The sequence below is a fragment of the Ruegeria sp. K3 genome (assembly GCF_056531845.1).
Map to the genome: position 1 here is coordinate 53,895 of NZ_JBQFMM010000005.1, position 56,885 is coordinate 110,779.

The following is a 56,885-nucleotide window of genomic DNA, read 5'->3' on the forward strand; positions in this document are numbered from 1 at the left end:
GAGGCACTTGGTATTTCAGGCAATGGCTTCTCGGTGCCATTACGCCTTGCAAACACTTCGGTGTAGAGCTTCTTGAATGTTTCTGAGTCTTTCGTGCTGGTTCCACTAGAGATGAGAACGCCCGCCTCTCTCAGTTCTTCCCTTAGTATGGGGTCAATTCGAGAACCGATCCAACGGTTCCATTCAGTTGAATTTCTTCGGTGCAGATCCCAGTCAATCTGGTCACCAAGTTGCTCCCCATGGAGTGTCATAAGAATATACCAGGGGTTCTGGTTTGCGGGCATAAGATGGGTTTTCGTCATTATAATCTGTGAAGCAATTTCTATGTGTTGCGCGGCCGGGAATGCCGCATCTAGGTGCGGATTGGCCGTCGCATATAGAATTGATCTGACGGTCGAGGCAAGGCTTGGAAACCAGCCTTTTTCGTCAAGCAGCATAAGGCAGTGCGCTTGCTGGCTGATGCTATGCCACCTTTGAAAAATTTAAATGGCAGTCGCGTCCACTCATCTTGCTATTTGGCGTTTGGTTCTGAATGTCCGGAAGGCGCGGTTCAGAACCTTCTGCACGAGCAAAAACTCGATGTACGGTGATAGTCTGGTAAGGGGCTCTTACCGCGCGGTCAACCGCCTGCGCGCCACCTCCTATGCCCCAATAAACGAGAAAGTCTCTTCACGCTTCGCCTGAAAGCTCCAGGGCTTCAATCGCGTAGTCGAGCGCATCAACAGTGGTTGAAGTGATGAAGCGAAAATTGTCCATCGCGGAAGCGGGAACAAGATACCGTTTTTCCGTTTGCCCAGTCGAAATATGCCCCAAAAACTGGTCCATACCTTCCAGACTAATCAAGGCATTTACGACGACATCGACCTCATCTGGGTCTAGCAGGCCGAGGTCGGCCGCTAGGTCTTCTGAAAACAGCCTATGGATCCTGCCAACTGAGAGATATTCATCTTCTGGATCGTCCGCTTGGAGATTAGCCTTGAGTGCACGGTTGTAGCTGCGAAACTCAGCCGCCAAAATACGCCGCAGTGTCATTCGCCGAGTATTAGTTTGCCTTTGATGCTCTTCTTTTGCATGTCTGGCATTGGCTCTTAGCGTCCAAATTACACCTATGAAACCAAACAAACCAACAAGTAGGGTCTGAAAGCGTTCTATGAAGTCGAGTATTTCGGGATCAATCAATGGTTTGCTCTTTCTTAGAATGCAAATTGGAAGATGCTATGAGGCCATAGTCGAGGCAAGGATTTAACCAACAATATTCTGAGACCTTGTGTGTCGAAGAACTGCACTACGGAAGGCAGCCATTGAACGGCCGTACACCCCTGTTGCTTGTACTAAGCAAAACTAGGCTGGCATTCCGGTGACTAAGTGCTCAGATCAATCTGCAATGTAGACAACGCCTAAACCAGTAAGTAACCCGGAATCGCGTTGTATGTTGGGGATTCTGTGAACAGACTTCGGCATAAGAGTGGAGTTACCCGCTCGCGAGAGACCCATTTATCATAGGCGGTGGCGGAACTAACGTGTCAGCCAATCGCATCTGAGACAAAAAATTCACCCCTCATTTTCCAGCGCTGTTTGCCAGGCTAGGGGCTCTGTCTGGAGTAATTGAACCGGGCAACCACCATGCATTCCCCGTATTCGCAGCCCGAGCCGCGCGCTTCTTCATTCTCGCTGCGCTCTCTGGGTCAAGAAGTGTCTGGAGATGGTCCCAGAACAGCCTGTCCATTGCCAAACCAATAACCGGGAGATCACGGCCGGGTGTGTATCTGTCTAATGTCCTACTGATCTCACGGCCTACATTGCTGTCTTTACCCGTGGCCAATTCGGCAGCATTGCCAAAGATCAGCCTGAAGGTGTCCTGACCAACCTGCGGAATGGGTCCGGCTACAAAGGATGGAATACCGCCGTAGCGGCCTGATCCGGATGCCGCGATGTCCCCCATGATGCCGAAGGCTCCGCCCTTTAGAGCGGCCCGAGTCCAAAAGTCTGGCTGATCCATTTGGAGCGGATCTTTTCCATCTAACAGCTGCGTAATTTGCAGGGATATCGCTCCCATCACGGTAGCACCGGCCGCAAGATTGAGACTGTATCCGATCTTTCCGTCAAGCGTCGGCATAGCAGCGATGCGTCGGATCTGGTTAACCGTGAAGGTCAAGGCAAACGACTTGAACATCAGGCCTGACTTCGCGACTTCGTAGCCGATTGTACCGGGTGGTTGAGTCCCCTCCACAAAGGCGCGAGCCCAAATGCTCTGTGTTGGTACCGCGAATTCCGTTTGCTCCTCAAAAATGGCCTGCAGCTTGTCGAACACATTGTCAGCCTTTGACGCCTCAAGATCCGTGGATTGTCTCCAATAGATAGGGCTTGCGAAGGTCGCCCCGTTCCCGGCCTTGAATAGATGCTCTGAGCGCGTGAACGCGCGCCATTCTTGTTCGGTAATTGATTTGGCGGAGAGCAGGGTGCGAAGCGGTTCATCCACTTCATTCAGGGCGCGCCCAGCCTGCGACGCGATATAGCCTGAGAGCTCCATCTGAAAAGCAATGCGGCCGTAGTCGGTCCATCCCGATAGCCCCTGCACGCGGAGTATTCCACTGCTCAACCGTTCTGCCAGGTCTGCGGGTGGCATTTCGGACTGGAAGCGTTCTAGCGCTGATCCCGGGTTGACCAGAGTATCTGCGATCCAACCGGCCCGCAGTGCTTCCTCTCTGGTCATACGATTAGCCATGAGATCCGTATGACGCTTGAAAACACTGGTGGGACTCATGCCAACAGTTTGTGCTGCCAATCGCATTGAATTCAGATCCGAGATACTTGCAACGATCGCCCGATCGAGAAACGCTGCGGTAAGCACATGCCTGGTGGTGGAGAAGAAACGCGCAACAGCTTCACCCGCTGGTCCCTTTGGAACAAGCGATCCGCTCAATATCGCCATCATGCGTCGACCGTGTTCGGCGTTACCTTCGATCCTATGGGCAACATCGGCCTGACCCAATTCGCGGGCACGTGCCGTCGCTAGATCAGTCCTGTAATCGAACCCAAGCTTAGGGTTTGGGCCGAACTCGCGCATTAAAGCGATATCTCGGGCCATCTTGTGTGCGTGAGACACAATCGCCGAATAAGGTGTGCCTGATCCATAGACACGGTTGTACTCGATCCAGTCGTCTGCGGTGCGAAAGTGCAAAACCCGACGATGGGAGTTGCGCGAAACCAGCGACTCTCCCTGCAGCGCCCCATATTTGGGATTGAGGCTTTCGCGCCCAAAGACGATGTTGTCCCAGACCTCACGCAGCACGCGATCCTGAACATCCAATGCTGGCGCCCGACCAGCATCCGCCAACGGTTTTCCTTTGACGAGATCCGGAATCCTCTCCCAGGCCAGTCGATCCCGAATGGCGTTCGCCCATTGATCGAAACCTGCCTTTCGTAGGGCCGTACGGTTGTGGTCGTGGGGTAGCCCCCAATTCTCCAGCTTTGAGATCAAGCCACCTGCTTCATTGAATGCAAGTCGCATTTCGTCCAGGGCGTCGTGAACGCTTCTTGCGATCGCCAATGCAGCGTTGTCACCGGAACTTTCGCCGTGAAGTTCCCGAACGATGTTCTTAATCCCTGCCTGGTCTTTTCCTCGCCCCAACAGATCTCGGCCGTGTTTCTTCACCAGATCACTGAGAGAGGCATTAAAACGGCGTGTCAGCGCATTTTTGACAGCCACTACAGAAGCCGATTGGTTTGGGCTATCAGTCGCGTGCTCCAACGTGTCTGTCATCAGTGTATCAAGCTTCTGGGACTGGGAAACGATCCCTTGTGAGCGGCGCATGAGGGCCGGGCCACCATGCTGCGTTTGCAATCACATGAGTCTGGGAAACGGCAGCTTAGGGGCTCATAGATACGCTAAGAATCTGGAACCCCTCCGCTTTAGGCTGCAACGGTTGGATCCTCTAGCGGCACCACGTCGAGGACGTTTCGGACAGGGATATCCCGCGTAATCATGATGTCCCACCCATAGTCAGCACCTTCCCAGTTGCCTTGTTTGAGCAAGTGCAGTTCGATCATTGACCGCGGCAGCCTATTGTTGGTGAATTCGCACCAGCCGAACACCGGGTAACGTATGATCACCACCGCAGGCTTCCCAAGGTATTTGAGCCGCTGTTCCAGCTTTCCACCGGCGTATGTTGCAATTCGCTCGAGAGCCTCGCCGCCACAAGATTCGTAGAAGACCTCGCATCCGCCATCGTGAAGAAACTCACGGTTTGGCGTCGCCCAAACGGCACCCTCGCGTTTGATGAAGAAACTGTCTGCTTCGAGCATCTTTGCAACGGCAAAATCGACTTCTGCCAGTTCGTCGCCTGCACCTACGGATTGAAGATGCCTTTTGAGACGGGCAATATGCTGCACGAGGTTCAGTTTCAGAAGGCCCTCCCGCCTGACTTCTTCGAAATCAAACAACCTTGTTGCGTGGAAGGCCATCACCTCGCGACCAGACATTGCAGTTTTTATCAAGGCATTTGCTTCACCCCAACGCGGCATAGCTGGAGATCTGGTCATGATCCGGGTTTCGCTCGAGGATAGATCATACTGGCGTTCGGCTTCTCGCTCGACAAGCAGTTCTTTTGAATGTGTAGTCAGGAATTCGATCACCTCACTTGGCCAAGTCTCGATTTTATCCATGTCGACTGGGCGCATGTGCAGTCTCCTAAGTTTACGCAGATAGGTTTCGACCCCTTATGATGGGGTACAAGGCAAGCAAAAAATGAAAGTCTGCCTCCGACTTATTGCGGTTCATTTAAACCGACAAGGGTGAGCTAACGGATTGCAGGGATCAAACTGCAGCCGACCCTGGATGTCAGCTTTTGATCGTAGCTGCATAATGCCCTGGCGGCATTCTAGTTCGACAGCAACGGCGGCCATGGGCTCTCATCGCAGGTCCGCAATCGTTCTGTGAGCGTAGAGATCTAGCGATAAGTCTTGTCGTACATCGTAAATCTCGCGAAACAGGCATCAAATGGGTGCCTATCCTTCAAAAGATTTCCACTGCTTTTTCGCTTTGTCCCAAGAAGACCCTAACCTTCTGCTCAGTTCTTTGACTGAAGGGCAGTCTTGAAGCGCTTTTTGAACTTCGGTGCTATCGAATTGAATAGGAGGCCTTCCTGAGCGAATTGGAACTTCGCGATGCTTCAGGCCGTCTGAAAGTGTGGTTTGCTTCAAACCATGGCGCTTTGCTACCTGCGCCAAGGACATGCGCGATTTATAATCTTTGATGGCACGTTCCCATGGATCCAAACCCAGCTGATCCAGTAGCCTCCAAAGAGACTTGCGAGAACAGTAGTACCGTGCACGTAAATCTTTGAGCATTTCTATGGCATGAAAGTCTGCAACGAGATGCTTCGACGAGAATTGAAAACGCAGCCCTGGTTTGGCTTTTAACCAGACCGTCGCGCAGAGATCACCATTTTTTTGCAAACGAATATGACAGCGTGTAACTGCCGCCGGGTCTATCTTTCGGAAAGTATCGTAGTCGTTCTTAACCATCCACACATCGCGGGCAAACTACATACGGCTTTGTCTTCAATTCGCCATTTCTATGCTTTTGCTTTCAAGAAGGTGCTTTTGCAATTTAGGGCATCGTTTAAAAGATTTGACTGCCGTGCGCACGATCAAATCTATTTGGGATAGTTGAAAAATCGACTCCATTCGCGAGGTCAAGTCATGAGACACAACGATAAAGTCGCTGATCCGGCAGAATGTTCTGGAAGCCCATCGTTTTGGAACGTCTCTGCGCTATGTGACATCCTCCTCTGTGCAGACCTTGCTAACTAGGCTTGAAGGCCTGCGCGTCGCATCACCGGCGCGTCATAGGCTGCCCCTCGCAGAATACTGCCAACAGAGCTGGTTGCCCCTGGCTCGCGTTGTTTCTGATTGGGCAGCAGGCCGACTGACCGGCGTTTGGAGAGACCCGGACGTTGATGGATTGGCAGGAATTCTGATCGACTACACAGAGACCTTGGAAAAATCGGAGCGTGTGTTTTCCGGCGATCTGTCGCTTAAGGATGCGGCGGCGCGTCTGAGAATTAGCGTCGGTTCTATCCGACGGTTAAGGGATGGTGGATATTTGAAGCAGATAAAAGCGCGAAACCCGGACACGCAGCACTACCGGTGTTACATCACTGAAGAGAGCATTCAGGCGTTTGCAGAGGTGTATGTGACGCTTGGCCAAATGGCAGAGCACATTGAGCCCGCAGCGATCCATTTGGCTCGGGCGTTGGACCGAAGAGAAATCGAGACGATCCCCTGTGACGCCGGGTTTGTTCGCGCTTATCCGAAAGAGATACAGGGAATAGTTCGTGAACTGGCGAACAGAGTAACGAGTTAATCTGATCCGACGGTTTCAGTAGCCACAGCGCCGCGGTTGCTCCCCCAGGTCTTGTTAATAAAACCATGATGTACCTTTCCGGATGGCCGTCTTGATACTGCGAGAAACCCAATGAACCGTCTAACCTTCGCGTCCAGCGTTTCACCTGAGATCGAGCAGGCCATCCAATCTAAGCTTACCGCTATAGAAGCGGATCATGATGTCCGAGTGCTGTTCGCCATTGAAAGCGGTAGCCGTGCGTGGGGTTTCCCGTCTCCAGACAGTGATTATGATGTACGCTTCATCTACGTACATCGGCCAGACTGGTATCTGAGCATTGAGCCCGGTCGTGATGTTATCGAACTGCCGATCGAGGGCGATTGGGACATTAACGGGTGGGATATTCGTAAAGCACTTGGTTTGTTGATCAAACCAAACCCTGTGATGTTGGAATGGTTATCCAGTCCTATCAGGTACAGGTGGAATGATGTGATATGTGAACGGCTGATTGCCTTCGCATCCAAGACGACCTTCGGCGAATCCTGTCTGCACCACTATCGCAACCTGGCAAAGAAACAGTGGGACAAGCATGTTGGTGAGAGCCAGGAGGTGAGTTTCAAGGCGTATTTCTACATACTGCGACCCGCCTTGGCGATCTCCTGGATCAGGCAGATACCCGATACGCCACCGCCGATGAACCTGCATGATCTCATGAAAGATCAGGACCTGTCTCCCAACCTACTCGGGCATATTGACAGGCTTTTGGTGTCAAAAAGCAAAACCAAGGAAATGGGCCGTGGGCAGCGCATAGCGATCATTGATGATTTCATACACGATCAAATGGCGTGGGCAGCCGTGGTGAAAAAGAACGAAGATCGCCTCGACCTCAGGGCCGAGGCCGATAACTTGCTGCGGCACATCGTAAGAAAAGAAGCGGGACTTGGTTCGTGATCTATCGATGGCCGCAACGGGCCAAACTGCTTCGGTCGTCTCAACAGCCACCTGGGCCAAAGTGCGCGGCGGAGTTATGTAATGCTTCCGCCGCACATTCTCACCAATAGTAGTGGTGGGGTTTGCGCCCATCGGGCCAGACTAGGTCGTCAGGATCAGCGCCTTTCAGGATGCCGAACGCAAGAGCCTTGGATTTGTGTCTCGTCGGACGCGTTTGACAGGTGATGTCGTGAAAGCGTGGCCAATTGCCAAGCCATCGGACATCATCCGGGTCTTTTCCGAGACGATGGCTCAGACCTAGGCGTGAGTCCCCGTTCCCAAGTACGGTACGGGGACGTTTGCGTTTGTAATGGGCCATGTCATTGGCATTTCATGCAGTTTCTGAACTACATGGCACCCTCCATCGGTTGGCTCGTTGGTTTTGGGCTGGGCTCGGATAGACGGCCGAAAACGCAGCCGGTCTGAATATCGGACTGGGCGAACAAGATCAATGGGCGGGAAAAAGCCGCTCAATGTGGTGTTAGGCGATTGGGCCGGTAGGCTGTGGACGGACGGACCACTCAACCAGAGATCGCTTCACATAACACCCGTTCAGCGACGTTTGCGGTTTGTTATCGAAGTATCAAACATCAATGGTTGCCAAATCTGGCGCTCGTTATATTGCCCTCCGTTTACCGCGAAGCTGACAAAGATTACCTTTTCAGCGCTTACTTCGGTGCGAGGTTTCGGAAACTGAATGCGAGACGCAACAATGTCCGGGCCTTATACTCTACCAATCTGGAAAACGTGTCGAGAAATAACTAGGGAGCCGGACTGTAAACAGCCGCTGCAGCATGGATCTCAAGGAAATGCCCAATGTTATTTTCGCGGGGCTTCCATCCTTTGGAGAATAGCCAATCGCTTGTCGTGTTTCGGTGATGTCCCAGCGCATACCTGGGTTATCTGACATTAGGTTCAGGGCTGCGAAGGAAATATCCTTGGCATCTATTGCGGCGCGCATTCCGCCTAGAAAGTCCCGATCACTCAACCACATTTCCTGACCCCACCGGCCCATCGCCATGTGTGTGCCGGGTTGGTTGCCGTGAGTCCATTGCGTCCAGCCGATGCGCAAGCAGATGACCGACAGTCCGTGATGCTCGGCGAAATAGGCCCCTGTCCGTTCACAGAATAGCTTTGACATGCCGTAGGCGTTTACTGGCCCTGGTGGTGTCGCGCTGTTGAGCACCTCATGCGTGAACCTTTTGTCGCCATGGACCCAGTTGGAGCTGGCAAGAACGACGCGGCTGACGCCCATGGCTGCCGCATGGTGATAGAGAGAAAGCGTTGCATCCACATTGTGTTTGATCGCGGAGGCCCAGGTGGCGGAGGGCTCTCGGTCACCAGCAAGATGCACGATAACGTCCACGCCCTTTAGCAAACTGACCCAACTGCTGTCGTCAGACAGGTCTGCGGTGTGAATGTCGGGATGATCAACGGGGCGAATGTCGAGGCCAGAAACGATGTAATTGGAGTCGTTTTCTAGCGCGTCGAAAAGTTTGCGGCCTAGGTGCCCGCCAGCGCCTGTAATCAAGACATGCATGACAGGAACTCCTTGTTGTTTGTGAGTCCCAATGGCATTTGGGTTGCATCTTCATCTGTAAAGACGCGGAACGTCTGCCGAAAACTCAGCGTTTCATTCGGTGCGAGGTTGCGTGCAGGGGAGTGCCACTCCGCTTCGCAATAGGCGTAATCGGCTGAATTAAAGACCTCAAACGGATAGTCGTGTGCAAATTGATCGCCCTTTTGAGGTTCTGGTACCGAGCACATTAGCAACGGGGTATCAGCGCCGCACCGTATCAATGTACGACCGTTGGGGTTCGGTAGCCCGACCTTGAATTCCTGCTGTCTGTTGCAATCCACGACAATGCCGTTGCCGTGCGTAGCTATCATCCCTTCGGCAGAGCCAAAAACAGGATAAAATGCAGGGTCTTCCAATTCGACACCGACCTTGGTGGGGGTGTTAAGCATCATGACTGACCAAATGCCGGTCAGGCGCGAGGAGGTCCCATGGTTAACCACGATGTGTTCAATTTCCCAGCTTTCCGCCGAGGTCAGCGTGATGCGGCGCGACACTGACAAGTGCGAGGTCGGGCATAATGCGCTGGTCATGTCGATACGAGTGCTGCTTCTTGAAGTGATCTGGTAAGAGCCGCTGTCCAACACGGGAAACGGAGCGCCGTTTACCCAGGATGCATCTGGGGCGATCCACGTCTTCTCTCCGCCCCAGAGCGGAAAACCAAATTGTGGAGAGCGTGTGGGCAGATCAGTGAGCCGTGTGTCATCGACATCCAAACCGTCGAGATCTGCGTTCTGAAATAGGAGGGAGCGACCTTGGAAGACTATATCCCATAGGCGGCCCCCGATGCCGGGCAGGAGTGTCAGCTGCAGATCGTTTTGCTGCAGGTGAAGAACGCTCCATCTGTCCGACATGTACCCCCTCCTATCGGTTTCCCGGCGCGATCGAATGCGCCGGGACAATCCCTTAGGTGTGCTTGAACTGGACGACGTTCTCGGCAGTAATCGGCATAACCCCGGTCTCAACGCGCTCCGGCAACGGGTTGATGCCAGCCGCCTTCCAATCGGGCAAGACCTTCAGCGCGTCTGTGTTCTGCCAATGCATCATGTGGAAGGCTAGAAAGATCTCAAGATAAGATTTCTGAGCCACAGCGCCGTGAATTGTGCCGTCTTCGATATAGGGAAGCATATCATCATTTCGGTCCATCGCGACGATCTTGATGTCCTTGCGTCCTGCCTCATTGACGGCAATTGCCGCGCCTTTGCCGCTGTCGCCGTCCGTGCCGCCAATGCCAACAATATCCGGGTTCGCCTGAATTGCCTGAAGGTAGGCTGTCGGCGCATAGGACGGGTCGGCCTTATCGTTGACGACGTCGACGACCTCGATATCTGGGTATTTCTCAGCAAAGATTTGTTTGTACCCCTCGACCCGCTCCAATGTGGAGGGGGCAGGGAAAGTGCCGAGGATAACCTTGCCTTTCCCGCCAATCGCTTGCGCGAGCATTTCACCGCCGACACGTCCTGCCTGAACGCCGTTGATACCAAGGAATGTGGACCGGGGACTGTCGGGAATATCGCCAATACAACATGTGACCGGAATGCCCGCCTCGACCGCACGTTCGACGCCGGGAGCCAGAGTGGCCGGATCACCGGGGAAGATAAGGATGCCTGCGGGACGTCTTGCGATCAGTTCATCCAATTGGCGTGCTTGTGCGGCCGTGTCGAAATCCAACGGGCCGGTGAATGTGGCCTTGATGCCCATTAACTCTTCAAGGTCTTCCATCGCATTGCGATAGTCCACCCAGAACGGCACCTGCGTGACGATGGACAGGAACACATACTCCTTGCCGGCCGATTGTGCCATGGCTTCTTTGGACAGCATGGGCAGTCCGAACGCTGCGGCCAATCCAGCGGTGGTACCCGCTGTCAGCAGCCTGCGCCGATTCACATTCAATTCAGTCATCGTAGTCTCCCTGTTTTGGATCTTTGGTTGTTGTTGGGTTTTGGAAAGCTTATGGATTAGCCCCGTTTGCTTCGGATCAGCATGTCCAAGGCCACCGCTGTAACGAGCACACCGCCGATGACGATCATCTGCCAGTAGATCGATACGGCCAGCATCGTCATAGTGTTGTTGATCAACGCGACAAAAACGACGCCGAGGAAAGCACCGAGAATAGTACCTTCGCCGCCGCGTAGGGATGCGCCACCGATGACCGCAGCCGCCAGAACCTGAAGTTCGATACCGTTGCCTGCCGTGGGCGTACCGCTCATCAGGCGGGAGGCCAACAATACACCCGCCAAGGCAGCCAGAATTCCGGTCAGTGCGTACAGAACGATACGCACGCGTGTGACATGGATGCCTGACAACATCGCGGCCTTTTCATTGGCGCCGATGAAATAGACCTGACGGAAAAAGCGTGTATGGCGGACGGCCAGGTCAAACAGGACGACGAGCAGAATGGTGAACAAGACGATTACCGGAAAGCCGCCTATGTCAGCTTTACCGATCCAGGCAAATGATGCCGGCAGGCTTGAGACAGAGAAACCTTCCGTCAGGACAAGAGCGATGCCTCGCGCAATCGACATCGTGCCGAGGGTTGCGATAAGCGGATTGATCCCGAGGCCGGTCACCAGCAAACCGTTCACTACGCCGACAATTCCACCCAGCACCAATCCGCATACAACAGCGAGCGGAATTGGCATGCCGGTCAAAAGCAGCATGGCTACGACGGTAGAAGACAAGGCCATTACCGACCCGACGGAAAGATCGAACCCGCCAGAGGCAAGCAAGATCGCCATACCGATCACGATGATCGCGGTCGGGGCCATGCCCACGGCCACGGCTCGAAAGTTCGAGAAGCTGAGGAAATAGGGATTAACGTTGGACATCACGATGATGATGGCGGCGATCAGAACGATCAGCGTCAGTTCACGAATATCGACAAAAGCTTGTAGAACACGGCGCAGCAGCGGACGCTTCATGGGCAAGTTGGCTTGAGCGGTCATGGTCACGTCGCGACTCCTGATTGATTGGTTTGGGGTGCGTCCACAATTGGAACGGAATTTCCAGCGGCCATTTGAAGAAGCGTGGTTTCGGTTGCCTCGGCGGCTGCGATGTCTCCCATGAGGCGACCGTCGTGGACGACAAGGATGCGGGTCGAGAGAGAGACCAGTTCGGGAAAATCGGATGACACGACGAGGATGGCCATTCCCTCGGCTGCTCGACGCAAAAGTTCCGTGTGGATTTGGAATTTGGCTCCGACATCGACCCCTTTTGTGGGCTCCTCAATGATCAGAAGAGCTGGCGCGCGTTTGAGCCACTTGGCCAACATAATCTTTTGCTGATTGCCCCCTGAGAGATCACCAACAAGTTCGTTAATCCCACTGGTTTTGACACTGAATGCGTCAATGGCTGTTTGGCTGGCTGCTTTGATCGAGCCCGAACGCATGAACCCAGCAGACGCATGATCGGGAAGACTGGCCGCGATCAGGTTGTCGCTGAGTGATTGTTCCAGAAAGAGGCCTTCAGTCTTGCGTTCCTCGGGAACAAACCCGACCCCAGCACGCATCGCCTGCCGCAAGGACGCAAAGTTAACAGGCTTGCCGTGCAGTCTGATCTCCCCGGTCGCGCCATGCATCAACCCGACAATCGATCGAACAATCTCGCTGCGGCGAGCGCCCATCAACCCTGCCATCCCTACAATCTCTCCGGCTTTAATGGAGAAAGAAATGTCTTCGAATTCATCTGGATGGGTTAATTCTTGGACATGCAAAACCTCTTCGCCGTTAACCTTACCTGACCGCGTGACATCACCGGGGTGAGCGCCGCCGATCATCTCGGCGACGACTTGTTCCTGAGAAGTTTCCGAAACCGGTAAAGTGCTGATGTGGCGCCCATCTCGCAAAACGGTAATGCGATCCGAGATCTGGAAAATCTCGGCCATATGGTGGCTGACATAGACGATGCCAATCCCTTTCTTTGTCAGGGACTTTAGGACTTCGAATAGTGCGTCTACTTCGTCGGGTGCCAATGCTGATGTCGGTTCATCCAGCAAAAGGACGCGGGAATTCAACGACAGCGCCTTCGCGATTTCAACAATCTGGCGGGAGCTTATTGGCAAGTTTTCCACGGGTGTTGAGACGTCGATATCCAGACCGAATTCCGTCAGTAACGCCTCCGCACGGCGGCGCAGTTCAGGCCAGTCAACTACGCCAAACCGGGTGGGTACGCGCCCCGCGTAGATGTTTTCCGCAACAGAGAGCGCGCCAGCGAGGCTGAGTTCTTGAAAAACACAGCCGATGCCCAGGGATTGCGCGTGCGATGGGCTTTCGACTCGCTGTTCCTTGCCGTCGCAGAGGATACGCCCAGCAGAAGGTTGGTGAAGTCCATAAAACAGGCCGAGACAAGTGGATTTTCCGGCGCCGTTTTCCCCGCATAGCGCGTGAACTTCGCCGGGTCTCAATTCAAAGTCGACGCTATCCAAAACAATGTTCGTGCCGAAGCTTTTGCCAACCCGATCCAGCTGGATCAGTGGCTGTAGCCCCGATGAGTCAGGTTTCACTGCTGGCGTCATACAAGCTTCCTCCCGCCTTTTGATTGGCATCTGATATCTCAGATGTCAACTGAAAAAGAAAAGACCGTGAGGTGCCCAAAAGAAAGAGGCGGCGCCGTTCTGGCCCGCCCCTGTCACAACGAAGCTACGTTTTTGCTAGGATGCGGTCGCTCCTTCGAGGACGATGGCGGCGCTTTTGTAGGCTTGTCTGGTGCGGTCAATATGCGCTGTGAGAAGAGATTTGATTTTGGCCATGTCACCTTCGCGAACGGCAATAGCGATTTTCGAATGCTCGTCGAAGGAGAGCTCAGTATGCTGTGGCAGCTTCGCCAAATGGGTTCGCAATGCGGCAATCTTACCGATGTAGCGTGTATAGCTGGCCGTCAGATAATCGTTACCGGCATGTTCAAAAATTAACTGATGAAATGTGGTATCCAGTGAAAGGTAGCCCTTTTCATTACCTCGCCTGCGTTCCTTCTCCATGTCCTTCACGACACGCTGCATGTCGCTGGCAAGACCTTCCGGGTTCCGCAACAACGCAAGTTCAAAGGCGGCAGTTTCGATAGCCTGTCTGAAATCGCAGATCTGAGTCACTTCCGGCTCAGACAGCGAAAAAACGCGTGCGCCTTTTTGAGGCTCGATACTGACCAACCCTTCGTCACGTAATTGAGCGAGTGCTTCGCGGACTGGCGATTTCGATACGCCCAGCTCTTCGGAGATTTTCCGCTCCGACAAAACCTGACCCATTTTCAGGGAGCCATCGATAATACTATTCCGCAAATGTTCCAGTGCGAGTTCACGCAAAGACTTGGGTCTCTCAAGCGCCATCTGAGGATATCTCCAAAAAAAGGTGTTGCCAGATGCAAGATATCTGATACACCAGATTAGGCAAGCTGGTATATCAGATATCAGAATGTACTTAGGAGATCAAAAAGTGCGCGCAGAGTTGGTCGTCGATTGTAAGAACCAGCACGGGGAAGGGATTTTCTGGAATCCCGCCGATGGTCTTGTCTGGTGGACCGACATTGAAGGCTGTGCGCTTTGGTCATTTGATCCTGCGACGTCAGAAACCGCATCTCATGAGATGTCGGAGCGCGTGTGTTGCTTTGCGCCGCGCGCGTCTGGCGGGCTGATCGTTGCTTATGCGGATCGAGTTGTCTTGTTCGATTCGCCCGAGAGCGAGGAAACCCTTGTGACACGATTCGAGCCGAACAACCCGGAGACACGGCTGAACGACGGGCGAACCGATCGCCAGGGGCGATTGATTGTTGGAGGCATGAACGAAGTTACTGGTAAGGCCGATTCGTCAGTCATCTGCGTCGATAAAGACTTGAGTGTGCGGACGATTATCGAAGGAGTGTCTTGCGCCAATTCGACTTGCTTTACATCCGACGGTGAGACGATGTTCTTCGCGGATACTCCGGATCGGGAAATCGTCGCATTTGATTACGACACCCGCAGTGGAACCGTTTCGAACCGTCGGCGGCACGCTTCTTTCAATGATGAGCCCGGCTTGCCTGATGGGTCCTGTGTCGATGCCGAAGGGGGCGTCTGGAACGCCGAATGGGAAGGCCATCGCGTTGTTCGCGTCGCACCTGATGGCACGATAGATCGCGTGATCGAGGTGCCGGTCTGGAAGCCCACCTGTTGCGCTTTCGGTGGCCCTGATCTCGACACGCTGTTCATCACGACCTCAAGGCTGATGAGTGACGAAGCAGCTTTAACAAAAGAACCGGAATCCGGCGGCCTCTTTGCTGTGAAACCCGGCGTTCGTGGCGTGATCGACGCGCCATTCAAAGGATAACCAACGAAATTCTGGAGGAGAAAACTATGTTGAAAATGCTTATGACCACTACGCTTGCCGCGGGGTTCGCCACGCTGGCAACGGTCGCTCTGGCGGAAAATTATCCAGCGCCGGTTCCACTTGAGGACGGGGCCCAAGCGCCAATCGATGCAATAGAACCCAAGAACGATACGTTCCGGATCGCGTATATGCCGCCGGCGACCGAGTTCAACTACTACATCGCCATCGGTGAAGGCATCAAAGCGGTTGCTGCTGAGGCCGGGGTCGAAGTCTTCATGCTTGCGCCCCAGTCCGGTGCGGACATCAACGGCCAGATGGGTATGATCCAGGATGTGCTGACGCAGGATGTGGATGCGATCATCTTTGGTACACACGATGAATTTGCTGCCGCACCACTGCTTAAGCAGGCCGTCGACAAGGGCATGGCAGTTTTGATGATCAACTCGGACATCCCGAACTTCCCGACACCCATTCATGGCGTTGTCGGGTACTCTCAGCGGAACGGTACGCATGCTATCGCTGATTGGGCCATTGAGACTTATGGTGATCAACCGTTGAAAGTAGGCATCATCGAAGGGCAGCCTGGCTATCACTCGACCGAGCGGGTGGGCGGCTTCCTCGACGGTATCGAGGGCAACGAAAACTTCGACGTTGTGGTGTCTATTGACGGTAAATGGAACGTTGAAGGCGGCAACACAGCTGGCATGGATATCCTGCAGTCGAACCCCGATCTCGACATGATCTTTGCGGCGAACGACTACATGATCATCGGGGCATCTTTTGCGGCGAAAGCGCTTGGCCGCAGTGACATCGTCCTTTTGGGCAATGATGGCGACACGTCCGGCCTTGAAGAAATTGCGGCTGGCAACATCACGGCAACCGTCAACACCTCACCATTCCTGATGGGTAAGGCGGCTATGCACGCAACCATTGATGCGCTCAACGGGTCCTATCCTGGCGGCTGGATCGAAACGCCCACATCAATTGAAGACAAAGATGGTGCGATCAGCGTGCTGCAAGAGCCAGAAAAGCTCTTCCCGCAGCCGTCCAAAGAGTACTGAGTTTTCTCCCCGCTTCCCGGTGGCGCGTGCGCGTGCTGCCGGGTCGCAAACCAACCGAGTTTCACTTTTGTCGAGGCAATCGCGATGACACACGCAACGCCCCTTTGGGAGTTTGTCGATATTACCAAGGCCTATCCTGGGGTTTTGGCGAATGACAAGGTCTGCATCCGGCTTATGCCCGGTTCCATTCATGGGCTGCTGGGTGAAAACGGCTGTGGCAAGTCGACTATGATCAAGACACTGTCCGGCGTGCAGCAACCCGATAGCGGTCAAATCCTGCACAATGGCAAGCCGGTCACGATCAGCGACCCGCAGGTGGCACGTGAACTGGGCGTCGCAACAGTTTTTCAGGAATTCTCTATCGTGCCCACCTTGTCGGTTGGCGAAAACATCTTCCTTGGCAATATGCCTCGGTCCCGCTTTGGCGTGATCGACTGGGCCAAGGTCCACAACGAAGCCGCGCGCGTTTTGGCGGAAATGGATGTCGATGTTTCTCCCGAAACAATCACCGGCTCGCTATCGGTAGGCGAGCAACAACTGGTCGAGATCGCGAAAGCCGTCGCGATGGACGCTCGCATGATCATCCTGGATGAGCCGACGGCGGCATTGGGTGAAGATGAAATTGAACGCCTGCACCAGTTACTGCGCAATATGCGTGAACGCGGAACCGCTATTCTCTATGTGTCGCACAGGCTGGATGAGGTTGAACGGATCGTTGATGAAGTGACGATCTTGCGCAACGGCTGTGTTGTGCGAGCGAGTGGCGAGACCAAGATCAACGTCTCTGAGATTGTCAGCGCAATGGTCGGTGAGGACATTGGTGAGCACTATCCCAAGGAGCAGAACGCGACCAAGGATGTTGTGCTGGAAGCGGCAGGACTGAGCACCAATTCGGGCGTGAAAGATGTATCGTTTTCGTTGCACCAGGGTGAAGTTCTGGGCTTGGGTGGCGTATTGGGCAGTGGCCGCACAGAGATTGCCCGCGCCCTGTTCGGAACAGACGAGCTAACAGGCGGACAGATAAGACTAAATGGCAAACCGGTTCGCTTTCGTCGGGAAATTGATGCGATCCGTGCGGGCTTGGCTCTTGTCCCAGAGAATCGAAAGTTTGACGGGTTGTTCTTCAATTTCCGCGCAAGCGGGAACGTCACCGCAGCGTCCCTTGGCGGGCTAAGCCGGTTCGGCGTGTTGAATCTTAAGGCGGAAGAGCAAGCTACCCATGACCTGATCCGCGATCTGGAAATCTCAACCCAGGCTGAGGAAAAGACGGTCAACTTTTTGTCTGGTGGCAATCAGCAGAAGATTGTTATTGCGCGTTGGCTGTTTTCAGCCTCGGACATTCTGATCCTTGATGAGCCGACGCAGGGGATCGATATCGGCGCGAAAATCGCTGTTTACAAGCTGATTAACAGGCTCACGCGGGCGGGAAAATCGATCATTCTGATCAGTTCAGACCATGATGAGTTGCTTGCGATGAGCGATCGGATTGCCGTCGTGCAGCACGGAACGATAGTGCGCACAGTCGATGCATCCGACCTTACTCATGACGACCTTGTGCGCGCGTCCGCCGACACCCCCCAATCCAAGCCTAAGGAGGCTTTCGCATGAAGCGGATCTTTGACACCCAGTTGATCGGGCCATTCGCAGCAATGGTGATCGTCGCACTGATCGTGGCACTTACGACGGAACGCTTCCTGAACCCGGGTAACCTTTCAAACCTGTCCCTACAGGTAAGCATCGTGGCCTTGATCGCAATCGGGTCTACTATCGTGATCTTCGCTGCGGGCATCGATCTGAGTTCCGGGTCTATGGTGGCTTTGCTGACCATGATCCTTGCGCAGATGTTGAAATTTGTTGGCATTCCACTGGTACTGGCATTGCCACTCATTCTTCTCATGGGCGGATTGCTTGGTCTGTTCATTGGGCTGATAACAGCCTACGGGCGTATCCCGTCTTTCATCACAACATTGGCAGCGTTGATTGCCTTCAGGGGCCTTGCCCTAACCTTCAACAATGGATCGCCGATCTTTTCGCTGGATCCGGCGCTGGAGCCAATATTTTACGGCAAGCTGTTCGGCGTTCCGATGCCTTTCTTCTACCTCGTGTTCTTCTACGTCCTTGCCGCGTTCACTATGAACTTCACGAAACTCGGCCGTGAGATCTATGCCGTGGGTGGCAACCCAGCCGCTGCCGTTCTGACGGGTATCAACGTACGTAAAGTTCAGACGACGACATTTGTCATCGCAGGTTTCATGACGGCTGTTGGTGCGATCCTGATGTCAGCGCGCCTCAACTCTGGTTCGCCCAACTATGGCCAGACGCTGGAACTGCAGGCCATTGCCGCTGCTGTTGTCGGCGGAGCCAGCCTTGCAGGCGGTCGTGGCAACATCCTCGCCACGCTGATGGGGGCGATGACAATCGTTATCGTCCAGAATGGTTTGAACCTGAACGCTGCGCCATCTTCGGTTCAGAACATCGTGTTGGGCCTGATCATTCTGTTGGCCGTCGGCATAGACATGTGGCGTGCAGAGATTTCGGGCTTGATGGGTCGAATGTTCGGCCGCACTTCATCGCAGCAGTCGTCTAACGTAAAGAAGGAGGCCTGAGATGGATCTGGGGCTTAAGGATAAGCTGGTCCTGGTGACTGGTTCAGGTTCCGGCATCGGCAAAGCCACTGCCCGGGTCTATCTTGAAGAAGGCGCTCGGGTCATCGTGCATGGCCTGACCCAGACGGAAGTGTCCGACTGCGTCGACGACCTGTCATCTCTGGGCAAGGTCGAAGGCATTGCGGCCGACCTGACCAAGACCTCAGATGCAGAAACACTGGCGGATTTTGCCCGCGCGCGCGGGGCGGTGGATGTTCTTGTGAATAATGTCGGCATCTTCTCGGTCAAACCGTTCGAGGATCTCACGGATGACGACTGGATGCACTACTTCAACATCAATGTCCTGTCCGCCGTTCGGATGAGCCGAATTTTCCTGCCTGACATGCTTGGCCGGGATAAGGGATCTATCATCAACATGGCTAGCGAAGCGGCAGTGAAACCGCTCCCTCAGATGGTGCATTATTCTGTCACTAAAACTGCCATGTTAGGTCTGACACGCGGCATGGCAGAACTGACAAAGGGCACGAAAGTCCGGGTTAACTCGATCCTGCCTGGTCCGACCTGGACCGAAGGTGTCGAAGCCTATTTTGACGGTCTCGCGGATCAAAAGAGTGAGCCGCTCGATACGATCGTCGACAATTACTTCAAATCAGATGAGCCCACATCGCTCATACAACGCTTTGTCCAACCAGACGAAGTCGCCCGCATGATCGTCACGATCTCAGCAAGCACGGCCTCCAATGGTTCTGCGCACCGGATCGAAGGCGGCATCGTTCGCAACATTCTTTAACTTCTAACTGGAGGAGCCCTACATGGCCGCTCTCACTTTCTCTCACATCGGCATCACAGTTCCCGACCTGGAAAAAGCCGTGGAGTTTTATTCCAAGGCATTCGGCCTCTACGTGCTGATGGAACCAACTGAAATCCTGCATGACGAAAGCGCCATCGGTCAGATGTGCGACGATGTATTTGGGGAAGGTTGGGGAAGCTTCCGCATCGCGCATTTGTCGATGGGCGACGGTGTTGGCATCGAATTGTTTGAGTTCCCGAAGACCGTCGAAGAAGAACGCCCGTTTGAATATTGGCGGCGTGGCTTGTTTCATTTCTGCGTACAGGACGAGGATCTGGAAGGCCGCGTCAAGGTTATCGAAGACCTGGGCGGGCGCCAGCGCATGAGCCAAGTGCGCAAGTATTACCCAGGTGAAAAGCCCTATCGCATGGTCTATATGGAAGACCCTTTTGGCAACATTTTCGAGCTCTACAGCCACTCGTACGAATTGACCTATTCGGCGGGTGCTTATGACTGATCGCGCCGCCTTTCCCCCCAGAACGGACAAACCCAAGGTCGTGATCACCGATTACGACTTTGGTGATGTTGCCGTTGAGACGGAAATCCTGGAAGCCGCAGGAGCCGAGGTGATTGCGCTTCAGGCCAAGCGTCAGGAAGACCTGTTCGATGTCGCGCCGCATTGCGCAGCGATGATGAACCAATATGCCCGGATCGGGAAAGAAACGATAACGCGGATGCGAAACTGCGAGGTCATCGCGCGCTATGGCGTAGGCGTGGATATCGTGGATGTCGGCACGGCGACGGAAAAAGGTATCCTCGTCACCAATGTGCAAAACTATTGCACCGAGGAGGTCGCCGATCATGCGATTGCCCTTTGGCTGACCCTGGCGCGCAAGTTGCCTGACTATGATCGGGCCACTCATGCAGGGATCTGGAAATGGCAAAGCGGGCAGCCGGTCTACCGTTTGCGCGGGCGGACGATGGGTGTCGTCTCGCTGGGTAAAATCGGGCAAGCCATCGTGGCGCGGGCGCAATCTTTCGGGGTTACGGTCATCGCCTACGACCCGTATTTGCCAAGAGAAGTCGCGGCAAAGATTGGGGTCGAGCTGGTGAGCAAGCCCGAATTGCTGGCAAGGTCCGACTATATCCTGATGCAAGCACCGATGACGCCGAACACGCATCACTTTTTGTCGGATGCCGAATTCTCGGTCATGAAACCCGGTGCGATACTCGTGAACACCGGACGCGGACCAACGGTCGACAACAAAGCCCTATTCCGGGCGCTGACCGAAGGCCATCTGGCCGCTGCAGGGCTCGACGACCCCGAAGAAGAGCCGGCCAAGCGCGCCAACTGGACGCCTGATGACAACCCGTTGTTCACACTGCCCAACGTCCTCGTAACGCCACATGCGGCCTACTATTCCGAGGAATCCATACACGCAGCGCGGGTCACCGCGGCCACTCAGGTGGCCAAGGTCCTGACAGGGCAAAACCCCGACTATACCGTCAATGCCGACGCATTGGCCGTATCTACCGCATAACAGGAGACAAGAATGCCAGACGTCAGCACGGACCTCAGGGTTTTCAATGATTTTGAAAGAAACCCGGAACTTCTCAAAAAATTCGACAAGGTGTTGGAGGCGTACTCTGCTGCTGCCATTTTTGCGGATGTGCAGTACCGAACAGGCGTGATGGACAGCGCCATCAAGCCCGCTTTCCGTGCCAAGGTGACAGGCCAGGCCGTGACGGTTCAGCTTTCAAAAGGTGATCTGGTCGATCCTTTGAGAGCGCTTGAAATGGGACAACCCGGGGACGTGATCGTCGTGGACGCGGGTGGTGATCGTCAAACGTCAGTCTGCGGCGGTTTAATGGGCGGTCTGGCCAAGAACCGTGGCATTCGCGGTATGATCGTTGATGGCACCGGGCGCGACACAGATGAGCTGGAAGACATCAATTGGCCAATTTGGACGCGCGCGATCACGCCGCGCGGAACGCACACGATGTTCTCGGAACGTAAAGAAGAACTTTCGATCAATGTGCCAATCGCCTGTGGGGGCGTCGTGGTAAACCCCGGCGATTTCATTGTAGCTGATCTAATGGGCGTCGTTGTGGTTCCACAGGATATTGCCGAAGAAACCGTGCGCCTTGCTCAAGAGCAAGCTGACCGTGAGGAGGAAACCCGTAAATGGGTGGCCCAAGGCAAAACCGTTGAGGATCTGCTGAATGAATTCGGTCGCATCTGAGCCAGCGCTGATCGGCGTAGATTGGGGCACTTCATCGTTCCGTGCATTTCTCATTGGTGCGGAGGGCGACGTGATCGATGGGGTCTCGTCGCCTGAAGGTATCATGCAGGTTGCGGGACAAACCTTTGACGCGGTCCTTGATCGTCTCATCGGCCCTTGGGTCTCCAACACTAACCTGCCGATCCTGGCATCTGGCATGATCACCAGCCGCAATGGCTGGGTAGAAACGCAATATGCTGAGATGCCGCTGGGTGCTGGCGGTCTGGCGCGAGCGTTGGTCCCCCACCAAGCGGCCAACGGAGCGCGTATTCATTTTGTGACAGGTGCTTCGACAGAACATGCCGGAGGACCCGACGTAATGCGCGGCGAGGAGACCCAGATCATCGGGGCATCTTCGCTAGGCTTGAGCGAAGGTATGTTCGTGATGCCGGGAACGCACAGCAAATGGGTTCAGGTTGCGGACGGGAAGATCGTGGATTTCTCGACTTACATGACGGGTGAGATCTTTTCGGCGCTGAAAGAACACACAATCCTTGGCACCTTGATGAAGGAGGACGCTTTCAGCGAAGACGCATTCGAGATGGGCGTCAAGGCAGGCCTCAGTGGTGAGTCGAACCTGCTGCACAGCCTGTTTCATGTCCGGACGCTTCCTCTTATGGGCAAAATACCAAAGGTTGCTACGGCCGACTACTTGTCGGGCTTGTTGATCGGGACCGAGGTTGCCGCCGCGACCGGCGAAGTAAAAGACTTCGGCACGATCACTGTTGTTGGACGAAGTGATTTGTCTGGCCGATACGAAATAGCGCTTCGAACTGCTGGTTTCGACAGCCGTCGCGCGCCTGACGATATCGTTGCGAAAGGGCATTTTCTGATTGCTCGCGCTGCGGGGTTGGTTGGATGATTGACCTCACCGCAGCTCTTGCCGAGAACCCGCTAATTGCGATTTTGCGGGGGCTGGCACCAGAAAATGCGCGCCCGGTGTCTGATGTACTCTTCGATGCCGGGTTTCGGATAATCGAAGTGCCGCTCAACTCACCAGACCCGCTGGAATCGATTACGCAGATCGTTGCGAAACATGGTGCTCAAGCCATCGTCGGCGCTGGCACTGTGTTGACTACGGATCAGGTCGCGGCGGTTGCAGATGCAGGAGGGCGGATCATCGTGTCGCCCAATATGAACCCGGATGTCGGGCGCGCGGCTGTCGCCCGTGATCTGTATTGGTGTCCGGGTGTCATGACCCCCTCCGAGGCCTTTACGGCATTGGATATCGGGGCATCGGTCCTTAAATTCTTTCCAGCGGAAATGGTGCCACCAGCTGCTATTGCGGCCATGCGCGCCGTATTGCCTGCAGACGCAATCATCGCTGCGGTAGGGGGCATAACGCCGGACACGGTGGCGTCGTATCATGCCGCAGGTGCGGATGGATATGGGTTGGGCTCCGCGCTGTTCAAACCGAGCTATACATTGGATGATATCCGCAGGCGCGCGCGCGCCTTCACCAGTGTATTGGAGGAACTTGGATGAAACAGGCCCTTGTAACGGGCGGTACGCGAGGGATCGGTGCGGGTGTTGCGCGGTCGTTGGCAGACGCAGGTTGGTCCGTCATTGCCGCATCCGCCTCCCAATCCGAAATGGATGCATTCGAGCCTCAGGACGGGATCAACGTGCAGCTCTTGGATGTCACCGACCAGGCGTCAATTAGTGATGTGTTCAGTGGACTCACGGGTCTGAATGCCTTGGTGAACTGCGCAGGTATTCTTCGGCGTGGCGAAGAATACGACATCGACGTCTTCGCCAAGGTGCTCGATGTGAATCTGACAGGCACCATGCGCTGCTGTCTTGCCGCGCATCCATTGTTGGCTGAAGCGAGTGGGGCCATCGTCAACACCGCCTCTATGCTCAGTACCTTTGGTGGGCCTTTGGTTCCGGCGTATTCCGCTTCTAAGGGCGGCGTGGCACAGTTGACCAAGGCGCTCGCAGGTCGCTGGGCCGAAGACGGTATCCGGGTCAATGCCATCGCGCCGGGTTGGATTGAGACAGAGATGACCCAGGGCCTTCGGGAAGACCCTGAAAGAACAGCGGGGATCATGGCGCGTACGCCTATGAAACGCTGGGGGAAACCCGAAGAAGTCGGTGCGCTTGTGCAATGGCTTTTGAGTGAAAACGCCAGCTTTGTGACCGGATCAATCTATCCGGTCGATGGCGGCTATCTCGCTATGTGAGGAAAATCAATGAATGACGATGACACCGCCCGAATGCCATATCAGTTGCCGTTTCCCAAGGATGCGCAAGACGAGATCGTGATCCCGAATGCCATGAACGAAGACGACAGGCTATGGGTTCCGCAGGCAGAGAACGTCTGGTTCCGACCGCTCTGCTTGAACCGCTCGCAAGGTTATTGGATGAACCTTCTCAAAGTGCGCAAAGCTGGTGTTCTTTCGCGGCACCGCCATCCACAGCCAGTCCACGGTTTTGTCCTGAAAGGGCGCTGGCATTATCTGGAACATGATTGGGTTGCGGAAGAGGGGGGATATGTCTTTGAGCCGCCGGGTGAGACTCATACTTTGGTCGTTCCCGACGATGTTGAAGAGATGGTCACCTATTTCCAGGTCAATGGCGTGATGTGCTATGTTGATCCGTGGGGCAAGGTCACTGGCTACGAAGATGTCTTTACCAAGATTGATCTGTGCCGAAAACATTTCGGGGAAGTCGGTCTTGGAGAAGATTACGTTGAACAATTCATCCGGTGATGCGCCGCGTTTCGCGCTTGTAGCGCATGATGCGCGAAAGGACGAAATCGTTGAATGGGTGGGTCTGCAATTGGCCCGCCTGGCCAGAGTACAAATCTTTTCGACTGGGACTACCGGTAGTCGCATTAAGCAAGCCTATCCAGAACTGGATGTGACCTGCCTGAAAAGTGGACCACTCGGAGGCGACCAACAGATCGGCGCTATGATCTGTGAAGAGAAACTGGATGCACTGATTTTCTTCGTCGACCCTCTGTCGCCCATGCCACACGACGTCGACGTTAAGGCTCTGACCCGTCTCGCGACGGTATATGATCTGCCAATGGCATGTTCGCGCTCAACCGCGGATCTGATCGTCAAGGGGCTGATTGACGAGGATGACAACGCGCCTGTCTGATACGCCACGCGCCGCAAGCGCCGATCAGCTGGTTTTCAAAAGGTGCTCTGCCAGACTGCCGAGGTTTTCGCTGCCGAGCTGGCTCATGTTGGCCTCAATGTCAGCCTTCAGGATGTGAACGAGATGGTCGACCCCTCGTGCTCCGAACGCTGCAACAGCATATTGAAAGGCGCGTCCGACCATGACGAAATCTGCACCTTTCGCCAGTGCGCGCATGATGTCCAATCCCCAGGCAACGCCAGAGTCGTAGATCAGTGGCACATTTGTTCCGACTGCCTTGCGGATGTTCGGGAGTTGGTCAATCACAGCGGGTCCGGCTTCGAATTGACGCCCGGAGTGGTTTGAGACCCAGATGCAATCCACGCCCTCGGCCACCATTTTTTGCGCGTCCTCCGGCCGCAGAACACCCTTGACGATCAGGTGACCCTCCCATTCCTGCCGTAGTTCGCGCAGGTAGTCCCAATCTGGAATCCCACGGATCAGAGCGCCTGCATGGGTAAAGCTTTCTCGTCCGCGGGTCGGGACGTAATCGTCAAAGAACCGCATACGTGGCATGATGCCCTCGCGCAGATGTGCAAGGCACCAGGCGGGTCGTGACGCCATTTCTGTCAGCGTGCGCAGGTCAGCTTTAGGAGGCACCGTCAGATTGGCGCGGCGTTGTCGTTCGCGCCGACTCTCTTCTGGAACGTCCACCGTGATTATCAGCGTATGAAACCCCGCTGCCTTAATCCTCGGGAGCATCGCGCGGCGCAACTCGCCGGAGTTCACCGGGTAATGCTGAAACCATCCATTTTTGCCAATGTAAGGTGCCACATCTTCCGGTGAAGCAACCGCCACGCTCGACAGCGAAAACGGAATGTTGTGAGCAACCGCTGCCTTTGCAAGCATCCGCTCTGCTCCAGCCCACATTAGGCCGGACATGCCTACCGGTGCTATCCCGAATGGCAGATCGTAAGTTTGACCCATCAATGTAGTTTGCAGGTCGGCCTTTGTTCGGCCGCATAGTACACGCGGCATGAATCCGATGGCATCAAGTGCGTCCCGGTTGACCTTCAACCCCAGCTCCCGGCCGGTCGCGCTGTCGAGGTATTCGAAGGCAAACTTCGGAATGCGCTTTTGTGCGGTTTTCCGAAGGTCTTCTATCGACGGGTGGGAAAGGTCCAGATCCATCCGGGTCCTCTGTTCGTTGTCTAACGTTTGAAGCTCCTCAGCCGGTTACCAAAGGGATGGCAGGGCCAAGGAAATTGCGGGCACATAGGTGATGAACATCAACAAGATCAGCATTCCGACAAAGAATGGCAGGATTGCCCGGCTGAGGCTTTCGATGGAAACCTTCGAAATGCTGCTGGCCACGAACAGGTTCACACCCAATGGCGGTGTGCAGAACCCAATGGCCAGGTTGACCGTCAAGATGACACCAAAAACGATCGGATCGACACCCAGCGCGGTTGCAACCGGCAGCAGGATCGGCGTCATGATGATGATCGACGAAATCGTCTCCATGAACATTCCGATCACCAACAACAGCAGATTGATCAGCAACAGGATGATGATTGGGTTGTCGGACAGGCTGGTGATCGTTGTTGCGAGCTCTGTCGGGATTCTTGCGAGCGTGATCAACCTGCCAAAGGCGGTCGCCATGATCACCAATATCAGAATGGTCCCGCTGGTCTTTGCACTGCCCGCCAAAACCTCTGGCAGGTCCTTGAGGGTGATGTCGCCATAGACGAATATGCCGATGAAAGCGGCATAGACTACGGCCACGGCACCGGCTTCGGTTGGGGTGAAGATACCGCTGTAGATGCCCCCAAGGATAATTACCGGCACCAATAGCGCCCAGATGGAAGACCGGAAGCTCTGCCAGACGCCTGGGCCTGAGAACGTAGTCGTCGATTGCTGAACAACCTCGTCCTTTCGCAGCAGAACACGAGCGACCAACATGAACATGAGAGCAAAAAGGATGCCAGGAACAACGCCTGCAAGAAACAGTTTGCCGATCGAAACCTCGGCAGTAACACCATAGATGATGAAGGGAATACTTGGCGGGATCATTACACCGATCATTCCTGAGGATGCTGTCAATGCGCCGCTGAATTTGCGCGTATAGCCGACCTTTTCCATCTCTGGAATCATGTTCGACCCGATGGCGGCTACGGTCGCAGGAGATGAGCCGGATATGGCGGCAAAAAACACACAGGCGAGCACGTTCACATAAGCCAGCCCACCCCGGATATGACCGATCAGCGCATTGGCAAATCCAACCAGTCGGCGAGACATTCCGCCGTGTTGCATCAGGTCGCCTGCCAATATGAACAGAGGGACGGCAATTAGAGGAAAGGAGTCCGCGCCTGTTACCACCGACCGTGCCAGAAGAACCATGGGTGGTGTGCCATCTACAAAGACCATCACGATCATAGTGGCCAAGCCCAGACAGATGCCAATAGGCACGCTGAAGAGCAACAGGGCAAAGAGCGTCAAGAAAAGCGTTGTTGCAAGCATGCCGGGTTCCTCACGCTTTGGTTCCTGCGATCAGACGCAGGGTTCGGAACAGATGTTGAGTGACGCGGATCGCGGACAGGCCAGCGCCAATCGGAGCCGAAGCATAAAGGATCGGAATCGGTAGCCCCAAAACGACCGAAGTCTGGCTGGCGACAAAAGGCTGTCGGATAAGCTTGATGCATTCAATTGTCAGAACGATCAGAAATCCAAGGACAAGAAGCGCGATCACAAAATCCGCGTAAAGCCTTGCGCGCTCGCTTAGGACATCACGCAGGACCGTGATACGCACATGATCGCCTGTGTGGAACGCATAGCTGACGCCTAGCCAGACAAACCATACAAACAGCCAAAGCGTTAGCTCTTCGCCCCATGAAAGAGAGGCATTCAGAATGTAGCGCATGAACACATTTCCAAAGATCAACAAGACAATCGCGGCCAAAAGTGCACTGGCTAAGACCTTTTCGGCATTCATATCGATCCATTTGATAACCGACACCGTTCACCTCCCCTTGAACGAAAGGGGCACCCGAACTTTCATGGCGCGGGTGCCCGTATTGGCTGAGTAGTCCGAGGGTCAGCTTCCGCTCGCTGCGGAAACCGCTGCTACCCAGTCGTCATAGGCTTCAGCGCCAACCTCGTCGCGATACTGCAGACGGACGCTTTCAGTTTTGTCGGCAAAGGCCTGTCGCTGCTCTGCAGTCAGTTCCAGAACCTCGACACCAGCAGCACGAATCTGTTCCAGTTGTTCCGCATCTTCGCTCGCGACCAGTTCAGCCTGATATTCACGTGCGGCGGCCATCGAGTCCCGGACCAGTTGCTGATGCTCTGCGGACAGCGAGTCAAAGAACGGTTTGGAGATGACGGGCATATAGACCGCAAAGACATGGCCCGTGGTCGAAAGGTATTTCTGAACCTCGTAGAAACGCTGTGAGGTAATGATCGCCAGTGGGTTTTCCTGGCCGTCGATCACGCCTTGCTGGAGAGCAGAATAGACCTCACCAAAGTTCATTGGCGTCGGGTTGGCCCCGAGCGTTTCGAATGTCGCCACATGAGCCGGAACCTTCATGGTACGTAGCTTGACACCCTCGAGATCTGCGGGGGTTGCAACCGGGCGGACATTGTTGGTCACATTGCGTACACCCAATTCAAGCCAGCCAAGACCGACCAATCCCTGGTTTTCGACCCGTGCAAGCATGCCATCACCAGCATCACCATCAAGAACATCAAAGGCGATGTCCTTGGAGGAATACATGTAGGGCAGTTCAATTACTGCAAAAGCCGGATCCCAGCCCGCGAAGAAAGAGGAAGGAGGAATGGCCATTTCCAGAACGCCGGTTTGAACACCTTCGATCATTTCGCGATCAGGGCCCATCTGCGACGAAGGGAATATCTGTACGTCGATCTCACCATTCGAGCCAGCTTCGACCAGTTCTTCAAATTTCAGTAGCGCGCGATGCATATGAAACGCTTCTGCTGCGCCATGCCCAACCTTAATGACTGTTTCAGCGGATGTTGCAAAAGCAAGCCCGGCTGACATGACGACGCCAAGCGCCAATGTTGATTTCTTGAACAAGGTATCCTCCCACGGATTTATTGAATTTTCGATCTATTATCTGAGATATCAGATATAATATAGAAATCAAGCTTACATGTGCTATTGTGTTAAAGAGACGAAATAGGACGAAGTGAAAATGACCGAGATTTTGCAGATTAAGCGCCCGGATTCGTTGAGTAAAACTGCTGAAGAGCACATACGAAAAGGCATTATCAATGGCACGTTTCAATTGGGTGAATCGTTGCCGGAAGTGAAGTTGTCAAATGCCATGGGCATCAGCAAAACTCCGATTCGCGAAGCTCTATCAGCTTTGAATCTTCAGGGCCTCGTTCAGATCTTTCCTCATCGAGGAGCCTTTGTATTCTCTCTTTCTCAAGAGGACGTGGTGCAGCTTTGCCAGTATCGGCTCATCCTAGAATCTGCAGCTTTGGAGCAGGCGCTTGAAAAGAACCCTTCGGTTCTGATCAATGAGCTGTCTACAATTGTTTCGAAGATGTCGGAAGCGCAGGAAACGGATGAATTCGAACAGTACTTGGAACTTGACGCCGAGTTTCACGACGCGTTTTTCAGGTCCTGCGGAAACAGTTACCTGCGGGATGGATATCAAAAAGTCAGTGATATCGTCCAAACTATGCGGACACATCTGTCCAAGCATTCCAATCGAACGAAGAAATCTTACAAGGAACATCAAGCGATCACATCGCTATTGGACGAGGGTAAAGTAAAAGCAGCAACGAACACCCTCAAACGTCAAATCACTCGCGGTGAGCGTTCTTACTCCGATTTGGTTGGTCTAAGGCAAGCATAGGTGCCCACCATTTGGTCACGATGTTCACCAAAAGCGCATCTGGCAGCAAATCTAATGCCGTGTGCGTGGGCAACATAAGTTCAAAGTGGCGGAGTTGGGCTGTTCTTAGACAAGGGCCGTGGCCACGATTAGAGGGCGGTTTTTGTGTTGGGTCAGAAATGCTTGACGATTGGGTCAGAAATGAATGACGTGATTGGCCGATTTATTGAGGTTTTGTCTGTCGATTGAGTCAAATATCAGTGACGTTCCACACTTTGAATTCATTGGAAAAAATGGCGGTTTTTACCATCTACCCGCCATCATACCCGCCAACTGTGCGGATGATGTTTCTATTGATACTTTGGGATGTAAGACGACTTTGATCTTTGCGTCAAAAACTGACTCCACCAGCCCCAGCTGAACTCTACAGTTTCCACCATTGAGCGCCAGATCGTCGTTGACGAAGCCGCATTGCGGTCATTTGAACGATCAAAGTTTAGCGTCTGCACCGCGGACAATGCCGCCGACCGCCACTTTAGCCCGCAGTCCTGCTTCCCGACCCATTGCAGCCACATACAATCAGATCGAAATGCTGCGATGGGGCCGTCACACCGGTCACTCGCGGCAAGTGCGAGAAACAAGACCCGCCAAGCTGCAAAATGTATATTACTCTCTCAATATGTAGAATTGGCTGTCATTCTAGTCCGCTCGCTGGATGTTCGGTAGCACCCAACTGTTGTCATACCAACTTTCCTTAGGACCATAGGAGCGGAACCAGACCATAAATCCTTCATTCGCGTTAGTTTCGATCCAGTTTCGATCTGCTACGCCTTCAGGCTTGTCCTGCGCGAAGTGCAATACCGCGGATCCATCTTCTTCAAACATCAAGTCATCCGCGTAGGAATTGACGCCCCACTGAAAAGACTTGTTTTGCACCATGGATCTATACCGCGCATCGTAGGCCGTGATTGACCAGAAATCCTTCGCCGGTGGATCAGAGGGGATAGTGAGCGTGTAATGATGTGCTCCATCTAGCCACTGACCTGCCTCATCTTTGGTCGCAAAGATATATTGCGATCCGGCACCGGCGGGTGGGCGTGTCATAGCGACAGAATTGAACGTCGCAATAAATGACCAGAGCCGATGCTGTGAGCTGGCATAAGTGCCACTGGTTCGGCCATTGAAATTCTCATCAACAAAGTTGTTCGCCCACTGCCAATTGCTCTGACCGGGCCATTTTTCCGCGTCTTTATCTCGGTTGTTGTATCCCAATGTCCGCATGTTCCGGTCGCCTACGATGGCGGCTTCCGTCAACAGATCCGTATCCACGGTTCCGTCAAAAAACCCAAGATCATACAGATCGCTATGAACCTGCACGTGCATTGGGTTTGCGGACGGTCCGTTCAGCTCAAAGTATTGCCGGATCATCGCGAACACGTCCGTTTCATCGTAAAGCATGTCCATGAAGTGATCTTCGAGCTTTGCCGATGTATTGTAGAACGTCATTTCAGGTGGGTCGTCGACATCTGCGAGTGAATAGGTCCGAATTCTGGCCTGCATATCGCGGACAGTCGCAGCTGTATCGCCATTCTCGACAAACCCGCGCAACAGCCAGAGCATGGTATTCGCGGGAGAGGCGAAATGGAAATAGCCTTCGGGCACATCGCCTTCGAAATCGGGCGCTGTGAACAGGTATTTTCCACCTTCGCCTTTGTCCGGACCGAAGGCTCCAATGTCTGTGATGTTCCACCATCCGGGAGCATTGGCCATCCCAAGCATGCCCTGGGGCACTTCAAGCACAACCGCGCCGCCTAGTTCTTTCAAGTTGACCGGGTGGACCGCATAAATCGTTTCCGAATTTGCTGTCAGAACGCGCTGTCGGCTGTCTACCGAGGTTTCCATGATACCGACATGTGTGGGCGATGATCCTTCTTCCAGATAAGCGTTGTAAACCGACAAAAACCCGACTTCCGGGTGCATATTGCTATACGCGCGAATGAGCGTTTGCAGATCCATTTCTCTGTAGATTTCTGTTGGATCAAGCGGCGGGTAATAATCCGGTTGCGCAAAACCGGCGGACCCAAAAAAAACAAGTGCAGCACAGAAGGCTTTGAGCTTCGGCATGGTCGTGCGTCCCCCTCAATTCTGGCGTGTAAGCTGCAGGTTCAGCAGCTCCACAGGGATCGGCTCTGTGCGGTTGTAGAATCGTGATGTGATCGAAAACCCGTCATCATTTTTGTCCGCTCGGTTTTCATTCGTGCCACACGCTTCTTCTGCTCCAAAGCGCAGGGTGATCGTGCCGTCGTCATTGGGCAACGTGTTTTGATTATTCAAAGTGCTGTTGTTCGATGCGATATACCCATCGAGACCATACACCTGATAGGACCAGAAGCCTGACCTGTCATAGTCAACGGGGGGCTGATTGATTGTCACGACAGCGCAATCGCTCCCAAACTCTGTCATATCCGCTGTTGTGCCATAGGTCGCATAGCGCTCCAGTTGGCCGCCCCAGCCAATGGCTGAATAGAAATTGTGGATGAACGGTTCTGTTTTACCGCGCTCGTTGTAACCCTTCTCTGTCCCTTTTGCGACGATCTCTTCCAGATAGGGTACAAAGGTCGCCTGCATCTCGCGCACAGCATCGATGTCCCAATCCCGCATTTCCCAGGTTGCCGGATCATCCCCGTTTGTTGCGCGCACCTGATCTTGTAGCTCCCCAGCTTTGGCATCGCCTTCTGCAGTTTGATCCGTTTGGGTGCGCAGAAGAATATATACGAAATCTGTAACCGCATGATCCTGTGAGATATGGATTGTGCGTTCCTTGTCAGCGTAAGCCTGATACGTGCCGATGTCGCCTGTTTCGTCAAAGTCGTCTTCACGAACGATGAATGTGTCATTGTCGATCACGAGAGCCGACATGTAGAGATCGCCGGCGGCGGGTAAGGTGATGGTCAAGCCATCCGTGACATCGAACAATCCCCAAGAATACAGCGTATCGCGGTTTTCCCGAATGATATTCTGGTTCTCTACACTTGAGACCTGCCGCATATGCACAAAACTGTTGTCCCCACCACGATCCAAGACCTCCTTGAAGTAAATGTCCGCCATCGCCGATGAGAAGTTTTCTTCGTTTGGCTGCATACCTTCAGCCACTGCAGACTGAGCGGCAATTGCAAGAGTTATGATAAGTGCTGTTTTTTTCATGTGTTCCTCCTTCGAGGTTGTCGCTCGAAACTGAGATACTACCCAACACCAGCAGTTGGATAGCTCAGCTGAGGGCGCCAACTATTTCGGATACAGGAGAGTAAGTTGAATACGTGCGCCCAAACCCTCTGGTCCGCTGTCAGGCCCATCGGCCCAATATCGCAAACCACCACCGATGCTGACAGTTTGCGAGCCCACTTGAACTACCTTGCTAACGTTCGCGATCACTGGAACAGACCATTGCTCGCCTTCCCAGTCATAGGTCGACTCGGTGGTAAGTGTAAATGTCCACGCTTCAGGAGTTGTATAGGAAACAAATGGTTGTACGAAAGTTTGGCTGATATCGGTATCACCGTCTACGTCCCAAATATGGTTGGTCAATCCTCCAAAGGTCCACGGCCCTTGTTGTTTCAGTGCGACGCCGGTAACGCCGGCTCCCCATTCACCCAAGCCCAAGACGTCATTGGTCGATGTCGGCAGTAAAAACACCGGTCCCGCGCCCCATATCCAGCCGCCCGAACTCGGCCGCTTAGGCGAAAAGAATAGGCTTTGTACCGTATCGCCGAGACCGGTTTCGGTGTCGCCACCTATGGGGATGCCATCGGTCGAGATGATTGGCACAATGGTCCGAGATATCAGGTTCCAATCATCGGTGAGGTCGATGGGAATGACAGGCTGGACATTCAAAGTCCATCGAGAGCCACTATCATCTGCGCCGATATTGGTATCGTAGTTCAATTGAAACGGCACGCTGATCAATGCCGCGACAGGGTTAGACAGTTGCTTTGCGAGCTCCTCAGAACTTGCCTGCGCGACGACCGTCGCTGGAGAAAGGATGAGTGTCGCTGCCAACGCCACGTTCGAAACTGCGACAATCCGACGACTCTTTGTGACGACGCAGTTGTATCCAGTGCTACGACAGGAAGTTATTTGGTTGTTCTGCAACTCGTTCGCCTCTCTTTTGGTTGCCCCAAATTCGAGCGACGCTTCGAACGCAGGCTTTCAAAACGTTGCCCAATCCAACAGGTAAAGTCCCGACCAAGTGTTGGGCCGCTCTTGTGACCTGAACCGAGCGTGTCGTAACCCAGTCCGTCTGTCTATTCACATCGTGCCAACTTGCAGTTCAAGCGGACCTGAGCGTATTCATTGAATAGATGCGGGTCTGTGACGGCAATTCGTCAAACATTTCTCGATACATTCTCGAAAACCGACCGGGCTGATCAAGTCCCCAGTTGTTGGCGAGTGTTGCTATGGATTGAGGTGTTTCGAGGTCCTTTAGCAAATCTTGCCGGACGCGATTGAGACGCGTTTGTTGCACATAATCGTAAGGGCTGACACCTGCAATACTGAGAAAAGCTCGAAATAATGTACGCCGCGACGTCATTGCCGCTAAAGCCAGTTCATCAACTGAAATCGGCTCATGCAGGTGTTCCTCAACGAACTCGCGCGCTCTTTTGAATATTCGCTCGTGTCCGGTCTGTTTCCATGTCCCAATTATACCTTTCGGCGCGCGTCCAAAGTGGTTAACCCAACATCGCACAAATAGCTCGCCTGCATCGACCAAGCGGGGACCTTGTTCGGAAGCAAGCTCAGATTGTCTGAGAGCTTGTCTGATGGTTTTGACAATAGTCGGGCTCAGAGGGTGAAGTGATTTCCCGGTTGTCATTACATTTTTATCGAGCGTCAAATCTTCCAGACGGGCCGCATTCTCTAGCGCCTCCATCGAAAGGTTTACGCCAAGGTACTCCGAGTCGGTGGCATAGATTGCGTCATGGTCACCATTTGGTTGGAAGACACCTACCGTCCCAGATTCTATTTCGCCGCCCCAGTGCCGCGACCCGTTTGACGTCTTCAAGCATGCCCCAATAGTCCAATCGGTGTCAGAGAGCGTGCCACGCAACGATACCTTCCCGATGATCTTGCCAGAACTGATATGCATTTTCTCGGTTGCAGCGAAAGACAATTGTCCACCAATCCGCCCAAGAGAATACTGCCGCGCCTCAAGCCCAGCTCCAAGAACTGCATCGCGCAGGTCTTCAATCTGGTCGAAGCTTTGCGAGAATGCGATTCCATCGAAAAGTTCCAAACAATCTCCGCTCCCGTTTAAGGTTGGAACGCTGTTGAACGTTAGTGCTGTTCCGGCAATTTCTCAAGGTTTTGAGGGTTCAATGCACCTGTGACAACCTCGCCAACAACAAAGACAACGAAAGGGGCCACATCTACCGCTAGACGGGCAAACGCCCGATCAGCCATATCTCAACCCGGCGGAACCAATCTATGTCACGGAATGACCGAGTGGGAAACAGGAACAAAGGCAAACACGGTTGAATAACTTCATGAGACAAACGGCTGCTTTCACAAGATTTCCTTCGGAATTTGCCGTGGTAGAAAAGTCAGCTTTCCCACCGTTTATGCAATATACACATTCCGCAGCATCGATCACTTTGGGCTCTCTACCCGATTTCGCCGCGCTGCCCGGCAAGGTCTGCTTCATCCATTAGTCATCCTAGGGTCAGGTTTGATTGACGTTTGGGCCAAGATTGAATGACGCGATCCGCCGATTTCCAGTGGTTCCAGCCGCCGCAAGAGTCGAAGATCCGAGACGTTCCACAGATACAGTTATTGTCTGCCTTTCTTGATTGAGATCGGCTACACCCTTTGTTCGATTTCATTGCACATTATTTCGGGCTAGGTGCAGTCGTGCGCTGAAATTAAGAGTTGTTAGAAGAATGATTGTCGAACAGTGATAGTGCTTTGGGCACTCAGTGTAGGCAAAAAGAAACGACTATTTCGATTTCTGTAGGTTGACCAAGCACCCGGAAAAGTTGAAAGTCCGCGGAAAATCATTGGAAGTTTAGAGTATTATGAAGACTGAAGAACTCGACTACGCCGCGCTACTACCGGTTCTTTCAAGATACGCTGGTAAGGGGCGTTCGGAATCAGCAAACTTCTTAAACTGGTTCCTTGAAAACATATATAGATTGGATGAAACGGCTGCCGACGACTGTATTTGCGATAGAGAAAACGACAAGGGCATAGACGGTATCTACGTGGATACCAATGCATCGGAGGTCGTCTTTTTTCAGTCAAAAATTTCACAAAGACCGGGCCGCACCTTGGGTGACAAAGTCGTGAAAGAATTCGCCGGGTCCCTTCAGCAGTTTGAAACACCCGAGAAAATCTCAGCAATTTTGGATGGTCAAGCGAACGACGACCTGAAGCGGATTTTGCACCGCAACAAAGTTGCTGACCTAATTTCAAAGGGGTATTCGGCCAAAGGTGTTTTCCTTTGCAATAGTGAGCGAGATGATAACACTGTTGAAATAGAAAAGGCGCTTCCAAATATCACGCTGTACTGTGCGTCGGATGTAGCAAAGAGTTACATCGACTTTGATGCCGATGAGGGAGTGTCAGGTAGTTTTTCGTTCGACACTAGTTATGCAGGTGTAGTCAACTTGCACATAGACGCCGACACAGAAGTTTTTCTCCTGCCTGTCTCTGCGCTAGAATTGGTTAAGCTGAATGGTATTCAAGATGGCGTCCTGTTTAGTCAGAACGTCCGCTACTCACTTGGCAACACAACCGTCAATCGTTCCATTGCAAAGTCAGTTGGCGACATAGACGAACACAAAAACTTTGCTCTCTATCACAACGGGATAACTCTAATTTGCCAGAGTGCACAGCATGAGGATGATACGCTAACGGTATCAGACTACGTTGTAGTCAATGGAGCGCAGAGTATATCAACATTTTATAAAAACAGCGAAAATCTAAGCCCCGACTTAAGAGTTTTTGTCAAAGTTGTAGCACTGAAATCAAGCGATCTGTCCCGTAAGATCACAATCAACAGCAATAACCAAAACTCCATCAAACCGAGGGATCTACGTTCCAATCATGATCTCATGCTCCGACTAAGAGCAGAGTTCGAAGCGTTTCAAGATCAGTATGTGTTTGAAATCAAACGTGGGCAAGAAAGTGATGAAACAAAAGCACCAATTTCCAATGAGTTAGCTGGTCGAGAGCTTCTTGCCTTCGACCTCAACGAGAGTAATCTGTGCCACCAAATCGGCAAAGTTTTTGATGATCGTTACGCGGACATATTTGGACGTCCTGAAGTGACCTTTGGGCGTATTATTTTTGTTCATGAGGTCCAGAAACATGTGATGGATGCACTTGAGGGCCTCGAGGATCGCCCGATGGCAAACTATTCTTTGACACGCTACTTTCTCCTTAGTGTCGTAGGTGTGATCATCAGGAAGTTCAGTGAAGGTAGAAGTTTTCTCGCCAACAAAGACAAGCTCAACTCCGAAGCGGAGCGAGCAATTTTCCTTAAACAAATTCCGGAACTGCTTGTAGGCCTCGTGGTAGACCTAAACTACGAGATCAAACAAAAGGATCAGACTTTTGACTACAAGAGAGAGCTAAAAAGCACCTCTGAAATTAAGGCGCTGACCAATCTTCTTCTTCAATCCTACGAGAAAGACTTCTTGAAAGGTCGTGCAAACGGATTTGGTCAACAGTTTGGATAACCGCGACGACGTCAGAAAGGCTTGTGCGAACTAAATGATCAACATCACAAAGTAAGCTAACCCTTACTGTGGTTGCCCAGAACGTTTTGTGGGACATAACTTGCATTTTCGCAAAAACCGCAGGCTTGTAAAAAGCGGTGTTTGTCCGCTTCTGCTGCGAGTGCAGTCTCCATTGCATTTAGGCGAATAGACGTGTCGGCGCTGGTTGCAGCAATCTCCATGCAGTCGGTTCTGACCGCGTGATAAAAAGCGAGTGTCTCACCCACCAATGCTGCGATGTCCACGTGCTTTGCTTCTGCTACAAAACGATCTGTCAGCTTATCAAAGAGGCGCTGGGCGTGTTTGGAGGATATTCCCAGTACCGCTCCGATTTGTCCAAGGGGCGCGCCCTTCAATGACATGCGGTGGACAACAACCAATCTAAACTCGTTGATGTATTCGGTGCCGTCCCAGCCGCCAATCTCCGGTTGATCTGTGGTCTCAGGTGCCTCGTGGTTTGCACCCGGGTTCAATCCGGCACACCGAGCACCTGAGGTCGACCGTCTTGGGTGAACAGCAGTGTGGGGAAACGCATGGTCCAAACGAATTGGTCGGTCTTCCCGAATGGCGGCTTCGATTTCTCTGTCTATTCTGTCTAAGGCTTCCGGTGGCCGTTCGGGGTACTGCCTGACGGAGCATTGTATTTGTTTGCGTATATGCTGCATTCGCCGACCTTCAGTGAAACCGCCCTTCGGTGATTTCCTGTGAGGGATTTGACCGGAGGTTAGGTCTCGATCTTGGCTTGTGTCGTCCATGTCGTCTCTTTTCGTGGCCAAGGCGTGTCAAATGGGGCTTCGGCTTTGAGCCGCGCTCAGAATTGCACCCGTGTTCAAATATCGATGTCCAAACGGGCGATGATCCAGCCCAATGCGAAGAACGCCGGATAGAACAACAACCAACCCCCATAAGTCAGGTAATGGACCAGCGATTTTTCATTCCGGTGGATAAGCGACAACATCGCGTCTTCATCGCCGTCGAGCGCTTCGCGATATGTGCGCGGAATGATGATCTTGCTGTATGTGGCATGGCCGACCAGCAAATACGAAGCTGTGGCAATCGCTATCAAGGCATTCATGGTTTCTCCGAATTTGCTAGTGCTTGGATGGAACTTTGAACCCGGGTGCAAATCGGGCGCTTTTTCTGACAGGTTTTCCTAGTTGGATGGCAACTCGTTGACGGCGGTGCGGGCGTAAACGGCGTGTAAGAGATGGTGATTAGATGTGCGGCAAACTTAGCAGCAGGGAATGGGTGGAATTGGGCGGTTCTTGATGCAGACATTGCAGCAGGTTGGCTCGACCCGTGGAATTTCTGCTGCAAACTTTGCGGCAAGGTTGCAGCAGACTTTGAAGCAGGTTTCTGAATTACTCACCTCGAAACCTAAGCACATTAGGCGCTTCAGTATTCGCGCTCCGGAACCGAGTAGCATCCCCGCGCGCGTGACCCGGTCTTTTGCTATTTTTGTATTCAATGACATCGTAGTCTTTGTCCTTCTCCCAAAATCGTGGGTCGTAAGTTGGTGCTTTTGGTTTGCCGAGATGTTCAGTCGGTAGCATCGTCAATCGCCATTCCGGGGACAGCGCGTTACCTTCGATACCCTTCCTGTGCCGTCGTGTGCACACGATCCACCCCTTGGCCTGCAAATCTGCCAATGCTGTGGCTGCTGTTTTTGGGGCAACGCCCATTTCTTCCGCTAGTGTCCGCGTGGACAGCGCGACAACGCCGTTGTTGTTGAATTTCAGTCTCTTGCCTTCATAGCGACATCGGACTTTGAGATGCATGTACGCCGCTTGTGCCGTGGAGCTTAAGGCCTTCCACGCGGGCAATCGGGTATCTTCTTTTATCCATTTGGCGAATTGGTCGGTTCGGTTCTCATTATGTTTATCACGCCCCATGGTGTTGATCCTGACTGAGGTATGTTGAAGGTGCGCGAGACTGTTGCGCAGAATTTCCAGATCGCAGGTTTGCGTTTTTGGAATTTGAAATGGACTGGTCAAAAGTGGCCAAAGCAGCGCCTGTCTTAGCGTGCCACAGGCGTGCAAGTGCCTCGCGGGTCATGAAGTACCCTATTGCTTTCCATCGTGTTCCAGCACGCTCGTTTTGGGGTTTTATTCGTCTTTGAATGATCCACTGAACTCCGTCGGAGCATTCAATGATCCGAAACTTGCCAAGTCGCTCTAACGGCCACCGAAGCTTTGAAGATGCTCCATACAAAACAAAAGATGCTTCAGGATTTGTGCGAGCTGCGTTTGGTAACTCAAGAGCTTGATGCTCTGGATCATCGGCCAAAATACGATCGCGCAAAACTTCAGGCATTGATGACTTCGGTGGCAGACCGCGCTGCCAACACCTCCGGCAGTGTCGCAAATCTACTGCCGCTGGCGGACGTGGCGCAGCGATTGAGATGCCGATCAGCAGAGATTCTGGCGCTCATCGTGGCTGGTAAGCTTAAGGCGATCTCTGCCGACATGGATCGTACCGGTCTTGATGGTATTGCGATTGATCTCGACGAAGTCCGCTGTGCTTTGCCCAAATTGGTGATGCCCGGCATCACGCGTTCCGATGCTGCGACAAAGCTGCGGGTGACCCACCAGACGATCAACTATCTGATTGATCAGAATTTGGTGATGTCCGCACGTATGCGTAGTCCAAAATCCCGACAATCGGTCACCGCTATTTCTGAGGCTAGTATTGAGAGGTTTCTGTGGACATACGACACTCTGGGGCTCATGGCATTTCGATACCGAAGAACGCCCGGGCCATTTGGGTGTCACCTCGAAGCCCGGGGCATTTACCCACTGGATACACCGCCAGGCGTCAGTCGGCTCTACAAGAGGCGTGGATTGGAAGCGCGATTGCGCAAGATCGGACTTGTTGTTCCAACAAGCAAAGAAACCCAAAGTGCGGATCGTACTGCGGAGTGACTGCACGGTTTTATTGACTAGGGAAGCACCAACAAAAATGCAAAACTGTGGTATCGTGGGTGCATGCAAGCTGGCTGGTCAAGACAGAGTGGTCGCGTTGCTGACGATCGGAAATCCTCCAACTGGAAAAGGTGCTAGATTTTTTCGCAATGGATAGGAACCAGCCTCAGCAAAGAGTGCCAATGACCAGCGCGCGAGAGATCAAAGCTGAGGTTCACGAGCTGGAGCGCAGCGGCGCAGTTTCGACACCAGCGGGGCAAGCGAGGTTGCGAGAAATTCTAAAGATTCTTGGCGTAAACCTGAACCCAGCCGAGGGCGAAGATATCGACCGAATGCCGGTCAGAACTGAGCCCTTCTCTGACGAGGAGGCGTGGCAAAACACGCCTCCGTGTTTCCGGCATATTCTGCCACCGGAGGTGATCCAGAAGTTTGACAAAGGATAGCTGACCGGCGGTTTGGGTTTTGTGCAGTTGATGTTTCCATAGTCCCATTTTGCAAGGGCGCCAGTCAACAAGCCCTAGCACAAATAATCGGTGGTTTGGTTGCCCAGCAAGCCTGGCTTTGGTTTAGAAGGACAGATAGTCTTTGCCAAAATTGTTAGGTTCCAAAGGTTCAAATATGGCCCGTGTCTACATCCTTTTTTCTGACCACGACGCCCAATTCGGCGACGACCTTCAAGCGGTGCTCTCGGAACATAATCACAGAGTGCAATCTTCGATTTACAAAGAAACAGGCACAAACAACTTCCATGAGGATATATATCAATCAATTTCCCAAGTTGATGTGCTGGTAATTGTAGCGCCAAAGGATTTTAGCGATTTAAGAGCCACCGAGAACGAATTTAAGAGAGTTAAAGACTATTTTTCTCAGCTTGGACTTCTAGAGATAGTAGAAATACGGCTTATCGAAAACGGTGACATCGAGATTGTTAGCAGTTTCGAGAGAAGAAGGTGCGAAGGCCACGATCTTGATGAAGTTGGAACAGTAATCGGAAATGCGCTCAGATACAGAACCGATCGCCAGAGACAAAAAAGTGAGCTCAGGCAGGCCGTTGAGGCAAGTGCAGCGGAGTTTATCGAAAAGAGCCAAAAGAACTTGAAGGAGCGGGAAACTCGCAATCGGAACTATGCTCACACGTGGTACGTTTTTGCCTGTGTTGTTCTTTTGGTGGGGGTAGCCCTGAGCCTATGGCGGCTTGGGGAAGTCAACAAAGCTCAGTCGAACGTCTACAGCCTGCTGGAAGTTGGCTTGCTCGGCCTAATTTCGATGGGTCTGATAATCGCCATTGCAAAATTCTCATTCACCTTGGGCAAGTCGTACATGGTGGAGTCGTTACGGAATGCCGACCGGAGCCATGCAATATCCTTCGGTGAGTTCTACCTCAAATCGTTTGGCGCAAACAGCGATTGGTCGGAACTCAAAGAAGCATTCCAGCACTGGAACATCGACAGTGGTTCAGTATTCTCGGAACAGCAATCTGCCGATTTTGACCCCAAGTTGATCGAAACGGCATCGGCGCTGGCAAAGGTAATGGTCGATAGTTCCAAGAAGGTGAAGTGACGATGGTTGTTGTCTGGCGGGAAAGGGTTCCGTACTAATTCCAATGAATGGCCGTCACTCAACCAGAGATCGCTTCACATAAAACCGCTTCAACGACGTACGCGGTTTGTTATGACGCAGTCATTCATCCGGTGGTTGCGAAAACCTTCCATTCGACACCCGGTTCTACGGCAACCGCCAAGCGGACAAACCAGACTTATGCGTTTGTGGCTATTGCTGACGCAGCATTGATTTACTGTTGCGACACATTTGTCGCTGTGTTGCAGCCGTTTTCGCCAGACCGGTAAATCAAAGCCACGAAGCCTTGATCTTAAACCGCACTTTCGTTGTGCTCAGGCCTGAAAAACGAGACGCGGACTTGAGCTGCCGTTCGCCGCTGGTTCGACCCAAAGCTCTTCAAAGGCAGTTTAAAGCTGGACAATTTCCTTAGGTGATTCACTAGGCCAACTGGTCACTTATTTGTTTCAAAAACTATCTGCCCTAGCGGAGCTTGCATTGCGACGAGGGAAACGTCCTTGACTCTATTCTGGCTAAGGACCACAAAAGTGCATTGGTAAAAATTACTCGCCGCCGCGATGCTGCCGGTTACGATAATCCAATGGCCTTCAGACTAATTGTAGCATGTGCCCCAGCATAGGAACGGGTTTCGCTGGGGTCTTCGCTATGAGCTCGTTCCTCGCAAGCAGTCGCAATTGTCACCTGACATGCACCAGTCATTGCGTGACCCATGAAAGAAGGCGCCGTATGAACAGCACATGGCTCATAAATTGCGTGCTTTATGACCGATAGATCAGGTCTCAGGCTCCGTTTCGACCAATCATTCATCGTGTTTACGCGCTGCATTCTTTGTTTGATCCCGACACTCTTGGTGTTGCTCTCAGGAACGCAGCTTCCTGCCCAGGTCGCAGGTAATGCCGACGGAACGGTTTGTGACGAAGGTTTCGAAAACAAGAACGGATCCTGCCAAAGAACAGACTTACCAGAAAACGCATTTTTGACGGGTAGCACCTATGGCAGCGGTTGGGAATGCAATCACGGTTTTCAGAATGTCGGAGAACTCTGTGAGGAAATAAGAGTTCCTGAAAATGCCTATCTTACATCAACAGGAGATCAGTGGGAGTGCAATCGGCTGTTCCAGCGTGTCGGAGAACTCTGTGAAGAAGTGATGGCACCTCAAAATGGATACGTCGAAACCCGGTTTGGCGTGCAGGAAATACACTGCAACTGGGGATTTCGTAGGGAGAACCAGGATTGTGTTGCAATAGAAGTCCCAAAAAACGGTCGGCTGAGCGACAAACGAAGCTCGGATGGATGGGTATGTCTCAGAGGTTACAGGGCAGCCGAAAACGACTGTGAGCCTGTGGCGGTTCCACAGCATGCATACCTTGCACCTGAAACTTATTCCGGATGGCGATGCGAGCGTGGCTTTCGCGCAAACCGCGACAGGTGCGTTGCGATCATTGTCCCTTCAAACGCGCATTTGAATCGAAGAGGTGATGGATGGGAATGTAATAGGCCGTTCACACGACAGAACGATAAGTGCACCGAAAATGTGCCGCGACAATAGGTTGGTGGAAATCAAAACCGCCTGACATAGCCGGAAGGAGCAAGCCGTGAACCATAATTCGATTGACGAAAACCTAGGCAAAATGCTCAAAGCCGAAAGGGCTCATCGCTGGTCATACAATATAAAGATGATTATCGCGATAGCGGTGTTTGTTGCGGCGATAGTTGTAGTGGTGTTTCTCTGATGCGTAAAAATGCCCCTCAAGTAACCCTCCCGGCCTCCAAGATGTCAGCACGTGGTCTGGAACAAAGAGCATTTCAGGACCGCAGTGTTCGCAAGGCGCGGAACGCTGACGTATCTGGTGTGATTGAGGAAGTATTTGGAAAGTACCTGATTAAGGCTGGCATTCTGAGTGGTAACAGCGTTGCACGCGCATTCCCCAAGCCGCCGGCTAAAACGCAGGCAATGATTGCCGATGCAGTTGGCGAAACACCAGCATTGGCCATTGAAGCCTTAAAAGAAATTCTCGGAGAACGAGACAGGAAACGTAGCGGTCAACGCCGTTTGGAGGGAAACTCCGGCACGCTCGTTCCCAGTGAAAGAGAATATACCGAAGCATTGCGCCAGATCAGGCTCACCCCCGCGCAGGTCACATTGCTCAAAGCACTTACAATCGCAGGCAAGGACGGTCTGACCATTGGTCACTTGTCTCAGGCGGCCGGTTACAAATCGCGCGAGGCCTCCATCAAGGTCTTTAAGAAAATCGGTCTATTGATTGCGGAGTATCTAGAGCTCGAACTTCCCGAAGGCGGATCGGTACAGAATGATGGTGCCGCTCAGGTCCTGGCATTTTCTCACATCGAAAGTGACGACGAGCCAGCAACCTGGATTATGCATCAGGAACTGCGCGACGCTGTTCGTTCGGTTCTATGACGTACGTTCCAGCCCCAGCTCTTGTAGCGAACTTCGAACCGGAACAAATGTACGAAAGGTTGCTCACGTAGCTTATGTTGGAGAAAAGACCATATCCGCTCGACCTGATCTATGTACCTGTGAAACGGGCGAAAACGCTTGATCAACAAAAAGTTCTGACGCTGGCCGAAGATATCCTGAAGAACGGCCAGAAGACCCCGATCCAGATACGCTCGGACAACAAGAGGTTCGTGCTGATTGAAGGCCTTCACCGATTAGAAGCCATTCGCGCCCTGGGCGGTGATACGGTCGAAGCTTATCTGGTACGCGCCAGACTACACTAAATGCCCATTGGAATTGACGTTCGACAAAGCCTCGGAAAATGTTAGCAGGCGCTGACTTTTTTCATCCCAAAGATGCAATCGTGCACAATGAAGGCTTTGATATAGAGTAATTCGCTGGCAGTTTTTCAACTCAGAATGGTCACGCAAAACTTCGTTTAGCCGATAAAACGGTATGCGGCTGGCGAGGTGGTGAACATGGTGCACACCAATGTTGCCAGAGAACCACCGCAGGATGCCTGGCAAGGCATAGTGAGAACTGCCATAGAACGCGGCGTTCTGAAGGTTCCAGCCCTCTTCCCGATCCCAGGTCGTGTGTTCGAACTGGTGTTGAATGTAGAAAAGCCAAATACCAATGGATGATGCGACAATCACGGTTGGAAGGAAAACACACGCCAACACCTCAAAGCCTCCGGCCCATAAAATCAGAGCCAATAACCCTGCAATTGCCGCGTTTGTTCCCATCGCACTTGCCCAATACAGCCAGCCCGACCGCATGAAACCAACAGGTAAGCGGTATTGAATAAAGAACGTATAGATCGGCGCAACACCGAACAAGAAGACGGGGTTCCGGGTCAGACGATACGCGGCACGCCCGAACCAATTCCGTTTCAAGTATTCCTCAATGGTCACTGTAGGGATGTCACCCATACCACGGCGATCAAGGTTACCGGTTGAGGCATGGTGAATCGCATGGCTTTGCCGCCAAACGTCATAGGGTGTCACGGTAAGAACACCAAGAACCCGGCCGGTCCAATTGCAAACGGTGCGGTTTCTAAAGAAAGATCCATGACCACAATCATGCATAATGATGAAGATACGGACCAGAAATGCGGCATTCAGAACGGCCAGTAGTATTGCGATCCAGAAACTAAAAGATAACGCAAACCACGCTAGGGCCCATAGCGCGAATAAGGGAACAACAGTGACCGCAAGTTCAAAAACACTGCGCTTCGCATCGGGCACACGGTATTGCGCGAGCACCCGCGTCCAGTCTTTAGGTTGCAAGTTATTTGTTCTCCACCGGCTTATAGTAGCCCATTGTTCAAAAGGGCACCCGAAAAGGGGTGCCCTGAAAAGATCAGGCGAGTGCCAGATTGGCGGCGCTGTCGCGTCCGTCACGGCCCGCTTCAACGTCGAAGGTAACCTTCTGGCCATCCTTCAATTCGCTGATGCCGGAACGTTCAAGTGCTGAGATATGCACGAACACATCGCGCTTGCCATCTTCAGGCTCGATAAAGCCAAAACCTTTGGTCGAGTTGAACCATTTTACTGTGCCATTTGCCATGGTGGAGGTCTCCTAATACTTGCCGCCCGCATCATTGCGGCGACTCGGCGTGGTCGGTCTGAATCGAAAGACTGAACGCCGAATTGGGGAGACAGCAGGTCGAAAAAGAAAAACGTAAGCCCTGTGTATATGGACTTCGAGTATGCACTATACAAGCGTTGATGCAGTGGAGCGGATAACAAGGGTAGCACGCCGCTCAACCAGAGACTGCTTCAATTAAAACCACTCAACGGTGTTTGCGGTTTGTCAGTGAGAAGCGTTTCAGCAAAAATTGTCTGCGTGTGCCTCTGAGTCAGAAAAACACACGCAGACGTTCGACAAACCTGCCGGGCGTCTGGCCCGGCATGATGGGCTCCGACGGGTGCGCCGTCCTCCCCATCGCCGCGCTTGATCCGCCCCACCGTGCGGCGTCTCCTGCGGTCCCCGCGCTTGATGGGTCCGGGTCCCCAAAATCAATTCCAATCAGCCGTGAGGGTTCAGGAAGTGAAGGCCTCGTTTTCTGTGATCTTTTCAAACGCGGGTAAGAACGCGTCATGGTGCAGCGAAAGGTAGCGTGAGATCTGCTCGCTGCGCATCAGTTTCGCGATGAACCCGCGTGTCAGGACCAGATCGAGATGATCCGCACCGTAGCTGTCTTCGACAAGGCGGACCTCGCGTTCCAGATTGGCAGACTCGCGCTCCATCAGCTCCAGCTGTTCGCGCGAAATGCCTTTGATCTTTTTCGGCGTTGCCGCTGACACCAACTGGCTCTCGGGGGTCGCGGCCAGAAGCGACCGGGCGTAGTTGATCGTGAACTTGTTCATGGCGACCATCAGTTGCGCCGCTTCAATCTGGCGGATTGGCTTCATCTTTTTCAGAATCTGAAACCCGGTCAAAGCCACTTGTTTATCTTTCAACAGTTCCGCCGCCTCGTCGCAGATACCATCCAGAAGCTGGCGTTTCTGTTTCAGGGTCTTGATGTTGACATTGAGCGCGCTCGCCAAACGGGCTTCCGGGACGCCAAGAGAGAGGGCTCTCAGGATCATCTTGTGCTCTTGAATGGTCGCGAGACGAGAGATGCGTTTGTTGTAAGTGAAGGCTTCGTCGTCCTTGGAGACAAGACATCGCGCATGTGTCTGACCCTGGTCTTTCAAAACCTCAAGGCGCAGATGCCCATCAAGAAGAGTGTATTGACCAGCGTTGTATGGGTCGCGGGACACAACAATAGGTTCAACAAGGCCAATTTCCTGAACTGATGCGGCGATCTGTTTGAATTTGATGCTGGCCTTCTTTTGCGGCGTGAGCACATAGAGCGGCGCGATGTTCTCGAATGAGAGTGTCACCAGTTCCTGTTCAAAAGCAGCTACAACCGTCCGTTCTTTCCTGGTTACCGTCATGCGGACACCTCCTCGGATTGCGCCAACCGGTCTGCAACCTGCTTTGGCAGATTGGTTAGCCCTTCGGCGCGAAGCAAAGTGAGGAAGTTTTCGTCAGTCATCAGGGTCTTGAGCGCTTGTGTCAGAAAGAGCAGTTCGCTGCGCGTTGCACTTGCTTTTCTCAATAACACCTTCTTTTTCTCGACATCGTTTTCATAGGTCTTAAGCAGACTTTCGACCGACAGGCTTTTACGCGATCGTTCGCCAGTGGGCGCGCGGCCCTTGCCATGCTTCTGGCGCGCCTCAACCAGACGCTTGGCCGCCAGGAGTCTGCCGCCGCGCAGAAGCTTTTTCTCATAGGCTTGCCTCAGAACACGTTGCACGCCGACGTCATCTGCGTCCGCAATGTCAACGGCAACACTGACCGGAATCTTACCGCTCTCCACTGCACGCAGAAGGCGGTGTTCGTGACTTTCCAGAAGTTTGATGACGCCGTGGACATACTTCTTGGACAGCTGCGTTTTGGCGGCGATTTCAGTTTCAGAGTAACCCCTTTCTTTGAGGCGCCCAATGTCTCTGAGCAAGTCCAGCGAATGGTGGTGCCTGCGCGCCAGGTTTTCCACCAGGCTCATAACAAGGCAATCTTCGCTGCTGGCATCTATGACAATCGCCGGTATTTCAGATTGGCCAAGAACCTTGAATGCCTCAAGACGGCCCTGGCCGCAGACCAATTCGTATGCCGGCTCACTTCCGTCCTCAGTCTCACGCGCAGCAACCGTTATGGGTCTTTTCAACCCAAGCTCCGCGATGTTCGCGGTAATCTCGTCGAAAACCTTTTTGTTCCTGAGCCTTGGGTTGACGACGGTAATTGCATCGACAGGAACAAGAACAGTGTGTCCGACCGGCGCATGGTCCATCGCGCTGCCTCCAGTATTGGCGTACGTGCGGCCATGTCGAAGAAATGCGCCAGGTTCTCGAAGCGGAATGCATCAAGGGACAAACCGTTGTTTTCCGCCAAGCGCAGCTTTGATTTGGTCATGTCAAAGGTAGGCAGCAAGTAGTAGTCGAGCGGCGTTCTATTTGCCTGCCCCATCCTGACGACAATGGACATGTCGGGGAGCTGACCGGTGTTCAGTCGAATGTTCCAGCGATACGCGCCTGCGCCTGTTTGCATGCAGCGTGCGATGACAATGGAAACGGTGAACTCGTCGTTGATGATGAGAATATCTGCATTGTGGCTTTGAACGACGTCTCCGCCAACGGCTTCGACCCCGGCGATGATGTCCCGGACGATGTCGGAATGCAGGCTGCGCAATCGTCTGTTGATCTCAATGTAACGGTAATCTCTGTCAGGCTTGAAGCCGACGAGGCTATAAGCACGCAACAGGCTACCAAATCTATTCTGGTAGGCACCGCTTGATGGAAGCTTTGGCGCTTCATTGATGACAAAGCCCGAGAGGTAGCCGTTTTCCTCCAAAACCTCCTTTAGCCGATCCAGCATTTCATCGTCGGACAATACATGTGAACGGGCTGCAATAATTGCTCCGGCAGAGTCGAACAGGTTGGCGTCAACAATTGCTTCAAAGGCACCAACAGCGCGGACCCAATTTTCCGGATCGTTCCGAACATGGCGTTTTTTGAGTTTGAAGGAATTGCGGTTCCAGAGATTATTCCCGATGTATTTTTCGTTGGTCAGAATTTGACGCACAACCGCCGGTGACCAATCCCGATCCAGATCGGTTCGAATTCCGCGCTGGTTCAGGTCTGACGCAATCTCAGCTTCAGACCAACCGTCGTTCACAAACCTCAAGAAGATCTGGTTCACTATTGCGATTTCATCGGCAGGACCCGGAACAAGTGTTACTCGGTCGGTCTGAATACTCTTGTGTTCACCTCGCGAAAGAATGCCCTTGGTACGTCCTGCTTCATCAATCAGCATCCGCCGCAACCCGAACCCAGCTGCGCCGCCTTGTCGATAGCCCAACTCGATCAGCCGCTGCTGCCCCGCAAAGACCTTGTGCGAAAGCTCGCGACTGTATTCGCCTGCCATTGCCCGCTTTAAACCTTTGACGACGGTGGACATTGGGCTGCCATCATTCTCGAACTGTTCCGCGCAGTACTCGACTGAAATGCCCGCCCGTTTGCAGATATACTCGTAGTAGGCGCTTTCATCGGCGTCCTGAAAGCGCCCCCAACGGCTGACATCGTAAACGAGAACAGTTCCGAATTCGGTCTGACCAGTTTCGATGTCGTCGATCAATTGCGATAGGCCTGCGCGGCCTTGAATTCTCAATCCGCTTTTGCCTGCATCAGAATAGGTTCGGATAATTCTGTAGCCGCGTTCATCGGCATAGCGCTGGATGGCGTCGGCCTGGTTTTCGGTCGAGTAGCGCTGATGCTCTGTCGACATGCGGACGTACTGTGCGGCGTTCCGGCGATTTTCCCTGTCTGTCTTTTTCTTCGGCCAACTCAATGCTGCGGCTCCCACCACTCAAATTTGCAAACCTGTACGGGAACTCTGCGATTCCTTTCTCAATCCTAAAGGGAGAGGTCCGGAAACATGTTTCATAAAAAGGGCAACACGTTTCATCGAAAGTGCGACGAGCGCGTTTCGGCGTCAGAATACAGGGAGGCGATCAGCGACGCTCTTTCTCAAGAACTGGGTGGGGCAGGGCGAGCTACAAAATCAACGATGCGGTGGACTGGAGCATGTGAACGAACGGCTAAGAACTGGATATCTGGCTCATACGGACCAACAGGCGAAAACCTGATCGCATTGATGAAGCATTCAGACACAGTTTTCGCGGTTGTACTCGAATTGGCGGGACGGAGCGAAGCGATATCGATAGCACGGCTAAAGCTTGTCAGAGAAGAACTGGCCGGAATTTTGAGTGATTTAGATACGATTTGCGCCGATGAGGGCGATCAAAAACCAGAATAGACTCTTTCGGTTGCTCCAACGTGATGGAAAGCCTTTGAGTCGCAAATGGCAAAACCCGTGCGCCCATGAAAAATCGAATGACTCAAAATCAATGGCTTAGCTGTCGTTGAATGGCAAAACTATGTGTCGCCCGACACTTTTTGTAAGGCGACACATAGTTCTGCCACCAGCGCCAGAACCTTGCCATTTCGCCTTAATTCCTTCATCCAGCACCTAAGCCGATTTCATTGATCCTGACTTCCTTTTTGGAAAATCAGGGCTGATTTGCAGATCAGACGCCGAAGGCGCCTGTACCTGCTGATCTGCCACGTGGCGAACGCGGATGGGGGCGAGGCAATGCTATTCGACAATAGTGGTGCGGCCCGCAGGCGCAGCCGAGGACACGGTTTTGTCTAATAGGGTTGCCCGATGGGGAAGGCAGCGTCTTTGCGCCCATCGGGCCAGACTAGGTCGTCAGGATCAGCGCCTTTCAGGATGCCGAACGCAAGAGCCTTGGATTTGTGTCTCGTCGGACGCGTTTGACAGGTGATGTCGTGAAAGCGTGGCCAATTGCCAAGCCATCGGACATCATCCGGGTCTTTTCCGAGACGATGGCTCAGACCTAGGCGTGAGTCCCCGTTCCCAAGTACGGTACGGGGACGTTTGCGTTTGTAATGGGCCATGTCATTGGCATTTCATGCAGTTTCTGAACTACATGGCACCCTCCATCGGTTGGCTCGTTGGTTTTGGGCTGGGCTCGGATAGACGGCCGAAAACGCAGCCGGTCTGAATATCGGACTGAGCGAACAAGATCAATGGGGCGGGAAAAAGCCGCTCAATGTGGTGTTAGGTGATTGGGCCGGTAGGCTGTGGACGGACCACTCAACCAGAGATCGCTTCACATAACACCCGCTCTGCTATGTTCATGGTTCGTTATGGTGGCACAAAATATCCAATGGTTGCAATACTTGCGATTCAAGACGAATTTCAACCTACGCGACCATGCGGAACTAGCCGCAATCCGTTGGTTGCAACGTATGAACTTTTTCCGTTGGAAGCGCGGGCTGCCAGACAAGATCGGTCGTGAGACCCAACCTGCCTCAAGTCAGCTTCACAAGCTTATTGGAAGGTTTGATGAATGTTTGTGGACGTCTCAATTAGCGCTTGTTCGATGGTTGCTCTTTGCCGTGCAAATCGCGTCGTTGGTACTGGAATTGAGATCGCGTGCAGGTCTCCCACCCAGTCGACAAAAGAAAACCCGATAGCCGATACACCAGCAGAATGCTCGTCCAAATCATAGGCAAGGCCCTGTTCGCGGACTGTATTCAGTTCGGAAAGGAACTCATCCAAATTCCTTTGGATACCGTTCCGTTCCCATTCGTTCTGAATAAGCTTTGTCGCATCTCCTTCATCGAGTTGAGCGAGACAAGCTTTCCCATTTGCAGTGGTGGTCAGCGGAAAAACCTCGCCTACTTGCGAAACGGTCGTCAATCGATAGACGCCTGGGACCTGATCTAAGAAAACCATGCCGATACCGCGCATGACGGCTAGGTCTGTGGTTTCCCCGGTCTTTTGGGTCAGTTCCGTCAAAAGCAGACGGCAGTGTTCGACGATGCTGTACTGCGCCGCGCCCGCGAGAGCGCTTAGTTCGGGACCGAGCCTCAAACCACCCCCATTTGCATCCGCTATGACAAGGTTTTCCTCGGCAAGAGCGCTTGTGATTCTCTGTACCGTAGAGCGGGGCAGGTCAACACGCTCGGCGATTTTTCCCAAGCTCATTCCGGATTGGTTTTCTTTCAGAACACGCAAAATCGAGGCCGCTCTGGAAATAACCTGAATGCCACCTTTATCCGCTTTTTCAGACATTTAACCTACCTCATCCTGCCTTGGTATCGTAGCTCTGGATACCTAGCGATTTTTTAGTGTTGTATCACAATGCGGTGCAAGTCAACCGTATAGTGAGTTTTTATGTTGACCATAATGCGGTGCGTATGCATCATCATACGGGACAGGTGGGGAGGCCACCCAGACAATTGAAAAGCGAACACCGCCGCGTTGTCGGCGAACAAAGGAGATGTGCCCAATGGTCGAAATCCGTGGCATTGAGTTTCAGGCAAACACCGACAACGACATGGGGCTTGAGTTTTATAACCTGAGCCACAGATACGGGTTTCAGTGCCCCAACTGGCCGTATTTCAAGGACGTCCAGATCGACCGAAAGCACTACATGGCCAAGTCAGGCGTGTTGTCTCAGACGATTACGACGACGATGCACGTTACCACTCATATTGATGCACCGGCCCATGTTGTTCAGGGAACGCCGTTCATCGACGAGGTGCCGCTGCCGCATTTCTTCGGTTCGGGATTGGTAGTCTCGGTTCCCAAGAAGAAGTGGGAGCAAATCACGGGAGATGATCTGGAGAAGGCTTGCGGGCACTCAATCCGCAAGGGCGACGTTCTGATCATCAACACCGGTTGGCATAAGCAGTACGAAGACGGTGACTATTTTGCTTATTGCCCGGGTCTCGTTCCTTCTGCTGCCGAGTGGATGATCGAGAAAGGTGTGAAAGTCGTTGGCCACGATACCCAGGCGAACGATCACCCGCTGGCAACTGCCATCGGTCCGCAGCGAAACGGTCCGATCATGCCACACCTCGAAAAAGAGTATCTTGAGTGGTCAGGCGGCACGCCATGGGAGGTTGATTTCCCTGAGTGGGAACCGGTTCACAATATGCTGTTTTCCAAAGGCATTCTCGGCATCGAAAATGTCGGTGGGGATCTGGATGCGGTGACCGGCAAGCGGTGTACCTTCGCGTTCTTTCCGTGGAATTGGGACCGCGGCGATGGCTGCATTATCCGACTGGTGGCGATGATCGATAAGAACCAATCCTACCGCATCGAGGCTGGCGAAGATTTCTGAACACTCACGGACCGGTCGCCGTTTCGCCGGCGGCCGCCATTGCAACTGAGCGGAGACGGACATGCATCTGAAGCGGTTTCAGGACGCCCAACCTTACGAAGCACCGAGCCACTTCGGATGTCACGGGCTTCGCTTGCAGGGGTTTGAAGAAGGCGGGCCGACAAATCAGTGGGTCGGCTTCAGTCAGTTCCTTCCGGGCGGTGGGGCAGGGCCGGACTCCACGCCTTTTGAGAAAGTCTACGTCGTTCTGGAAGGCGAAATGACCGTCATCGTTGATGGCACAGAAACCGCTCTCGGCCCCATGGACAGTTGCACGATCGCACCGGGCGAAGTGCGCAAAATTGAAAACCGCGCGAACCACACCTGCAAAATGCTGGTTGTCATTCCGTATCCGTCAGAAAGCTGAGGACGAAAAGAATGTCTGATCCACTCAAGATGTTTGACGTGAAAGACAACGTCGCATTGGTCACCGGAGCCTCCGGCGCATTTGGCATGGTTGCTGCGCGCGTCCTGGCTGGCGCTGGCTGCAACCTGGTTCTGGCTGCAGGCAATCAGGATGCACTCGATGAGATTGCCAAAGAGTGCGAGTCACTTGGTGCCACGATCGTCGCAATAAATACGCGCCCGACTGATGAAGCGTCATGTGAGGCATTGGTCGACGAAGCCGTGAACAACTTTGGTAAGCTCGACATTCTCGTTGTCGCGTCTGGTATGAACAAAGTTGCTCCTATCAACGAAATGGCGCCGGAAACCTTTGACGCAGTGATGGACGCCAACGTGAACCAGAGCTGGCTATTGGCGCGCGCAGCGGCGGCACACATGAAGCAAAGCGAATATGGCAAGATCATTTTCGTCAGTTCTGCGCGCAGCATCCTTGGACACCCTGCCGGTTACACGGCGTATTGTGCGTCAAAGGCTGCAGTGAACGGGATAACCAAATCCTTGGGATGTGAGCTGGGTCCAACAGGGATTACCGTCAACGCGATCGCACCGACAGTGTTCCGTTCGCCTTTGACGGCTTGGATGTTTGAAGACACCGACGAAGCGAAGGCAGTGCGCGATGGCTTCCTGACCCGTGTTCCAAAAGGGCGGCTGGGTGAGCCGGAAGACCTTGCGGGTCCGCTCCTGTTTCTCGCGTCGCGCGCATCTGATTTTTACACCGGGCATATCCTTCATGCCGACGGCGGATATACGGCGGGTTAACGGATGGTGCGCAAGAAGCAGCAAATAGCGGTGATTGGCGCGGGCCTTATGGGGCACGGCATTGCCCTTACCTTGGCGAAGGCGGGCCAATATGTCGCCATTACCGATCCCGTGGAAGAAGCGCGCGTCACCGTGCCCAACCGCATTCGCGCCAGTATGGCCGCAATGGGGGATGATGAGGTTACAATCACGAAAACCCTCAAGATGATTGAGATTTTTGCGACGACGGAAGGTACTGTGCGAAACGCTGATGCCGTGTTCGAAGCCGCACCCGAAAAGCTCGAGCTCAAGCAAGCGATCTTTGCTGAGATCGAGGCGCATGCACCAGAAACTTGCATACTCGCGTCGAACACCTCGGTCATGCCAATCACCCAGATCATGTCCGGTTTGCGGCTGAAAAACCGAGCATTGGGAACCCATTGGTGGAATCCGCCGCACATGATCCCTTTGGTCGAGGTCATCAAGACCCAGTGGACAGACCCTGAGATCGCGCAGACTATGCTCGATCTGCTGAAAGATGCCGGGAAAACGCCGGTTATGGTCGAAAAAGATGTGCCCGGCTTTATCGGCAATCGCCTTCAACATGCGTTGTGGCGCGAAGCGGTCAGTCTGGTGGAAAACGGTATTTGTGACGCCGAAGCCGTCGATACCGTGATCAAGTCCAGCTTTGGGCGCAGGCTTGCTGTTCTTGGTCCGCTGGAAAACGCTGATCTGGTGGGCACTGACCTGACGCTCGATATCCACGAAAACGTGCTGCACGATCTTGAGGCACAAAGGGGCCCTTCATCCTATCTTAAGTCGCTGGTTGAAGCGGGCAAGCTGGGCATGAAGTCTGGCGAAGGATTCAGGATATGGGCCGAGGGCGAGGCGGATCAGGTTCGCCAACGTGTCGCGACACATCTGAAAAATCTCGAGAAGAGTTTGTAAGATCAATCAAACACTGGCGGCAGGCTGGTGAAGGGAGGACACAATGACAAGGACATTCAAAACGGCCACCAGGCGTAGTTTCATCGCCGGGGCAACGGCAGCAATTGCGGCACCGGCAATCCTGAGGGCGACGCGTGCTTATGCTGCGAACCCGACCTTGCGTGTCGGCAATGTCAGCCCGCGCACCGGACCGCTGGCTGGTTTTGCCGAGGCTGATGAATACGTGCTTCAGGCCATCCAACAAGTGTTCTCAGCCGGGTTGGACAACAACGGAAAAACTTGGAATGTCGAGATCATCTCGAAAGACAGCCAGTCCAACCCGAACCGAGCAGCAGAAGTCGCCGCAGACCTGATCCTAGGTGATGAAGTTGATATCATCGTGGCGGCGTCAACTCCGGACACAGTGAACCCTGTCGCCGACCAGGCAGAGATCAACGAAGTTCCCTGCATCACTACCGACTGTCCGTGGCAGCCGTATTTCTTTGGTCGCAACGGCGTTCCCGGTGAGGGTTTTGAAACCACCTATCACTTCTTCTGGGGCCTTGAGGATGTGATCGCCGCATTCCTTGATATGTGGGACAAAACTGGCGTGAACAAGACAGTTGGTGGTCTTTTCCCCAACGATGCCGACGGTAATGCTTGGGGCGATGCGGAACTGGGCCTGCCTAAACCGCTCGCCGCCGCCGGATACTCGCTCACCGATCCCGGTCGCTATCAGCCTCTGTCCGATGACTTCTCAAACCAGATCGCAGCGTTCAAGGCTGCTGGCTGCGAAATCGTCACTGGCAACATGATCCCCCCCGATTTCGCAACGTTCTGGAGCCAGGCCGCCCAGCAAGGCTTCAACCCCAAGGTCGTGACCATTGGCAAGGCACTTCTGTTCCCATCCGTCATTGAGTCGCTGGGTGACCGTGGTGACGGGCTATCGACCGAGGTCTGGTGGTCACCGCATCATCCGTTCTCGTCCTCACTCACAGGTATTTCTGCGAAGGACCTTGCCGAAGGTTATACGGCAAAGTCGGGCCGTCCTTGGACTCAACCCCTTGGCTTTAAACACGCTCTGTTCGAGGTCGTCGCGGACGTCATCAAACGGGCTGATGATCTGGAAGACCCGTCTTCGATCATTTCGGCAATCACATCCACCAACCTGAACACAATTGTGGGGCCGGTGAACTGGGGTGATGGGCCGATGAACAACGTCACCAAAACTCCGTTGGTCGGTGGCCAGTGGCAGAAGTCCGGAGACGCCTATGAGCTGCAAATCGTAGCAAACAGCACCGCGCCCGAAGTGCCGGTGACAGCAGACATGAAACTGCTGGGTTGACCAGGAATTCGGCACCAAACTTGATGCCGAACCCTCTATCCG

58 protein-coding genes (1 of these 58 only partly in view) are annotated in these 56,885 nt (G+C 53.3%); 28 read left to right on the top strand and 30 right to left on the bottom strand.

The window, feature by feature from the left end:
* From ACR0MP_RS10585 to ACR0MP_RS10605, 5 genes are all read right to left on the bottom strand, one after another.
* Nucleotides 1-437, bottom strand: the beginning of a protein-coding gene (locus ACR0MP_RS10585) for a pentapeptide repeat-containing protein (RefSeq protein ID WP_480886703.1). It extends 1,294 nt beyond the left edge of the window; only the first 437 of its 1,731 coding nucleotides appear in the window; the start codon lies at nt 435-437; the stop codon falls past the left edge of the window.
* Between the two features lie 232 nt (nt 438-669).
* Nucleotides 670-1,179, bottom strand: coding sequence for a hypothetical protein (locus ACR0MP_RS10590; RefSeq protein WP_480886704.1), 510 nt, complete (start codon nt 1,177-1,179; stop codon nt 670-672).
* 379 nt (nt 1,180-1,558) lie between these two features.
* Nucleotides 1,559-3,763 (bottom strand): hypothetical protein, encoded by a 2,205-nt coding sequence (locus ACR0MP_RS10595; RefSeq protein ID WP_480893743.1) that lies wholly within the window; start codon nt 3,761-3,763, stop codon nt 1,559-1,561.
* Between the two features lie 149 nt (nt 3,764-3,912).
* Complete coding sequence (locus tag ACR0MP_RS10600; protein ID WP_480886707.1) at nt 3,913-4,680, bottom strand: hypothetical protein; 768 nt, start codon at nt 4,678-4,680, stop codon at nt 3,913-3,915.
* Nucleotides 4,681-5,007: 327 nt separating this feature from the next.
* Complete coding sequence (locus ACR0MP_RS10605) at nt 5,008-5,526, bottom strand: hypothetical protein (RefSeq protein ID WP_480886708.1); 519 nt, start codon at nt 5,524-5,526, stop codon at nt 5,008-5,010.
* A gap of 439 nt (nt 5,527-5,965) precedes the next feature.
* Between ACR0MP_RS10605 and ACR0MP_RS10610 the strand changes: the two genes are divergently transcribed.
* A complete protein-coding gene (locus ACR0MP_RS10610) occupies nt 5,966-6,367 on the top strand; it encodes a hypothetical protein (protein WP_480886709.1) in 402 nt (133 codons plus the stop codon).
* Nucleotides 6,368-6,478: 111 nt separating this feature from the next.
* Entirely contained in the window at nt 6,479-7,297 is an 819-nt protein-coding gene (locus tag ACR0MP_RS10615; RefSeq protein WP_480886711.1) for a nucleotidyltransferase domain-containing protein, read from the top strand.
* 100 nt (nt 7,298-7,397) lie between these two features.
* Here ACR0MP_RS10615 and ACR0MP_RS10620 read toward each other — a convergent pair whose 3' ends face one another.
* The 7 genes from ACR0MP_RS10620 to ACR0MP_RS10650 all read right to left on the bottom strand — a co-directional run bounded on the left by ACR0MP_RS10620 (nt 7,398) and on the right by ACR0MP_RS10650 (nt 14,232).
* Nucleotides 7,398-7,655 (bottom strand): hypothetical protein, encoded by a 258-nt coding sequence (locus ACR0MP_RS10620; RefSeq protein WP_480886712.1) that lies wholly within the window; start codon nt 7,653-7,655, stop codon nt 7,398-7,400.
* Between the two features lie 411 nt (nt 7,656-8,066).
* Nucleotides 8,067-8,876: an NAD-dependent epimerase/dehydratase family protein gene (locus ACR0MP_RS10625; protein ID WP_480886714.1), complete on the bottom strand. Its 810-nt coding sequence runs from the start codon at nt 8,874-8,876 to the stop codon at nt 8,067-8,069.
* Nucleotides 8,864-9,766 carry a hypothetical protein gene (locus ACR0MP_RS10630; RefSeq protein ID WP_480886716.1) on the bottom strand — a complete coding sequence of 301 codons (903 nt, stop codon included), beginning with the start codon at nt 9,764-9,766 and terminating at the stop codon, nt 8,864-8,866. The genes ACR0MP_RS10625 and ACR0MP_RS10630 overlap by 13 nt, the downstream gene beginning before the upstream one ends.
* Nucleotides 9,767-9,818: 52 nt before the next feature.
* The gene (locus ACR0MP_RS10635; RefSeq protein WP_480886717.1) at nt 9,819-10,814 is read right to left on the bottom strand and encodes a substrate-binding domain-containing protein; all 996 of its coding nucleotides are present in this window, start codon (nt 10,812-10,814) and stop codon (nt 9,819-9,821) included.
* A gap of 56 nt (nt 10,815-10,870) precedes the next feature.
* Entirely contained in the window at nt 10,871-11,857 is a 987-nt protein-coding gene (locus ACR0MP_RS10640; protein WP_480886719.1) for an ABC transporter permease, read from the bottom strand.
* A gap of 2 nt (nt 11,858-11,859) precedes the next feature.
* Entirely contained in the window at nt 11,860-13,425 is a 1,566-nt protein-coding gene (locus tag ACR0MP_RS10645) for a sugar ABC transporter ATP-binding protein (protein WP_480886720.1), read from the bottom strand.
* Between the two features lie 135 nt (nt 13,426-13,560).
* Complete coding sequence (locus tag ACR0MP_RS10650) at nt 13,561-14,232, bottom strand: GntR family transcriptional regulator (RefSeq protein ID WP_170431691.1); 672 nt, start codon at nt 14,230-14,232, stop codon at nt 13,561-13,563.
* Between the two features lie 106 nt (nt 14,233-14,338).
* On the opposite strand from ACR0MP_RS10650, the gene ACR0MP_RS10655 reads away from it, so the two are divergent.
* The 13 genes from ACR0MP_RS10655 to ACR0MP_RS10715 all read left to right on the top strand — a co-directional run bounded on the left by ACR0MP_RS10655 (nt 14,339) and on the right by ACR0MP_RS10715 (nt 25,052).
* Nucleotides 14,339-15,208 (top strand): SMP-30/gluconolactonase/LRE family protein, encoded by an 870-nt coding sequence (locus ACR0MP_RS10655; protein WP_480886722.1) that lies wholly within the window; start codon nt 14,339-14,341, stop codon nt 15,206-15,208.
* Between the two features lie 26 nt (nt 15,209-15,234).
* Nucleotides 15,235-16,269 carry a sugar ABC transporter substrate-binding protein gene (locus ACR0MP_RS10660; RefSeq protein WP_480886723.1) on the top strand — a complete coding sequence of 345 codons (1,035 nt, stop codon included), beginning with the start codon at nt 15,235-15,237 and terminating at the stop codon, nt 16,267-16,269.
* Between the two features lie 84 nt (nt 16,270-16,353).
* Nucleotides 16,354-17,877, top strand: coding sequence for a sugar ABC transporter ATP-binding protein (locus ACR0MP_RS10665; protein WP_480886724.1), 1,524 nt, complete (start codon nt 16,354-16,356; stop codon nt 17,875-17,877).
* The gene (locus tag ACR0MP_RS10670; protein ID WP_170675551.1) at nt 17,874-18,875 is read left to right on the top strand and encodes an ABC transporter permease; all 1,002 of its coding nucleotides are present in this window, start codon (nt 17,874-17,876) and stop codon (nt 18,873-18,875) included. The genes ACR0MP_RS10665 and ACR0MP_RS10670 overlap by 4 nt, the downstream gene beginning before the upstream one ends.
* Before the next feature lies 1 nt (nt 18,876).
* Nucleotides 18,877-19,665 carry an SDR family NAD(P)-dependent oxidoreductase gene (locus ACR0MP_RS10675; RefSeq protein ID WP_480886726.1) on the top strand — a complete coding sequence of 263 codons (789 nt, stop codon included), beginning with the start codon at nt 18,877-18,879 and terminating at the stop codon, nt 19,663-19,665.
* Between the two features lie 22 nt (nt 19,666-19,687).
* On the top strand, nt 19,688-20,182 hold the full coding sequence (locus ACR0MP_RS10680; protein ID WP_010437254.1) for a lactoylglutathione lyase family protein: 495 nt from the start codon (nt 19,688-19,690) through the stop codon (nt 20,180-20,182).
* Complete coding sequence (locus ACR0MP_RS10685) at nt 20,175-21,206, top strand: C-terminal binding protein (protein ID WP_010437255.1); 1,032 nt, start codon at nt 20,175-20,177, stop codon at nt 21,204-21,206. Before ACR0MP_RS10680 ends, ACR0MP_RS10685 begins: the two co-directional genes overlap by 8 nt.
* 12 nt (nt 21,207-21,218) lie before the next feature.
* Nucleotides 21,219-21,908, top strand: coding sequence for an RraA family protein (locus tag ACR0MP_RS10690; protein ID WP_010437256.1), 690 nt, complete (start codon nt 21,219-21,221; stop codon nt 21,906-21,908).
* Nucleotides 21,889-22,809: a 2-dehydro-3-deoxygalactonokinase gene (locus tag ACR0MP_RS10695; protein ID WP_480886728.1), complete on the top strand. Its 921-nt coding sequence runs from the start codon at nt 21,889-21,891 to the stop codon at nt 22,807-22,809. Before ACR0MP_RS10690 ends, ACR0MP_RS10695 begins: the two co-directional genes overlap by 20 nt.
* Nucleotides 22,806-23,432, top strand: coding sequence for a 2-dehydro-3-deoxy-6-phosphogalactonate aldolase (locus ACR0MP_RS10700; protein ID WP_480886729.1), 627 nt, complete (start codon nt 22,806-22,808; stop codon nt 23,430-23,432). Before ACR0MP_RS10695 ends, ACR0MP_RS10700 begins: the two co-directional genes overlap by 4 nt.
* Nucleotides 23,429-24,130, top strand: a complete 702-nt coding sequence (locus ACR0MP_RS10705; protein WP_480886730.1) for an SDR family NAD(P)-dependent oxidoreductase — start codon at nt 23,429-23,431, stop codon at nt 24,128-24,130. The genes ACR0MP_RS10700 and ACR0MP_RS10705 overlap by 4 nt, the downstream gene beginning before the upstream one ends.
* Before the next feature lie 9 nt (nt 24,131-24,139).
* A complete protein-coding gene (locus ACR0MP_RS10710) occupies nt 24,140-24,658 on the top strand; it encodes a 2,4'-dihydroxyacetophenone dioxygenase family protein (RefSeq protein WP_480886732.1) in 519 nt (172 codons plus the stop codon).
* Entirely contained in the window at nt 24,639-25,052 is a 414-nt protein-coding gene (locus tag ACR0MP_RS10715) for a methylglyoxal synthase (protein ID WP_480886734.1), read from the top strand. Before ACR0MP_RS10710 ends, ACR0MP_RS10715 begins: the two co-directional genes overlap by 20 nt.
* A 24-nt stretch (nt 25,053-25,076) precedes the next feature.
* Here ACR0MP_RS10715 and ACR0MP_RS10720 read toward each other — a convergent pair whose 3' ends face one another.
* The 4 genes from ACR0MP_RS10720 to ACR0MP_RS10735 form a co-directional block, all read right to left on the bottom strand.
* On the bottom strand, nt 25,077-26,222 hold the full coding sequence (locus ACR0MP_RS10720; protein ID WP_480886735.1) for an alpha-hydroxy acid oxidase: 1,146 nt from the start codon (nt 26,220-26,222) through the stop codon (nt 25,077-25,079).
* 45 nt (nt 26,223-26,267) lie between these two features.
* Nucleotides 26,268-27,551: a TRAP transporter large permease gene (locus tag ACR0MP_RS10725; protein WP_010437263.1), complete on the bottom strand. Its 1,284-nt coding sequence runs from the start codon at nt 27,549-27,551 to the stop codon at nt 26,268-26,270.
* 10 nt (nt 27,552-27,561) lie between these two features.
* On the bottom strand, nt 27,562-28,047 hold the full coding sequence (locus tag ACR0MP_RS10730) for a TRAP transporter small permease (protein ID WP_010437264.1): 486 nt from the start codon (nt 28,045-28,047) through the stop codon (nt 27,562-27,564).
* Nucleotides 28,048-28,125: 78 nt separating this feature from the next.
* Nucleotides 28,126-29,124 (bottom strand): TRAP transporter substrate-binding protein, encoded by a 999-nt coding sequence (locus ACR0MP_RS10735; RefSeq protein WP_480886737.1) that lies wholly within the window; start codon nt 29,122-29,124, stop codon nt 28,126-28,128.
* A gap of 118 nt (nt 29,125-29,242) precedes the next feature.
* Between ACR0MP_RS10735 and ACR0MP_RS10740 the strand changes: the two genes are divergently transcribed.
* A complete protein-coding gene (locus tag ACR0MP_RS10740; RefSeq protein WP_480886739.1) occupies nt 29,243-29,914 on the top strand; it encodes a GntR family transcriptional regulator in 672 nt (223 codons plus the stop codon).
* Between the two features lie 678 nt (nt 29,915-30,592).
* Here the strand turns inward: ACR0MP_RS10740 and ACR0MP_RS10745 are convergent.
* The 4 genes from ACR0MP_RS10745 to ACR0MP_RS10760 form a co-directional block, all read right to left on the bottom strand.
* Nucleotides 30,593-32,017: a DUF1214 domain-containing protein gene (locus ACR0MP_RS10745; RefSeq protein ID WP_170798296.1), complete on the bottom strand. Its 1,425-nt coding sequence runs from the start codon at nt 32,015-32,017 to the stop codon at nt 30,593-30,595.
* Nucleotides 32,018-32,032: 15 nt separating this feature from the next.
* Nucleotides 32,033-33,097, bottom strand: coding sequence for a DUF1254 domain-containing protein (locus tag ACR0MP_RS10750; protein WP_170798297.1), 1,065 nt, complete (start codon nt 33,095-33,097; stop codon nt 32,033-32,035).
* A gap of 81 nt (nt 33,098-33,178) precedes the next feature.
* The gene (locus ACR0MP_RS10755; RefSeq protein ID WP_480886741.1) at nt 33,179-33,955 is read right to left on the bottom strand and encodes a transporter; all 777 of its coding nucleotides are present in this window, start codon (nt 33,953-33,955) and stop codon (nt 33,179-33,181) included.
* A gap of 265 nt (nt 33,956-34,220) precedes the next feature.
* Nucleotides 34,221-35,183, bottom strand: coding sequence for a helix-turn-helix domain-containing protein (locus ACR0MP_RS10760; RefSeq protein ID WP_170798298.1), 963 nt, complete (start codon nt 35,181-35,183; stop codon nt 34,221-34,223).
* A gap of 778 nt (nt 35,184-35,961) precedes the next feature.
* Here ACR0MP_RS10760 and ACR0MP_RS10765 point away from each other — a divergent pair.
* The gene (locus tag ACR0MP_RS10765; RefSeq protein ID WP_480886745.1) at nt 35,962-37,626 is read left to right on the top strand and encodes an AIPR family protein; all 1,665 of its coding nucleotides are present in this window, start codon (nt 35,962-35,964) and stop codon (nt 37,624-37,626) included.
* 56 nt (nt 37,627-37,682) lie between these two features.
* Here ACR0MP_RS10765 and ACR0MP_RS10770 read toward each other — a convergent pair whose 3' ends face one another.
* The 3 genes from ACR0MP_RS10770 to ACR0MP_RS10780 form a co-directional block, all read right to left on the bottom strand.
* Nucleotides 37,683-38,138 (bottom strand): hypothetical protein, encoded by a 456-nt coding sequence (locus ACR0MP_RS10770; protein WP_480886746.1) that lies wholly within the window; start codon nt 38,136-38,138, stop codon nt 37,683-37,685.
* A gap of 356 nt (nt 38,139-38,494) precedes the next feature.
* The gene (locus tag ACR0MP_RS10775) at nt 38,495-38,740 is read right to left on the bottom strand and encodes a hypothetical protein (protein WP_480886748.1); all 246 of its coding nucleotides are present in this window, start codon (nt 38,738-38,740) and stop codon (nt 38,495-38,497) included.
* Nucleotides 38,741-39,026: 286 nt separating this feature from the next.
* Nucleotides 39,027-39,557 (bottom strand): hypothetical protein, encoded by a 531-nt coding sequence (locus tag ACR0MP_RS10780; RefSeq protein WP_480886749.1) that lies wholly within the window; start codon nt 39,555-39,557, stop codon nt 39,027-39,029.
* Nucleotides 39,558-39,863: 306 nt separating this feature from the next.
* Here ACR0MP_RS10780 and ACR0MP_RS10785 point away from each other — a divergent pair, with 306 nt between their 5' ends.
* The 5 genes from ACR0MP_RS10785 (at nt 39,864) to ACR0MP_RS10805 (ending at nt 44,909) form a co-directional block, all read left to right on the top strand.
* Nucleotides 39,864-40,586 carry a hypothetical protein gene (locus ACR0MP_RS10785; RefSeq protein WP_480886750.1) on the top strand — a complete coding sequence of 241 codons (723 nt, stop codon included), beginning with the start codon at nt 39,864-39,866 and terminating at the stop codon, nt 40,584-40,586.
* A 182-nt stretch (nt 40,587-40,768) separates the two neighbouring features.
* Nucleotides 40,769-41,029, top strand: coding sequence for a hypothetical protein (locus tag ACR0MP_RS10790; protein WP_480886752.1), 261 nt, complete (start codon nt 40,769-40,771; stop codon nt 41,027-41,029).
* 175 nt (nt 41,030-41,204) lie between these two features.
* The gene (locus ACR0MP_RS10795; RefSeq protein WP_480886753.1) at nt 41,205-42,146 is read left to right on the top strand and encodes a hypothetical protein; all 942 of its coding nucleotides are present in this window, start codon (nt 41,205-41,207) and stop codon (nt 42,144-42,146) included.
* A gap of 1,750 nt (nt 42,147-43,896) precedes the next feature.
* Nucleotides 43,897-44,586 (top strand): hypothetical protein, encoded by a 690-nt coding sequence (locus tag ACR0MP_RS10800; RefSeq protein WP_170648711.1) that lies wholly within the window; start codon nt 43,897-43,899, stop codon nt 44,584-44,586.
* Between the two features lie 74 nt (nt 44,587-44,660).
* Nucleotides 44,661-44,909, top strand: coding sequence for a ParB N-terminal domain-containing protein (locus tag ACR0MP_RS10805; protein WP_039524390.1), 249 nt, complete (start codon nt 44,661-44,663; stop codon nt 44,907-44,909).
* On the opposite strand, the gene ACR0MP_RS10810 is transcribed toward ACR0MP_RS10805, so the two are convergent.
* The 5 genes from ACR0MP_RS10810 to ACR0MP_RS10830 form a co-directional block, all read right to left on the bottom strand.
* The gene (locus ACR0MP_RS10810; RefSeq protein ID WP_480886754.1) at nt 44,901-45,914 is read right to left on the bottom strand and encodes a fatty acid desaturase; all 1,014 of its coding nucleotides are present in this window, start codon (nt 45,912-45,914) and stop codon (nt 44,901-44,903) included. The genes ACR0MP_RS10805 and ACR0MP_RS10810 overlap by 9 nt on opposite strands.
* Before the next feature lie 73 nt (nt 45,915-45,987).
* Complete coding sequence (locus tag ACR0MP_RS10815; protein WP_170430361.1) at nt 45,988-46,194, bottom strand: cold-shock protein; 207 nt, start codon at nt 46,192-46,194, stop codon at nt 45,988-45,990.
* Nucleotides 46,195-46,670: 476 nt separating this feature from the next.
* Complete coding sequence (locus ACR0MP_RS10820; RefSeq protein ID WP_170648706.1) at nt 46,671-47,570, bottom strand: plasmid partitioning protein RepB C-terminal domain-containing protein; 900 nt, start codon at nt 47,568-47,570, stop codon at nt 46,671-46,673.
* Nucleotides 47,567-48,418 carry a plasmid partitioning protein RepB C-terminal domain-containing protein gene (locus ACR0MP_RS10825; protein WP_480886899.1) on the bottom strand — a complete coding sequence of 284 codons (852 nt, stop codon included), beginning with the start codon at nt 48,416-48,418 and terminating at the stop codon, nt 47,567-47,569. The genes ACR0MP_RS10820 and ACR0MP_RS10825 overlap by 4 nt, the downstream gene beginning before the upstream one ends.
* Entirely contained in the window at nt 48,340-50,037 is a 1,698-nt protein-coding gene (locus ACR0MP_RS10830) for a recombinase family protein (protein ID WP_480886756.1), read from the bottom strand. The genes ACR0MP_RS10825 and ACR0MP_RS10830 overlap by 79 nt, the downstream gene beginning before the upstream one ends.
* 72 nt (nt 50,038-50,109) lie before the next feature.
* On the opposite strand from ACR0MP_RS10830, the gene ACR0MP_RS10835 reads away from it, so the two are divergent.
* Nucleotides 50,110-50,490, top strand: a complete 381-nt coding sequence (locus ACR0MP_RS10835) for a hypothetical protein (RefSeq protein ID WP_170648700.1) — start codon at nt 50,110-50,112, stop codon at nt 50,488-50,490.
* A gap of 392 nt (nt 50,491-50,882) precedes the next feature.
* On the opposite strand, the gene ACR0MP_RS10840 is transcribed toward ACR0MP_RS10835, so the two are convergent.
* Nucleotides 50,883-51,152: a hypothetical protein gene (locus ACR0MP_RS10840; protein WP_170402692.1), complete on the bottom strand. Its 270-nt coding sequence runs from the start codon at nt 51,150-51,152 to the stop codon at nt 50,883-50,885.
* 436 nt (nt 51,153-51,588) lie between these two features.
* The gene (locus ACR0MP_RS10845) at nt 51,589-52,335 is read right to left on the bottom strand and encodes an IclR family transcriptional regulator (RefSeq protein WP_170402689.1); all 747 of its coding nucleotides are present in this window, start codon (nt 52,333-52,335) and stop codon (nt 51,589-51,591) included.
* A 217-nt stretch (nt 52,336-52,552) separates the two neighbouring features.
* Here ACR0MP_RS10845 and ACR0MP_RS10850 point away from each other — a divergent pair, with 217 nt between their 5' ends.
* The 5 genes from ACR0MP_RS10850 to ACR0MP_RS10870 all read left to right on the top strand — a co-directional run bounded on the left by ACR0MP_RS10850 (nt 52,553) and on the right by ACR0MP_RS10870 (nt 56,843).
* Entirely contained in the window at nt 52,553-53,389 is an 837-nt protein-coding gene (locus ACR0MP_RS10850; protein ID WP_480707254.1) for a cyclase family protein, read from the top strand.
* 61 nt (nt 53,390-53,450) lie between these two features.
* Nucleotides 53,451-53,795 (top strand): cupin domain-containing protein, encoded by a 345-nt coding sequence (locus tag ACR0MP_RS10855; protein ID WP_480886759.1) that lies wholly within the window; start codon nt 53,451-53,453, stop codon nt 53,793-53,795.
* An 11-nt stretch (nt 53,796-53,806) separates the two neighbouring features.
* Nucleotides 53,807-54,592 (top strand): SDR family NAD(P)-dependent oxidoreductase, encoded by a 786-nt coding sequence (locus tag ACR0MP_RS10860; RefSeq protein ID WP_480886760.1) that lies wholly within the window; start codon nt 53,807-53,809, stop codon nt 54,590-54,592.
* A 3-nt stretch (nt 54,593-54,595) separates the two neighbouring features.
* Nucleotides 54,596-55,519, top strand: coding sequence for a 3-hydroxyacyl-CoA dehydrogenase family protein (locus ACR0MP_RS10865; protein WP_480893746.1), 924 nt, complete (start codon nt 54,596-54,598; stop codon nt 55,517-55,519).
* Between the two features lie 43 nt (nt 55,520-55,562).
* Nucleotides 55,563-56,843: an ABC transporter substrate-binding protein gene (locus ACR0MP_RS10870; RefSeq protein ID WP_170402675.1), complete on the top strand. Its 1,281-nt coding sequence runs from the start codon at nt 55,563-55,565 to the stop codon at nt 56,841-56,843.
* Nucleotides 56,844-56,885: the final 42 nt, after the last annotated feature.

Coding starts and splice junctions, on each gene's coding strand:
- ACR0MP_RS10805 (WP_039524390.1), top strand. CDS start 44,661: ATGTTGGAGAAAAGACCATATCCGCTCGACCTGATCTATGTACCTGTG.
- ACR0MP_RS10630 (WP_480886716.1), bottom strand. CDS start 9,766: ATGTCGGACAGATGGAGCGTTCTTCACCTGCAGCAAAACGATCTGCAG.
- ACR0MP_RS10660 (WP_480886723.1), top strand. CDS start 15,235: ATGTTGAAAATGCTTATGACCACTACGCTTGCCGCGGGGTTCGCCACG.
- ACR0MP_RS10860 (WP_480886760.1), top strand. CDS start 53,807: ATGTCTGATCCACTCAAGATGTTTGACGTGAAAGACAACGTCGCATTG.
- ACR0MP_RS10615 (WP_480886711.1), top strand. CDS start 6,479: ATGAACCGTCTAACCTTCGCGTCCAGCGTTTCACCTGAGATCGAGCAG.
- ACR0MP_RS10815 (WP_170430361.1), bottom strand. CDS start 46,194: ATGGCAAATGGCACAGTAAAATGGTTCAACTCGACCAAAGGTTTTGGC.
- ACR0MP_RS10775 (WP_480886748.1), bottom strand. CDS start 38,740: ATGAATGCCTTGATAGCGATTGCCACAGCTTCGTATTTGCTGGTCGGC.
- ACR0MP_RS10725 (WP_010437263.1), bottom strand. CDS start 27,551: ATGCTTGCAACAACGCTTTTCTTGACGCTCTTTGCCCTGTTGCTCTTC.
- ACR0MP_RS10705 (WP_480886730.1), top strand. CDS start 23,429: ATGAAACAGGCCCTTGTAACGGGCGGTACGCGAGGGATCGGTGCGGGT.
- ACR0MP_RS10625 (WP_480886714.1), bottom strand. CDS start 8,876: ATGCATGTCTTGATTACAGGCGCTGGCGGGCACCTAGGCCGCAAACTT.
- ACR0MP_RS10750 (WP_170798297.1), bottom strand. CDS start 33,097: ATGAAAAAAACAGCACTTATCATAACTCTTGCAATTGCCGCTCAGTCT.
- ACR0MP_RS10850 (WP_480707254.1), top strand. CDS start 52,553: ATGGTCGAAATCCGTGGCATTGAGTTTCAGGCAAACACCGACAACGAC.
- ACR0MP_RS10670 (WP_170675551.1), top strand. CDS start 17,874: ATGAAGCGGATCTTTGACACCCAGTTGATCGGGCCATTCGCAGCAATG.
- ACR0MP_RS10675 (WP_480886726.1), top strand. CDS start 18,877: ATGGATCTGGGGCTTAAGGATAAGCTGGTCCTGGTGACTGGTTCAGGT.
- ACR0MP_RS10820 (WP_170648706.1), bottom strand. CDS start 47,570: ATGACGGTAACCAGGAAAGAACGGACGGTTGTAGCTGCTTTTGAACAG.
- ACR0MP_RS10645 (WP_480886720.1), bottom strand. CDS start 13,425: ATGACGCCAGCAGTGAAACCTGACTCATCGGGGCTACAGCCACTGATC.
- ACR0MP_RS10695 (WP_480886728.1), top strand. CDS start 21,889: ATGAATTCGGTCGCATCTGAGCCAGCGCTGATCGGCGTAGATTGGGGC.
- ACR0MP_RS10790 (WP_480886752.1), top strand. CDS start 40,769: ATGACCAGCGCGCGAGAGATCAAAGCTGAGGTTCACGAGCTGGAGCGC.
- ACR0MP_RS10765 (WP_480886745.1), top strand. CDS start 35,962: ATGAAGACTGAAGAACTCGACTACGCCGCGCTACTACCGGTTCTTTCA.
- ACR0MP_RS10835 (WP_170648700.1), top strand. CDS start 50,110: ATGTTTCATAAAAAGGGCAACACGTTTCATCGAAAGTGCGACGAGCGC.
- ACR0MP_RS10690 (WP_010437256.1), top strand. CDS start 21,219: ATGCCAGACGTCAGCACGGACCTCAGGGTTTTCAATGATTTTGAAAGA.
- ACR0MP_RS10620 (WP_480886712.1), bottom strand. CDS start 7,655: ATGGCCCATTACAAACGCAAACGTCCCCGTACCGTACTTGGGAACGGG.
- ACR0MP_RS10665 (WP_480886724.1), top strand. CDS start 16,354: ATGACACACGCAACGCCCCTTTGGGAGTTTGTCGATATTACCAAGGCC.
- ACR0MP_RS10640 (WP_480886719.1), bottom strand. CDS start 11,857: ATGACCGCTCAAGCCAACTTGCCCATGAAGCGTCCGCTGCTGCGCCGT.
- ACR0MP_RS10855 (WP_480886759.1), top strand. CDS start 53,451: ATGCATCTGAAGCGGTTTCAGGACGCCCAACCTTACGAAGCACCGAGC.
- ACR0MP_RS10685 (WP_010437255.1), top strand. CDS start 20,175: ATGACTGATCGCGCCGCCTTTCCCCCCAGAACGGACAAACCCAAGGTC.
- ACR0MP_RS10740 (WP_480886739.1), top strand. CDS start 29,243: ATGACCGAGATTTTGCAGATTAAGCGCCCGGATTCGTTGAGTAAAACT.
- ACR0MP_RS10795 (WP_480886753.1), top strand. CDS start 41,205: ATGGCCCGTGTCTACATCCTTTTTTCTGACCACGACGCCCAATTCGGC.
- ACR0MP_RS10785 (WP_480886750.1), top strand. CDS start 39,864: ATGCTCCATACAAAACAAAAGATGCTTCAGGATTTGTGCGAGCTGCGT.
- ACR0MP_RS10865 (WP_480893746.1), top strand. CDS start 54,596: ATGGTGCGCAAGAAGCAGCAAATAGCGGTGATTGGCGCGGGCCTTATG.
- ACR0MP_RS10745 (WP_170798296.1), bottom strand. CDS start 32,017: ATGCCGAAGCTCAAAGCCTTCTGTGCTGCACTTGTTTTTTTTGGGTCC.
- ACR0MP_RS10845 (WP_170402689.1), bottom strand. CDS start 52,335: ATGTCTGAAAAAGCGGATAAAGGTGGCATTCAGGTTATTTCCAGAGCG.
- ACR0MP_RS10870 (WP_170402675.1), top strand. CDS start 55,563: ATGACAAGGACATTCAAAACGGCCACCAGGCGTAGTTTCATCGCCGGG.
- ACR0MP_RS10635 (WP_480886717.1), bottom strand. CDS start 10,814: ATGACTGAATTGAATGTGAATCGGCGCAGGCTGCTGACAGCGGGTACC.
- ACR0MP_RS10710 (WP_480886732.1), top strand. CDS start 24,140: ATGAATGACGATGACACCGCCCGAATGCCATATCAGTTGCCGTTTCCC.
- ACR0MP_RS10605 (WP_480886708.1), bottom strand. CDS start 5,526: ATGGTTAAGAACGACTACGATACTTTCCGAAAGATAGACCCGGCGGCA.
- ACR0MP_RS10800 (WP_170648711.1), top strand. CDS start 43,897: ATGCGTAAAAATGCCCCTCAAGTAACCCTCCCGGCCTCCAAGATGTCA.
- ACR0MP_RS10600 (WP_480886707.1), bottom strand. CDS start 4,680: ATGCGCCCAGTCGACATGGATAAAATCGAGACTTGGCCAAGTGAGGTG.
- ACR0MP_RS10840 (WP_170402692.1), bottom strand. CDS start 51,152: ATGGCCCATTACAAACGCAAACGTCCCCGTACCGTACTTGGGAACGGG.
- ACR0MP_RS10780 (WP_480886749.1), bottom strand. CDS start 39,557: ATGGGGCGTGATAAACATAATGAGAACCGAACCGACCAATTCGCCAAA.
- ACR0MP_RS10720 (WP_480886735.1), bottom strand. CDS start 26,222: ATGGATCTGGACCTTTCCCACCCGTCGATAGAAGACCTTCGGAAAACC.
- ACR0MP_RS10700 (WP_480886729.1), top strand. CDS start 22,806: ATGATTGACCTCACCGCAGCTCTTGCCGAGAACCCGCTAATTGCGATT.
- ACR0MP_RS10680 (WP_010437254.1), top strand. CDS start 19,688: ATGGCCGCTCTCACTTTCTCTCACATCGGCATCACAGTTCCCGACCTG.
- ACR0MP_RS10650 (WP_170431691.1), bottom strand. CDS start 14,232: ATGGCGCTTGAGAGACCCAAGTCTTTGCGTGAACTCGCACTGGAACAT.
- ACR0MP_RS10595 (WP_480893743.1), bottom strand. CDS start 3,763: ATGACAGACACGTTGGAGCACGCGACTGATAGCCCAAACCAATCGGCT.